The sequence below is a fragment of the Pseudomonas sp. Z003-0.4C(8344-21) genome, assembly GCF_900104975.1.
GTDB classification, from domain to species: Bacteria; Pseudomonadota; Gammaproteobacteria; order Pseudomonadales; family Pseudomonadaceae; genus Aquipseudomonas; species Aquipseudomonas granadensis.
This window is the reverse complement of sequence record NZ_LT629756.1, coordinates 4,557,397-4,613,834: the sequence shown is the minus strand read 5'-3', so window position 1 is coordinate 4,613,834 and position 56,438 is coordinate 4,557,397. Positions and strand designations below refer to the sequence as shown.

The following is a 56,438-nucleotide window of genomic DNA, read 5'->3' as shown; positions in this document are numbered from 1 at the left end:
TGATCGGTAAACGCCGCCGCCAGCAGGCTGGCGATTGCCACGAGGGTGGTGACGATCATCAACCGCCGGTTTTCCAGCAGATCGGCCAGCGGCACCAGGAAGAACAGGCCCAGCGCATAACCGATCTGCGTCAACGAGACGATGAAGCTGGCCATGGTGTCGGACAGGCCGATGTCCGGCGCGATCAGGCCGATGATCGGCTGGGCGTAATAGATGTTGGCAACGATGGCGCCGCAGCAGAAGGCGAACAGCAGCACCATGCCTCGGGTCATTGCGTGAGTGGTGGGCATAGGAATACTCGGGTCGGGCACAGGAAAGCGGTGTAGGCTAATGGACAACGCGGGTTGGCAGAAGACAGTTTCGGATGATAACTCTTATTACGTTGTGTAATGACTGGTCGGTTGATCATGGATAGTCGCGAGGGCGGTGGTCATAAGATTACTGTTCCAGCCTAAAAGCCCCTCACCCTAGCCCTCTCCCGAAGGGAGAGGGGACTGATTGGGGGATGTTTGGAAAGTACGTCGATCTGAACGTACTTCTGTGAATCCAGAATTTCAGACGAAAGCGGCACACGCTATCGAGTTCAGAGGGAGAGGGGACTGATTGGGGGATGCTTGGGAGATTCGCCGACCTGAACATGCTTCTGTGAGTCCGGAATGGGTTCGAACCCAGGAAAATCGCTTCAATCCATAATCGACTCGCTCCTTCAGGTCGATGCCTGACGCAAGACACCTCGGTCGGCTCCCTCTCCCTATGGGCGGTCCGACGTTTCGGGAGGGCTGGGGTGAGGGTGCATTGGCTCACAACGAAAAAGGCGACCTCAGTGGGTCGCCTCTTGGTTCATCAGATCAAGCCTTACTGCCCGGTGTAAATCTGGTCAAACACCCCGCCATCATTGAAGTGCGTCTTCTGCACCGTCCGCCAGTCACCAAACGTCTTCTCCACCGACAGGAAATCCACCTTCGGGAAACGATCAGTGTACTTCGCCAGCACCGCCGGATCACGTGGGCGCAGGTAGTTGGCCGCAGCAATTTCCTGGCCTTCAGGCGACCACAGGTACTTCAGATATTCATCAGCCGCCGCACGCGAACCTTTCTTGTCGACAACTTTATCGACCACCGACACCGGCGGCTCGGCTTCGGCGGACACGCTTGGGTAGACCACTTCAAACTGATCACGGCCAAATTCGCGGGCGATCATTTCCGCCTCATTTTCGAAGGTCACCAGCACGTCGCCGATCTGGTTGGTCATGAACGTGGTGGTCGCGGCGCGGCCACCGGTGTCCAGCACCGGCGCTTGTTTGAACAATTTGCCGACGAACTCCTTGGCTTTGTTTTCGTCACCGCCATTCTTCAGCACATACCCCCAGGCCGACAGGTAGGTGTAGCGGCCGTTGCCCGAGGTTTTCGGGTTCGGCACGATCACCTGCACGCCGTCCTTGAGCAGGTCCGGCCAGTCTTTCAGGGCTTTCGGGTTGCCCTTGCGGACGATGAACACCGTGGCCGAGGTGAACGGTGCGCTGTTGTTCGGCAGGCGCGTGACCCAGTTCTCCGGCACCAGTTTGCCGTTGTCGGCGAGGGCGTTGATGTCGGTGGCCATGTTCATGGTGATGACATCCGCCGGCAGACCATCAATCACCGAACGCGCCTGTTTGCTCGAACCACCGAAAGACATCTGTACGGTGATGTTCTCGTTGTGCTCGGCCTGCCAGTGCTTCTGGAACGCAGTGTTGTAATCCTTGTAGAAATCGCGCATTACGTCGTAGGAAACGTTAAGCAGCGTCGGCGCTGCCTGAGCAATGTTGGCCAAGGCCAGGCCGGCGGCGAGAAGTGAGGCGCCAAAAAGTTTTTTCACTGCGCATTCCTTGTTCTGTGGGGGTGTCGAGTCAATAGTGGGCGATTTGCCAGCGACTATAACGGTGTCGGGATAGTCGCTTAAAGATTAAAAAGCTCTGTACTTATTCCAATTTCTTGAACAACTGACTGCCGCATCGCGAACAAAACGCCGCGCTTTGCTCATGGTTCTTTTTCTGACACCCCGGGCAGTCATGTTGCAGCTGTTCGCCGCGCATGGCGTTGGCCAGTTCCGCGGTGAAAATCCCGGTGGGCACGGCGATGATCGAATAACCGGTGATCATCACCAACGACGAAATCACCTGGCCCAGCGGCGTCTTCGGCACGATATCGCCGAAGCCCACGGTGGTCAGCGTGACGATCGCCCAATAGATGCCTTTGGGAATGCTCGTAAAACCGTGTTCCGGGCCTTCGATCACGTACATCAGCGTGCCGAACACCGTGACCAACGTACAGACGCTGACCAGAAACACGACGATTTTCTGTTTGCTGCCGCGCAGCGCCGACATCAAATAATTGGCTTGCTTGAGGTACGGGCTGAGTTTGAGCACGCGGAAAATCCGCAGCATCCGAATGATGCGGATGATCAGCAAATACTGCGCATCGCTGTAATACAGGGCGAGAATCCCCGGCACGATCGCCAGCAGATCCACCAGCCCGTAAAAGCTGAAGGCATAGCGCAGCGGCTTCGGCGAGCAGTACAGACGCAGGATGTATTCGCCGAGAAAGATCGCCGTGAAGCCCCACTCGATGTAGGCCAAAAGGTCCGCGTAATTACGGTGAACGCTGTCGATGCTGTCGAGCATCACGATCACCAGGCTGGCGAGGATGATCAACAGCAGGATGCCGTCGAAGCGACGCCCGGCCGGGGTGTCGCTCTGGAAAATCATCACGTAAAGCCGTTCGCGCCAATTGTTGCTGCTGTCCATGGATAACGCCTGAATCGAAGATCAGCGCAGCCTAGGGTGATTCTCCCGGTGAGCGCAAGGCTCCTGCGCAAACGACGCTTTACCAAACATCTGCATGCCGGCGTGGATCAGCCAGCCGGCGAGGATGAACGGCGCGGTCAGCGTCGCGAGCGCTGCGGCGGCAAACAGCGGCGTCACCAGCAGCGCCAGGACGATGCCAACCAGCGGCAGCCACGGATATTGGCGTTGCGCAGAGAAGGCGAGGGCGGCGAGCACAGCGTTGTAACTGCCCAGGCCCAGCAACGCGGTGGCGGGTTCATGCTGCAGCAGGCTGGAAGCGAGGCCGAGCGCCGAAGCCAGCAGCGCCCAGCAGAACGCACGGCGATCGGCAAGCAGCAAGCCGCAGGCAATCAAACCACCGGCCAATGGATGATCAAGAAACATGACCTGGCCGAATCCTCTCAATTCCCCGGCCAGCACATTCGCCGTATGCAAATCGATAGAGGCGATGGGCGCGGACGGCTCGGCGAACAGCAGCAACAGCCAACTCAAGGCAACGAACGGCGAGGTATACGCCGGTATCGCGCGCCTGCTGTAGACACGCTTGAGCCATTGCTGGGTGATCATCGCACTGAGGCCGCCGGCGGCGAGAATCAGCGGCGGCAACAGCGGCGACCAAGGGAAATACAGGCTCAGCAACAAGCCAAGCAACACGCCGTTGTAGCTGAACAATCCGGCCTGACGATCCGCCTTGGCGTAATTGCGCCGCTGCGCGGTGAGCAAACCGGCGACGCCACCGAGCAGCGCCCCGGCGAACAATACCGGCGCTGTCAGCAGGATCGCCAACAGGCACAGCAAGCCGCACAGCGGATGGCGCTGGAGGAAAATCTGACTGAAACCGTTGAGCAAAGCCTCGGCCCAGTCGGGGCAGTGGGTGTTGAAGTGATTGGCAGGCATGGCAGTTCTGAAAGTCAGGGGAACCGAGGCGCCTGCATCGCCAGCAGGCTGGCTCCCACACCGGATCTGCGTCCAGTCTCGGTTCTGTGATTGACACAAAACCTATGTGGGAGCCAGCCTGCTGGCGATGAGGCCGGTACAGGCGCTAAATCAACGTCTCAATGCGCAGCGAGTTGGTCGACCCCGGCTGGCCAAACGGCACGCCGGCAGTGATCAGCAAGGTGTCGCCACGCTCGGCCATGCCTTGTGCCTGGGCGATTTCCAGCGCGGTCGAGCAGACTTCGTCGACTTGGCGCAGGCGATCGTTGACCACCGAATGAATCCCCCACGCCACGCTCAAGCGCCGGGCCGTCTGCAGGTTCGGCGTCAGGTTGAGGATCGGCGCTTTCGGACGTTCCCGTGATGCGCGCAGCGTCGAGGCGCCCGACTCGCTGTAGTTGACCAGCACCGCCACCGGCAGCACATTGCTGATCCGGCGGATCGCGCAGCTGATCGCATCGGACACCGTTGCCTCGGCTTTTGGTCGGCTGACGTCGAGCTGGGTCTGGTAATCCGGGCCGTTTTCCACCTGGCGGATGATCTTGCTCATCATCTGCACCGCTTCCAGCGGGTACTCGCCAGAGGCGGTTTCCGCCGAGAGCATCACTGCATCGGCGCCTTCGGCCACGGCGCTGGCGACGTCGGTGACTTCGGCGCGGGTCGGCGCAGGAGAGAAGCGCATCGATTCGAGCATTTGCGTCGCTACCACCACCGGTTTGCCAAGTTCGCGGCAGGTGGTGATGATGTTTTTCTGAATCTGCGGCACGCTCTCGGCCGGCACTTCAACGCCAAGGTCACCGCGAGCGACCATGATCGCGTCACTCAGCGCAGCGATTTCACGCAGTTGTTCGACCGCCGAAGGCTTCTCGATTTTTGCCATCAGAAAGGCCTTGTCGCCGATCAGTGCGCGGGCCTCGACGATGTCTTGCGGACGTTGCACGAACGACAACGCAACCCAGTCCACGCCCAGCTCCAGACCGAAGCTCAGGTCGCGGCGGTCCTTGGCGGTCAGCGGGCTGAGGTCGAGCACCGCTTGCGGCACGTTCACGCCTTTGCGGTCGGACAGTTCGCCGCCATTGAGCACGGTGGTGTCGATCGCATCGGCGTACTGGGTCACCACGCGCAGGCGTAGTTTGCCGTCGTCGAGCAGCAAATCCATGCCGGCTTCCAGCGCGGCGATGATCTCGGGATGCGGCAGATTCACCCGACGCTCGTCGCCCAGTGTCGCGTCCAGATCGAGGCGGAACGCCTGACCGCGATGCAGCTGCACCTTGCCGTCGGCGAACTTGCCGACCCGCAGTTTCGGTCCCTGCAAGTCCATCAGAATGCCCAGCGGGTAGTTGAGCTGGCGCTCGACTTCGCGGATCCACTGGTAGCGCTTGGCATGGTCGGCGTGATCGCCATGGCTGAAATTCAGCCGGAAGATATTCACCCCGGCCTCGACCAGTTCACGGATGTCGTCGATGCCATCCACCGCAGGCCCGAGGGTGGCGAGGATTTTGACCTTTTTATCAGGCGTCATGGTTTGCAGTTCTCAAGGATCAGGATGGCGCGGAAGTCGTTGACGTTGGTGCGGGTCGGCTCGGTGACGATCAACGCGTCGAGCGCCTGGAAGTAGCCATAACCGTTGTTGTTATCCAGCTCGTCGCTGGCGCTCAGGCCCAGGGCCGCGGCGCGGGCGTAGCTGTCCGGAGTCATGATCGCGCCGGCGTTGTCTTCCGAGCCGTCGATGCCGTCGGTGTCACCGGCCAGCGCATAGACGCCGGGTTGGCCCTTCAGATTGTCGGTGAGGCTCAAGAGGAATTCGGCGTTGCGCCCGCCACGGCCATTGCCGCGCACGGTCACGGTGGTTTCGCCGCCGGAGAGAATCACGCACGGCGCCGCCAGTGGCTGGCCGTGGTTGATGATCTGCCGGGCGATGCCGGCGTGGACTTTTGCCACTTCGCGGGATTCGCCTTCGAGATCACCCAGAATCAAGGTGCTGAAACCGGCCTGACGGCATTTCACTGCGGCGGCATCCAGCGATTGTTGCGGGCGGGCGATCAACTGGAAGTGACTGCGCGCCAGACTCGGGTCGCCGGGTTTGACGGTTTCCGATTCCGGGCTTTGCAGCCAGTTGCGCACCGAGGCCGGAATGTCGATGCCGTAGCGTTTGATGATCGCCAGGGCTTCGGCGCTGGTGCTCGGGTCGGCCACGGTCGGGCCGGAGGCGATGACGGTGGCGAGGTCGCCGGGCACATCGGAAATCGCGTAGGTGTAAACCGTCGCCGGCCAGCAGGCCTTGCCGAGTCGGCCGCCCTTGATCGCCGAGAGGTGCTTGCGCACGCAGTTCATCTCACCGATGGTCGCGCCGGATTTGAGCAGGGCTTTGTTGATCGACTGTTTGTCGGCGAGGGTGATGCCTTCGGCCGGCAGGGCGAGCAGGGCAGAGCCGCCGCCGGAGAGCAGGAAGATCACCCGGTCGTCTTCGCTCAGGTTACTGACCATTTCCAGCACGCGTTTGGCCACCGCCAGACCGGCGGCGTCCGGGACCGGATGCGCGGCTTCGACCACTTCGATTTTTTCGCACGGGGCGCCGTGACCGTAGCGGGTCACCACCAGACCGGACACGTCACCCTGCCAGCAGCGCTCGACCACTTGCGCCATCGCCGCCGCGGCTTTGCCGGCACCGATGACGATCACCCGACCACTGCGGTCGGCAGGCAAATGGGTTTCGAGGACCTGGTTGGGATGGGCCGCGTCGATGGCTGTGGCAAACAGCTCGCGCAGCAGTTGTTGCGGATCGACCGACATGGCGGGCTCCCGGAATTCTTGTTATTGGGATGAAGCGACAACGGTGCAGCGATGCGGTCCTTGTGGGAGCTGGCTTGCCAGCGATTCAGGCAGCGCGGTCATTCAGGCAAACCGCATTGATGCCATCGCGGGCAAGCCCGCTCCCACAGGGAGCGAGCCAGAAGCACAGATTATTTTTTGTCGCGAATCGAGAAATTGGCCATGTGTTCCAGGCCCTTGATCAGCGCCGAGTGGTCCCAGTTGCTGCCACCGATGGCCGCGCAAGTGCTGAACACTTGCTGGGCGTTGGCGGTGTTCGGCAGGTTGATGTTCAGCTCTTTGGCGCCTTGCAGAGCCAGATTCAGGTCCTTCTGGTGCAGGCTGATGCGGAAGCCTGGATCGAAGGTGCCTTTGATCATGCGCTCGCCGTGCACTTCAAGAATCTTCGAGGAGGCGAAACCGCCCATCAGCGCTTCACGCACCTTGGCCGGATCGGCGCCGTTCTTCGAGGCGAACAGCAGCGCTTCCGCCACGGCCTGAATGTTCAGGGCCACGATGATCTGGTTGGCGACCTTGGCGGTCTGACCGTCGCCATTGCCACCGACCAGGGTGATGTTCTTGCCCATGGCCTGGAACAACGGCAGAGCGCGTTCGAAGGCATCGGCGTCGCCACCGACCATGATGCTCATGGTTGCGGCTTTGGCGCCGACTTCACCGCCGGACACCGGCGCGTCGAGGTACTGCGCGCCTTTTTCGTTGATCTTCGTCGCGAACGCTTTGGTTGCGGTTGGGGAGATCGAGCTCATGTCGATCACGACTTTGCCTTTGCCGATACCGGCGGCAACGCCGTCGGCACGGAACAGCACGTCATCGACCTGCGGGGTATCCGGGACCATGACGATGATGAATTCAGCTTCCTGCGCCACTTCGCGCGGATTGGCCAGCGCGACGGCACCTGCGGCGACGAGGTCGGCCGGCGCGGCGTCGTGGTGTTGCGACAGGAAGAGACTGTGACCGGCTTTCTGCAGGTTCGCCGCCATTGGGTGGCCCATGATGCCGGTGCCGATGAATCCGATTTTAGCCATGAGAAATTCCTCTTGTTTTTGTCTTGCTCAAGCAAATAAGGGAAGCTGTTGCCTTTATGTAGGAGTGAGCCTGCTCGCGATTCAGGCGCTGAGGTACATCAGGTGTACCGAGGTGAATTCATCGCGAGCAGGCTCACTCCTACAGGGGATTTGCGTCAGATTGCGTTGTGGGTCTTGAGCCAGCCGAGGCCAGCTTCGGTGGTGGTCAGCGGCTTGTACTCGCAACCGACCCAACCCTGATAACCGATGCGGTCGAGGTGTTCGAACAGGAAGCGGTAGTTGATCTCGCCGGTGCCCGGTTCGTTGCGCCCGGGGTTGTCCGCGAGTTGCACATGGTTGATCTCGCCCAGGTGCGATTGCAGGGTGCGGGCCAGGTCGCCTTCCATGATTTGCATGTGATAGATGTCGTATTGCAGGAACAGATTGGCGCTGCCGACCTGCTCGCGAATCGACAGGGCCTGCGCCGTGTTGTTCAGGTAGAAACCGGGAATGTCGCGGGTGTTGATCGCTTCCATCACCAGTTTGATGCCCACCGCTTGCAGCTTGTCGGCGGCGTATTTGAGGTTGGCGACGAAGGTCTTTTCCACGGTGGCATCGTCGACGCCCTGCGGACGGATACCGGCCAGGCAGTTGATTTGGGTGTTGCCCAGCACTTGTGCGTAGGCGATCGCCAGATCGACCCCGGCGCGGAACTCTTCTACCCGGTCCGGCAGGCAGGCAATCCCGCGCTCGCCCTTGGCCCAGTCACCGGCCGGCAGGTTGAACAGCACTTGGGTCAGACCGTTGGCATCGAGTTTTGCCTTGATTTCAGCCGAGCTGAAGTCGTACGGGAACAGGTATTCCACACCACTGAAACCGGCCTTGGCGGCGGCGTCGAAACGGGCAAGGAAATCCTGTTCGGTGAACAGCATGGACAGGTTGGCTGCGAAACGCGGCATGGTGGTCTCCTAAAAACGGATGAGGCACGGTGGGTCAGACTGAACGCGATCAGTCCCCTCTCCTGGGGGAGAGGGTTAGGGTGAGGGGGATCCTGAGTCTGATCCGAATTTTGCGAGCACCGCAAAACCTTTCCCTCACCCCAGCCCTCTCCCGGAGGGAGAGGGGGCTAGTTACGATCAATCAAGCAACGAAATCGCCGTTGGCGCATCGTTGCCGACCAGTGCCAGGTCTTCAAACTCGTTGACCGCGTTGATCTCGGTACCCATGGAGATGTTGGTCACACGCTCCAGAATGATTTCGACGATCACCGGCACCTTGAACTCTTCGATCATCTGTTCGGCCTTGCGCAGGGCCGGGGCGATTTCCGACGGTTCGAATACTCGCAGCGCTTTACAGCCGAGGCCTTCGGCAACTGCGATGTGGTCAACCCCGTAACCATTGAGTTCCGGTGCGTTGAGGTTATCGAAGGACAGCTGCACGCAGTAGTCCATTTCGAACCCGCGCTGGGCCTGACGGATAAGGCCCAGGTACGAGTTGTTCACCACAACGTGGATGTAAGGCAGTTTGAACTGAGCGCCGACCGCCAGTTCTTCGATCATGAACTGGAAATCATAGTCCCCCGACAGGGCTACGACTTTGCGGCTCGGATCGGCCTTCACCACGCCCAGCGCCGCCGGAATGGTCCAGCCCAGCGGACCGGCCTGACCACAGTTGATCCAGTGACGCGGCTTGTAGACGTGCAGGAACTGCGCGCCGGCAATCTGCGACAGACCAATGGTGCTGACATAGCAGGTGTCCTTGCCGAACACCTGGTTCATTTCTTCGTAAACGCGCTGCGGCTTGACCGGCACGTTGTCGAAGTGGGTCTTGCGGTGCAGGCTGGCCTTGCGCTGCTGGCAATCCTGCAGCCAGGCGCTGCGGTTCTTCAGCTTGCCGGCGGCTTGCCATTCACGAGCGACTTCGATGAACACGGTCAGCGCAGCGGCGGCGTCGGAGACGATGCCCAGGTCCGGCGTGAACACACGGCCGATCTGCGTGCCTTCGATGTCGACGTGAATGAACTTGCGGCCTTCGGTGTAGACGTCGACCGAACCGGTGTGACGGTTGGCCCAACGGTTGCCGATACCCAGCACCACGTCGGATTTGAGCATGGTCGCGTTGCCGTAGCGGTGCGACGTCTGCAGACCCACCATGCCGACCATCAGCGGGTGATCGTCCGGGATGGTGCCCCAGCCCATCAGGGTCGGGATCACCGGAATGCCGGTCAGCTCAGCGAACTCCACCAGCAGGTCACTGGCATCGGCGTTGATGATGCCGCCACCGGCGACCAGCAATGGACGCTCGGCCTGATCCAGCAAGGCCAGAGCCTTCTCGACCTGCACGCGGGTGGCGGTCGGTTTGGCCAATGGCAGCGGCTGATAAGCGTCGATGTCGAATTCGATCTCGGCCATCTGCACATCGAATGGCAGGTCGATCAGCACCGGGCCTGGGCGGCCGGAGCGCATTTCATAGAAGGCTTTCTGAAACGCGTAAGGCACCTGGCCCGGTTCGAGAACGGTGGTCGCCCACTTGGTCACTGGCTTGACGATGCTGGTGATGTCGACCGCCTGGAAGTCTTCCTTGTGCATACGGGCGCGGGGTGCCTGACCGGTGATGCAAAGGATTGGAATCGAGTCGGCCGAGGCGCTGTAAAGCCCGGTGACCATATCGGTACCGGCCGGGCCGGACGTGCCGATGCACACGCCGATATTGCCGGCCTTGGTGCGGGTGTAGCCCTCGGCCATGTGCGAGGCGCCTTCAACGTGGCGAGCAAGGACGTGATCGATGCCACCAACCTTCTGCAAGGCGGAGTACAGCGGGTTGATCGCTGCGCCCGGGATGCCAAAAGCGGTATCAACCCCTTCACGGCGCATCACCAGAACGGCGGCTTCGATTGCTCTCATTTTGCTCATGGTTTTGTGCCTCTTTACGTTTTGTAATTGTATACAAGTGGCTTTGCGCAGAGTGTATTCACGGCGGACGGCGCAGGTCAATCCATTTTCTCAAGCGCCTGTTTCATTCGTCGGAAGCCCGTCTGAGTGTGGCTTTTCGTCGCATGTGGCGCTTTTCGGGAATTATTGTATACAAAAAAATAATTCATTGTGTTCTATTTGTGGCATCGGGCTGCGGCAGAAACGCGCAGCCCCACGACTTTCCCTATAACAAAATGAGGACGGCACCATGAGCGCTTTAACCTTGAAAGTCGCAGTCAATCTGGTCAGCAAAGCCATCAGCGTCGGGCGCGGCATCAACGCCGCACCGCTGACCATCGCGGTACTCGATACCGGCGGCCACCTGATCGCCCTGCAACGCGAAGACGGCGCCAGCCTGCTGCGCCCCAACATCGCCATCGGCAAAGCCTGGGGCGCCATCGCCCTGGGCAAAGGCTCGCGCCTGCTGGCCGAGGACGCACAACAACGCCCGGCCTTCATTGCCGCCCTCAACAGCCTGGGCCACGGCAGCGTCGTCCCGGCACCGGGCGGGGTGTTGATTCGCGATCAGGCGGGAGCGTTGCTGGGGGCGATCGGGATCAGTGGGGATTTGTCGGACGTGGATGAGCAGGTGGCGATCAAAGCGGTGGAGGCGCTGGATTTGAGGGCGGATGGCGGGGTAGTGGCTTGATCTTTAGCGCCTGATCGATAGTCATCGCTGGCAAGCCAGCTCCCACATGGTTCTTTGTCGTGGTCAGATTTTGTAACCAATACAAAAAACTGTGGGAGCTGGCTTGCCAGCGATGGCGGCCTGACTGACACATCATGAAAAAAGACCAAACCAGCCAAACGGATCACTGAAGTCTAGCCTTCTGATGAACTCATCATGAAGGGGCAATGGATTGCCTGATCTCCCTGCTTCACATCGTCTGCGGGTTGGCCGCTATGCCGAGCCTAATCGAATCTATTTGCTGGCAACCAATACACTCAATCGCGAGCCGATCTTTGCAGATTTCGCATTGGGCAGATTGGTGGTTCATCAATTTCGGCGGGCGCAATGTCTTGGGTTGGCAAAATCATTGGCATGGGTAGTCATGCCGGATCACTTTCATTGGCTCGTTGAACTGGAGAACTGCTCACTTCGCAAACTGATGCGAGAGACCAAGTCTCTGACTGCGCGCGAAGTTAATCTTGCCAGTGGTAGAAACGGGCCGCTTTGGCAGCAGGGGTTCCACGACCGCGCACTTCGGCGGGAGGACGATCTGGTGAAAATGGCGCGATATGTCGTAGCTAACCCTTTGCGCGCAAGACTGGTCGACAAGATTGGCGACTATCCGCTGTGGGATACAGTTTGGCTTTAACAATTTTTGAATCGAGTGGCCCCCTATCGCTGGCAAGCCAGCTCCCACAGGGATTTGTGTTGTTTGCTAAACCTGAATTCAATACAGAAACCTGTGGGAGCTGGCTTGCCAGCGATAGTCGCGCCTCGGTGTATCAGTCCGGCTCACACCCCTTCAACACCAACCGGATAATCGTCTGCGCGGCCGCTTCATAATCGGCCTCATCCAGCTTGTCCTTGCCGGTTACCGCTGAAATCTGCCAGTCGAAGTCGGCGTAGGTCTGGGTGGCGGCCCAGATGCTGAACATCAGGTGGTTGGGGTCGATCGGGGCGATCTGGCCGCGGTCGATCCAGCTCTGGATGCAGGCGATGTTGTGCTTGGCCTGGGCGTTCAGTTGTTCCACCAGATCGGCGTTCAGGTGCGGCGCGCCGTGCATGATTTCGCTGGCGAACACCTTGGAGGCGAAGGGCAGGTCGCGGGAGATGCGGATCTTCGAGCGGATGTAGCCGCTGAGCACTTCGCTCGGCACGCCGTCCGGGTTGAACGGTGTCGAGGCCTGCAGAATCGGCTCGATGATGCTTTCCAACACCTCGCGGTAGAGGTTTTCCTTGGATTTGAAGTAGTAGTAGACGTTGGGCTTGGGCAGTCCCGCCTTGGCGGCGATGTCGCTGGTTTTGGTCGCCGCGAAGCCCTTGTCGGCAAACTCCTCGCTGGCGGCACGCAGGATCAGTTCTTTGTTGCGCTCGCGGATTGTGCTCATAAACCCGGTGGTTCCTTGCCTGTTCTGGCGGTTGCGCATGGTAGCACCGGCCTCGCGCGGCGCTCAACAATGCACCACGCGGCCTGCGGTCGCGTTATGCTTCGCAACATTAATACACAGAAGGAAACAGGATTCATGGCAGGAAGCAGTTTGCTGGTGCTGATCGACGACATCGCCACCGTTCTGGATGACGTGGCGTTGATGACCAAAATGGCCGCCAAGAAGACTGCCGGCGTGCTCGGTGACGATCTGGCGCTCAACGCCCAGCAGGTCTCTGGTGTGCGTGCCGAGCGCGAGATTCCCGTGGTCTGGGCCGTGGCGAAGGGCTCGTTCGTCAACAAACTGATCCTGGTGCCGTCGGCGCTGGCGATCAGTGCGTTCGTGCCGTGGCTGGTCACGCCGCTGCTGATGGTCGGCGGTGCCTATCTGTGCTTCGAGGGCTTCGAAAAGCTCGCGCACAAATTTCTGCACAGCAAGACCGAAGACGAGGCCGAGCATGCGCAGTTGACCGCGGCGGTGGCGGACCCGGCGACCGATCTGGTGGCCTATGAGAAGGACAAGATCAAAGGCGCGATTCGCACCGACTTTATCCTCTCGGCAGAAATCATCGCGATCACCCTCGGTACCGTGGCGGATGCTTCGCTGACTCAGCAGGTGGTTGTCATGTCCGGCATTGCCATCGTCATGACTGTGGGCGTTTACGGGCTGGTGGCGGGTATCGTCAAACTCGACGATCTCGGCTTGTGGCTGACGCAGAAGCCAGGCCAGTTCGCGAAGAAAACCGGCAGCGTCATCCTCAGCGCCGCGCCGTATATGATGAAAACCCTGTCGGTGGTCGGTACGGCGGCGATGTTCCTGGTTGGCGGCGGCATCCTCACCCACGGCGTGCCGATGGTGCATCACTGGATCGAAGGCGTGGGCGCAGCGGCAGGCAGCGCCGGGTTTGCGGTGCCGATGTTGCTTAATGGTGTCGCGGGGATCATTGCCGGTGCGGTGGTGTTGGCGGTGGTTTCCGTCGTCGGCAAGCTCTGGCGCGCCGTTAAAGGCTGATCGCTGACCCTGTGGGAGCCAGCCTGCTGGCGATTGCGGTCTGTCAGTTGTCAATTTTGTAACTGATACGGCCTCATCGCCAGCAGGCTGGCTCCCACAGTTTGATTTGTGTTGTGTCATGAAAAAGGGCCATTCGACTCGCATCGAATGGCCCTTTTTTGTACTCGCCGAAATTACTCGGCCACCTGCAGCTTGCGCGCCTCGGTGTAGACGTAACGCACCTTCTCATACTCGAACGGCGAGTTCATCTGGCCGTAGCGGAAGCTGGTCTGGTAGCGCTTGTCGACCGCACGCAAAGCCCAGACTTCCGGGTGGTTGGAGCTGACTTCCGAGACGTTGAGGAAGTTGATCGCCGATTCGGCGGTGTAGTCCACGGCGAGGCCCGCAGTGTCACGGATGTTCGACGGGCCGAGGATCGGCAGTACGAAGTAGGCGCCGCCCGGTACACCGTAGAAGCCCAACGTCTGACCGAAATCTTCGCTCTGGCGCGGCAGGCCCATGGCGGTGGCCGGGTCCCACAGACCGGCGATGCCGATGGTGGTGTTGAGCAGCAAGCGCGCGGTGGTTTCCATCGAACGCTGGCCCTTGAACTGCAACAGGCTGTTGACCAGGTTCGGCACGTCACCGAGGTTGTTGAAGAAGTTGCTCACCCCGGTGCGCACGAAGCTTGGGGTGATGTAGCGGTAGCCATCGACCACCGGCAGGAACACCCATTGGTCGAAGCGATAGTTGAAGTGGTAAACCCGACGGTTCCACGACTCCAGCGGGTCGTAGACGTTCAGCGCGTTGAGCGTCGAGCGCTCGAACTCGCGCTGGTCCAGGCCCGGGTTGAATTTCAGTTTGGTCAGCGGTTCCTTGAAGCCGTCGCTGTCGACCACTACCGGCGCGTTGGCTTTGCTGTTGTCGGCCTGGGCCACGCCTGCACAGAGGAGCGCTGTAATCAGCAGGAGATATTTAGCCACGGAAGAACTCCAGCATGGCGTCGCTGTTGACGCGGTAGTTAAGGTTGCCGCAGTGGCCGCCCAGTGGGTAAAGGGTCAGGCGATCACCGAAGGTCTTGCGCAGGAAACCGAGGTCGCCCGGGCCGAGGATCACGTCGTCGGCGTTGTGCATCACGGCGATTTTCGGGCTGGCTTGCAGGTAATCTTTCAGCGCGTACAGGCTGACCTGATCGATCAGTTGCAGCAGGCTGCCGCCGTCGGTGCGCGCGCGCCACATCGGAATCACCTGCTCGGTGATGTAGCAGTCGAAATCGCACTGCAGCGCACGCTTGAGGAACGGCGTGAGGCTGGTGCCTTCAGTGATCGGGAATTTTGGCGGGGTGATCAGGCCGCGACGGTTGATCAGGTCTGACGTGAACGCGATGTCGGCCGCCGAGAAGCGGAACGACGTGCCGATCAGCATCGCCATCTGCTCGTTGGTCAGGTGCTGCTTGGACTGTTGGAAGTCATAAAGCAGCGCGTCATTGAGGTCGATGTAGCCTTTTTGCTGGAAGTAGCGGGTCAGCTTGGTCAACACCAGTTCATAAAAGGTGGTGCTGCTGTTGATGCCTTTGACTTCGGTCTGCACCAGCTTGTCGAGGTTGGTTACCGAGGTATACAGGTTGACCGGCGGGTTGAGCAGCAACACTTTCTTGAAGTTGAAGCTGCGACGCGTCTCGTCCAGATGCGCAACGAAGGCGGCATCGAGGGCGCCGAGGCTGTAACCGGTGAGGTAGTACTCGGTCACCGGCAGCTTCGGGTTCTGCGCCCGCACGGCCTGCATCACCCGGTACATGTCTTCGGCGTCTTCCTTGGTCACGCCCGGTGTGGCGAAACGTGAAGCGGCGCTGATGAAGTCGAAGCTGGTTGGCGACGACAACTGCACAACGTGGTAGCCGGCCTTGTAATAGAGCTTTTTCAGGTATTCGTTGAGCGTGCTGTCATACCGCGCACCGGTGCCGGCAATCAGGAAAATCAGCGGTGCCGGTTTGTCTTGCGTGGCGATGCGATAAGTGAGCTTTTTCACTGCCCAGAAATTGTCCGGCAGGATGAACTCGCGTTCCGGGCGCAGGGTGACGCTGCGATCCGACTGGGTAATGTCGTCATCGAGCGGCAGTTCAGGGCGCAGGTCCGGCGGCGTCGTGGCGATGGTCGCCTCGAACGGATTGGTCAGGGGGTAGCCATAACTGGCGGCGTCGATATCCACCGCCAGTGCGGACGCACTCAAAATAAGGCCGCTGAACAGCGCGGCGAAGCGCAAGGAACGGAGCATGACTAGATCCCTTAGAGGAAGGTGCCGAATGAAGTTCGCAGGCTATGACCACCGGGCTTGCGCCAAAGTGCCATGCTGCGGCACCAAACAGGCGGAATTCGGAGTAATAGTAGCTGGACGATACACTTTGCACGGCCCGAATGAACAGTTAAGTGTTGTTAGCGCTTGCGTATGCAGGGCGGCAGATTAAGCTGGCCGCCGATTTCCACAGATTGGAGTGCTCCATGTCCCGCCGCTTGCCCGTGATTGTGCTGCTCATGCTGTTGCCGTTGTGGCTGGCGGCCAGTTATGCCGCGCGTTATGGCTTTATGGAAGACGGCCAGTGGGTCGGCATCTGCGTCGACGAGGCCAGCCGTTGGGAATGCGTGGTGCGCTCCAACCTCGGGCTGATGATCCATTTCAAGGTATTGGGCTGGGCGGCGCTCGCTGCGGCGCTGATCGGCTTCGTTGTGCCGGGACGGGCAGGGTGGTGGCTGGCGGTGCTGACGCTGGTGATCGGCTTGCCAGCGCTGGCGTTGTACAACACCACGTTGGCGGTGTTTGCCGTGGTGATTGGCGGGTTGCGCCTGGTCCGTGAGTCCCGCGGCGCCTGACAGTCAGTCATCGCGAGCAGGCTCACTCCTACAAGGGGTACGCATTCCAATTGTAGGAGTGAGCCTGCTCGCGATGGGACATTTCAGCCAATGAAGCTTAAGTGTTGCGAACCCGCAGGCAGCGCCACAACGCCGCCACCATTAATACACTGACCAACGCCCAACCCCACGCCTGCTGATTCAACAACCCTTCCTGATACAGCTGCGGCGCAATCCCCGCACCCACCATAAAGGTCAGCAAGGCAATCTCCCTGCGCGGCACGCTCACCGGCCGGCACACATAAACCAGCGCCGGCAGCACGAACGCCATGCTGGCAAAGCTGCGATAACGCGGATCGAAGACCATTTCCAGCATCATCACCGCCGCAGCAAAACCGGCGGCCGCGACCAGCCAGCCAGCGTGCCGCTCAAACCATTCGAAAGCACGCCCACGCCAGCCCGCGCGCGCGCTCAAGGTCAGCGCAGCGTGCGCCAGCACCAACAGATTCAACAGCGTCAGCAAACCGACCCACAGCCATTCACTGGCAAACCGCGTGGTCACTCGCGCCAGATCACCCCAGGCGCCCATCGAGCAAGCGGCGAGGGCGCCCAGCAACGGTAACAGCAGCGCCGAACGCGTGGTCCGAACGCGACCGCCAAGCATCAGCGTGCCGAGAAAAATCAAACCACTAACCGCCAGCCACTCCTTCCAGTACGGTACATTGCTCACCGGCCCGGCGAGCACGCCCTTGTCCTGGCGATCGGCATCGAACAAGCCCCAATAGCCGCCGACCGCGCCTTCGCTGCCGCGTTTCCACGGTTGATCAAAGGCTTCGATCAGGTTGTATCGCCAGCCTTCCTTCTCGGCCATCGCCACGAACCCGCGAATGAACTTCGCTTCGTTGACCCGGCTCGGCACCGCAGTCTCACGCTGGCGGCCTTCGCTCGGCCAGCCGGTTTCGCCGATCATCACGTCCTTGGGTGCGAACTTGTTGCCGAACACCTGACGGACATCCGCGACATGCTGCAGCGCCACGTCGATGTTCGACGGATCATCTTCCCAGTACGGCAGTAAATGAATGGTCAGGAAATCCACCGCCGGCGCGACTTCCGGGTGCTTGAGCCAGAAGTCCCAGACATCGGCGTAAGTGACCGGCTGCCTGACCTGGCTTTTGACCTTGTTGATCAACCGGGCCAGTTGCGCGCCGGTCACCTCTTTGCGCAGCAGCGCCTCGTTGCCGACGATCACCGCTGTCACCACATCGGGGTTGGCGTTGGCCGATTTGATCAGCAGCTCGACTTCCTGCTCGGTATCCACCGGGTTGCTGTTGACCCAGGCGCCGATCATCAGTTTCAGCCCGTGCTTGCGCGCCAGCTCCGGCAGCGCTTCGAGGCCGGTCATCGAATAGGTACGAATGCACTCGAAACGCGTTGCCAGCAGCGCGAGGTCGGCGTCCATGCGCTCCGGGCGCAACTTGAACGGCACGTCAAAGGGCGACTGGTCTTTATCGAACGGCGTATAGGAGGCGCATTGCAGCTTGTGCGTCGGGGTGGCCGCGTCCGGCAGGATTACCGCTTGGCCGAGCCCGAACCAGAAGCCACCGAGGGCAAACACGCCGAGCAGGCAGGCGAACAGATAGGGCAGAAAAGGAAAACGGGACGTCGCGGTCATGGTCAGGCCGAGTGGCTGCAAAGCGACGCATGTTACCTGCATTTATAGAGGGGTTGGTGAGCCGCATGATTGAGACATGCAAAGTTCGGGCGGATTGTCTGGCGTCAATTATTCAGGTGCGATTAATGGCGTTCTGATGTCGTTTCTCGTTGCCTTGAGGTCGCTGACAGAGCAGGTCGCGGGCCGCTTGAGGTTGATGATCGAACCATCAGTACCCTTTTTGAAAAATCGGCTGATGTTCGGTGTGTGAGGTCCGGCGTGATGGGGGCGCCGTGCACCATAACAATACGTTGACGATGCCCGACATCCGTCGGGCGCAGCATTTCGGGGAAGTAAACGATGAAGATGCGACGACTTTTAGGCGCAGGTGCCGTGCTGGCGCTTGCGATGAGTTCCAGTTTCGCCAACGCTGAAAAACAGACCCTGAACATCGGTTACGTTGACGGCTGGTCCGACAGCGTCGCGACCACCCATGTGGCGGCCGAAGTGATCAAGCAGAAACTCGGTTACGACGTGAAGCTGCAAGCCGTTGCCACCGGGATCATGTGGCAGGGCGTGGCGACCGGTAAGCTCGACGCCATGCTGTCGGCCTGGCTGCCGGTGACCCACGGCGATTACTGGACCAAGAACAAGGATCAGGTCGTCGATTACGGCCCGAACTTCAAGGATGCAAAAATCGGCCTGATCGTGCCTGAGTACGTCAAAGCCAAATCGATTGAAGACCTGAAAACCGATGACACTTTCAAGAACCGCATCGTCGGCATCGATGCCGGTTCAGGCGTGATGCTCAAGACCGACCAGGCGATCAAGGATTACGGTCTCGACAAGTACAGCCTCAAGGCCAGTTCCGGCGCCGGCATGATTGCCGAGCTGACCCGCGCCGAGAAGAAAAACGAGTCCATCGCCGTCACCGGTTGGGTGCCGCACTGGATGTTCGCCAAGTGGAAACTGCGCTTCCTCGACGACCCGAAAGGTGTGTATGGCCAGGCTGAAACCGTCAACAGCATCGGCAGCAAAGGCCTCGAAGCCAAGGCCCCGGAAGTGGCGAAATTCCTGAAGAACTTCCAGTGGGCGTCGAAAGACGAAATCGGCGAAGTCATGCTGGCGATCCAGGATGGTGCCAAGCCTGATGCAGCGGCCAAGGACTGGGTGGCCAAACACCCGGATCGTGTGGCTGACTGGACCAAATAACCGCAAATAGCTTCGGATCACCGCAAACCCTGTGGGAGCGGGCTTGCCCGCGATAGCGATCTGTCAGTTGACTAATCAGTTGACTGAAACGACGCCATCGCTGGCAAGCCAGCTCCCACAGGTTTTTGTGTTTGCTTGAAAATGGCGAATACGTCATGGCCATCTACTACTAAGGTCGTCTGGAACCTCTCTCGCAGCCGCATACATTAGCTACGTTCCAACAATAATCTGTGCTGCGAGGATAAAAACAATGAACGACAGCATTTACCTCTCGATTCAAAACAGTCCCCGATTCAAGGAGCTGGTCAAGAAAAGGGAACGATTCGCCTGGATTCTCTCGGCAATCATGCTTGGGCTGTACTCCGCATTCATCCTGCTGATCGCGTACGGGCCGCATGTGCTCGGGGCGAAACTCAGTCCGGAATCTTCGATTACCTGGGGCATCCCGATCGGTGTCGGCCTGATCCTTTCGGCCTTCGTCCTGACCGGCATTTACGTGCGCCGCGCCAATGGCGAGTTCGACGACCTGAACAATGCGATTCTCAAGGAGGCTCAGCAATGATCCGGCGTCTACTTGCTTTATTAAGCGTTGCCGCGTTCGCGCCCGGCGCCTGGGCCGCTGATGCCCTGACCGGTGCCGTGGCCAAACAACCGCTGAACATCCCGGCGATCCTGATGTTCGTGGCTTTCGTCGGCGCGACGCTGTACATCACCTACTGGGCTTCGAAGAAAAACAACTCGGCCGCCGATTATTACGCGGCGGGCGGCAAGATCACCGGTTTCCAGAACGGTCTGGCGATTGCCGGTGACTACATGTCGGCGGCGTCCTTTTTGGGGATTTCCGCGCTGGTGTTCACCTCCGGCTACGATGGCCTGATCTACTCGATCGGCTTCCTGGTGGGCTGGCCGATCATTCTGTTCCTGATCGCCGAGCGTCTGCGGAACCTGGGTAAATACACCTTTGCCGATGTGGCGTCCTATCGCCTTGGGCAAACCCAGATTCGCACCCTGTCGGCCTGCGGTTCGCTGGTGGTGGTGGCGTTCTACCTGATCGCGCAAATGGTAGGTGCCGGCAAGCTGATCCAGCTGCTGTTCGGCCTTGATTACCACGTTGCGGTGATCCTGGTCGGTGTGCTGATGTGCATGTACGTGCTGTTCGGCGGCATGCTGGCGACCACTTGGGTGCAGATCATCAAGGCTGTGCTGCTGCTGTCCGGTGCCTCGTTCATGGCGCTGATGGTCATGAAGCACGTTGGCTTCGATTTCAACACGCTGTTCTCCGAAGCGATCAAGGTTCACGCCAAGGGCGAAGCGATCATGAGCCCGGGCGGTCTGGTCAAGGATCCGATTTCGGCGTTCTCGCTGGGTCTGGCGCTGATGTTCGGCACCGCTGGCCTGCCACACATTCTGATGCGCTTCTTCACCGTGAGTGACGCGAAAGAAGCCCGCAAGAGCGTGCTCTACGCGACCGGTTTCATCGGTTACTTCTACATCCTGACCTTCATCATCGGCTTTGGCGCGATCCTGCTGGTCAGCACCAACCCTGCCTTTAAAGATGCAGCGGGCGCCTTGCTCGGTGGCAACAACATGGCGGCGGTGCACCTGGCCAACGCGGTCGGGGGCAGCATCTTCCTTGGCTTCATCTCGGCGGTAGCGTTCGCAACCATTCTCGCTGTGGTGGCTGGCCTGACGCTGGCGGGTGCTTCGGCGGTGTCTCACGACCTGTACGCCAGCGTGATCAAGAAGGGCAAGGCCAACGAGAAGGATGAAATTCGCGTGTCGAAGATCACCACCATCGCTCTGGCGGTGCTGGCGATCGGTCTGGGCATTCTGTTCGAAAGCCAGAACATTGCGTTCATGGTCGGTCTGGCGTTCTCGATCGCGGCCAGTTGCAACTTCCCGGTGCTGCTGCTTTCGATGTACTGGAAGAAGCTGACCACGCGCGGTGCGATGATCGGCGGCTGGTTGGGGCTGATCAGTGCGGTGGGTCTGATGATTCTTGGCCCGACCATCTGGGTGCAGATTCTGCATCATGAGAAGGCGATCTTCCCTTACGAGTACCCGGCGCTGTTTTCGATGATCATTGCCTTTATCGGGATCTGGTTCTTCTCGATCACTGACAAGTCGGCGGCGGCGGACAACGAGCGGGCGCTGTTCTTCCCGCAGTTTGTGCGTTCGCAGACTGGGTTGGGGGCGAGTGGGGCGGTTTCGCACTAAAGAGCGGTTTTTAGCTGCAAGCTGCAAGCTGTAAGAGAGTGCCCTGATCGAGAGATTGGGGCATTTTTTTGTGGGCGGTTATTGGTTGTTTTGGTGTATATCCGTTGCTGCGGTAACGGCTGCTTAGGGTTTCGCCCTTACGGCGACTCACTTTTTTTACAAACGCCTAAAAAAAGTAAGCAAAAAAACGCTTGCTCCTACGTACGGCCCTCGCAGGCTCGGGTCCCTTCGCTCCGGGATCGATCCGGGCGCAGCGGCTACGGTTTGCTGCGCTGCACCTCCTTCCGCTGTGTCTGGCTGCGCCAGACGGTCGCTGCGCTCCCACCCCCGGATCAATCCCTGCGCTCAGCCTTCCGACGTCGCCGGTGAGGCAAGATCAAGAGCACTCGAGCTAACGCTCATTGTTGAGTGGTTAGAAGCGGGTGGTTGGCTTGGGATTTGTGGTGTGGCTGCCCCTCACCCCAGCCCTCTCCCTGTATGTACCGGACACATGGTAGACACATGTTCGGAGACATGGTGGACACTTTTAAATAGACACATTGCTCATCGCGAAGGAGATGGCCTGTGTCTTGGGAAGAGGTGTCCACCGTGCAGCTTCGTACAGAATTTGTACTTTTGGCTCGGAAAGAAGGAGCCAATGTTCGGCAGCTTTGCCGCCGATTCAATATCAGCCCAAACACTGCCTACAAATGGCTCAAGAGGTTTGAAACCTCAGGTGCAGAGGGATTGATCAATCAGTCTCGACGACCCAAAACATCACCCAAACGCTGCGCTGATGAGGTTGAGCAGCAGATTCTGACCGCGAGTCAGGAGTACGCGGCTTGGGGCGCTCGCAAGCTCAAGCGCGTGCTGGAAAACAGCGGCGCAGTGATGCCTTCTGTCAGTACTGTGCATGCGGTTTTGCAGCGTCATTCGCGCATTGATCCAAAGGCCGCTGAGATCAAACCGTTTATCCGGTTCGAGCATGAAGCGCCCAATGATCTTTGGCAGATGGACTTCAAGGGGCATATCAGCCTGGCTCGGGGGCGTTGCCATCCGTTGACGATATTGGACGATCATTCACGGTTTTCGCTGTGCATCGCGGCATGCATCAATGAGCAGCGTGAAACCGTCCAGGAGCATCTAATCCGGGTCTTTCAGCGTCATGGCCTGCCTTTGCGCATGACGATGGACAACGGTTCGCCCTGGGGTGACCAGACGGGCGTTTATACCGCGCTGGAGGTCTGGCTGATGAGCCAAGGCATCAAGGTCGGCCACTCTCGTCCTTATCATCCGCAAACCCAAGGAAAGCTGGAACGCTTCCACCGCAGCCTGAAAAATGAAGTCCTGCGAGACCGGCACTTTATCGATCTCAACGACGCGCAACGGGCGTTTGATATCTGGCGTGATATATACAACCAGAAGCGCCCGCATCAAGCGCTGGACATGCAGGTTCCCGCTACTCGTTACAGCAGCAGCTCACGGGAATATCAGGAGCAACCTGCGGCCCCGGAGTACGACGAGGGTGATGTGGTCAGGAAGGTTCAGGCGAAGGGCGAGATTTACTGGGGGAATCGTGAATACGCGGTCGGAAAGGCGTTTCACGGGAGATCAGTTGCTATCCGGGAAACGATGGAAGACGGCATCCACGATGTCTACTGGAGTAGACATCGTATCGCCCGAATCGACTTGAACTTGCAGATCGTGACGGCAGGTAAGAAGATCTAAACCGTCCACCATGTCTCCGAACATGTGTCTACCATGTCTCCGGTACATACACCCCCGAGGGAGAGGGGGCCGATTTGTGGGCTTTTCCAATTGTGCGCTCGACTCGGTATTTCACGTCGGCATATCTCCCACATCCACCACGGTCAGTTCCCTCTCCCTCCGGGAGAGGGCTAGGGTGAGGGGCTTTTGATTTTGCTCTTGCTCTTGCTCTCGCTCTTTTGCCCCTTCGGCAGGCTGAGTGAAGGGATTGATCCGGGCGTGGGAGCGTAGCGACCGTACGACGCAGTCGTACACAGCGGAAGGAGGTGCAGCGAAGCAAACCGTAGCCGCTGCGCCCGGATCGATTCCGTAACGAAGGAACCCCGAGCCCCAGCGAGGGGCCGAACGCCGGGGCAAAGCCTTTTGGTTCCTTTTTGCTGGGCCGGCACTCCGGCGTTTGAAAAAGGGACTCGCTGTAAGAGTGAAACCGCCAGCGGCAACACCCGCAGCAACGGATATGCCCCCACCCCCCCCCAAACAAAAACGGCCTCTATATAAGAGGCCGTTCCTGACACACCACTAAATCATCAAAACAAGAAGCCCTTACTTACGGTCTTCCAGCTTGATGATGTCGCGCGACTCATAACCCGTGTACAGCTGGCGCGGACGGCCAATCTTGTACGGGCTCGAGAGCATTTCCTTCCAGTGCGAAATCCAGCCAACAGTACGTGCCAGGGCGAAGATCACAGTGAACATGCTGGTCGGAATGCCGATCGCCTTGAGGATGATCCCCGAGTAGAAGTCGACGTTCGGGTACAGCGAGCGTTCGATGAAGTACGGGTCGGTCAGGGCGATCTCTTCCAGGCGCATGGCCAGTTCGAGTTGCGGATCGTTGTTGATGCCCAGTTCCTTCAATACTTCGTCGCAGGTCTGCTTCATTACAGTCGCGCGAGGGTCGCGGTTCTTGTAGACGCGGTGACCGAAGCCCATCAGCTTGAACGGATCGTTCTTGTCCTTGGCCTTGGCGATGAATTTGTCGATGTTCGAGACATCGCCGATTTCATCGAGCATGGTCAGTACGGCTTCGTTCGCACCGCCGTGGGCAGGGCCCCACAGTGCGGCGATACCGGCGGCGATACAGGCGAACGGGTTGGCACCCGAAGAACCGGCCAGACGCACGGTAGAGGTCGACGCGTTCTGCTCGTGGTCGGCGTGGAGGATGAAGATCCGGTCCATGGCCTTGGCGAGCACCGGGCTGATCGGTTTGATCTCGCACGGAGTGTTGAACATCATGTGCAGGAAGTTTTCCGCGTACGTCAGGTCGTTGCGCGGGTACATCATGGGTTGGCCCATGGAGTACTTGTAAACCATCGCTGCCAGGGTCGGCATCTTGGCAACCAGACGGATCGCGGAGATTTCGCGATGCTGCGGGTTATTGATGTCCAGGGAGTCGTGGTAGAAGGCCGAGAGGGCGCCGACTACACCGCACATGACGGCCATCGGGTGGGCGTCGCGACGGAAACCGTTGAAGAAGGTTTTCAGCTGCTCGTGAACCATGGTGTGGTTTTTCACGGTGCTGACGAACTGGGCCTTCTGTTCTGCCGTCGGCAATTCGCCGTTGAGCAGCAGGTAGCAGGTTTCCAGGTAGTCCGACTTTTCAGCCAGCTGTTCGATCGGGTAGCCGCGGTGCAGCAGAATGCCGTTGTCGCCGTCGATATAGGTGATTTTCGACTCGCACGAGGCGGTCGACATGAAACCCGGGTCGAACGTGAAGCGGCCCGTGGCCGTCAGGCTCCGAACATCGATTACATCGGGACCAACGGTGCCGGTTAAAATGGGCAGCTCGACGGGGGCTGCGCCCTCGATGATCAACTGCGCTTTTTTGTCAGCCATGTGGCCTCCTATTTATGCTTGAACCATCAGACAGACCCCCCACGCAGGGCCCGCACCACTATAGTGAGATAAATTCGAATGTCAATTTGCCTAAAGTCTTGCTCCAGAAGGCTTTAAGCGCACTTTTTCCTCGAAATTGACTGCCATTTACGCCTTTTATGCGACTTGTGCAATCCGCTATTGGGGGTAGGTGAACGCGTTGTCATTAGTAGCCTAACTGTCTATACTCGGCCACCGACCGCCAAGGGCTTTTGGGCTTGCTTTCATTGGGGGTCGCATCCCTGGGTGGTGGTTACCTGACCAGTGCACTCCCCAACAACTTTGCCCTGATTGTTAGGGGCTCTTCAGTGTGAAAAAAAAGCCGTGAAAAGCCAACGACCTGTAAACCTAGACCTAAGGACCATCAAACTCCCAGTCACTGCTTACACGTCCATTCTTCACCGTATCTCCGGTGTCATCCTCTTCGTGTGCCTTGCCATCATGCTTTATGCATTGGACAAGTCGCTGAGCTCCGAGGAAGGCTTCGGTCAGGTGAAAGCGTGTCTGACCAGTCCGCTAGCCAAGCTAGTGATTTGGGGCATCCTGTCCGCTCTGCTGTATCACCTGGTAGCCGGTGTGCGCCACTTGATCATGGACATGGGCATCGGTGAGACGCTGGAAGGCGGCAAACTGGGCTCGAAAATCGTTATCGCCGTTTCCGTGGTGGTAATCGTTCTGGCAGGAGTCTGGATATGGTAACTAACGTCACTAACCTGTCGCGTTCGGGCCTCTATGACTGGATGGCGCAACGTGTGTCTGCGGTCGTTCTCGCGGCTTACTTCATCTTCCTGATCGGATACATCGTCGCCAACCCTGGCCTCGAGTATGCCCAGTGGCATGAACTGTTCGCCCACAACGGAATGCGTATTTTCAGCCTGCTGGCCCTTGTTGCTCTGGGTGCTCACGCCTGGGTCGGCATGTGGACCATCGCGACCGACTACCTGACGCCAATGGCGTTCGGCAAGTCCGCAACGGCAATACGTTTCCTTTTCCAGGCAGTTTGCGGCGTTGCGATGTTCGCTTACTTCGTCTGGGGTGTGCAGATTCTCTGGGGTATCTGAGTCATGGCTAACATTCCAACGATTTCTTTCGACGCCATCATTATTGGTGGTGGCGGTGCCGGCATGCGCGCTGCGCTGCAGCTGGCACAGGGCGGGCACAAGACTGCGGTGATCACCAAGGTTTTCCCGACCCGTTCGCACACTGTATCCGCCCAGGGCGGCATCACCTGCGCAATCGCGTCCGCTGACCCGAACGATGACTGGCGCTGGCACATGTACGATACCGTCAAGGGTTCCGACTACATCGGTGACCAGGACGCGATCGAATACATGTGTCAGGAAGGCCCGGCTGCGGTGTTCGAGCTGGACCACATGGGTCTGCCGTTCTCGCGTACCGAACAAGGCCGTATCTACCAGCGTCCGTTCGGCGGTCAGTCCAAGGACTACGGCAAGGGCGGTCAGGCTGCACGTACTTGCGCCGCTTCCGACCGTACCGGTCACGCGCTGCTGCACACCCTTTATCAGGGCAACCTGAAAGCTGGCACCACGTTCCTCAATGAGTACTACGCTGTCGATCTGGTGAAAAACCAGGAAGGCGAGTTCGTGGGTGTGATCGCGATCTGCATCGAAACCGGCGAAACTTCGTACATCCGCGCCAAGGCCACCGTATTGGCCACTGGCGGTGCAGGCCGTATCTACGCCTCCACCACCAATGCCCTGATCAACACCGGTGACGGCGTTGGCATGGCCCTGCGTGCCGGCGTGCCGGTGCAGGACATCGAAATGTGGCAGTTCCACCCGACCGGCATCGCCGGCGCCGGTGTACTGGTGACCGAAGGTTGCCGTGGTGAAGGTGGATACCTGATCAACAAGCACGGCGAGCGTTTCATGGAGCGTTATGCTCCGAACGCCAAAGACCTTGCCGGTCGTGACGTGGTTGCCCGTTCGATGGTTAAAGAAATCATCGCCGGCAACGGCTGCGGTCCGAATGGCGACCACGTAATGCTCAAACTCGACCACCTGGGCGAGGAAGTGCTGCACAGCCGTCTGCCAGGCATCTGCGAACTGTCGAAGACGTTTGCACACGTTGACCCTGTGGTTGCGCCGGTTCCGGTTGTTCCGACCTGCCACTACATGATGGGCGGAGTTGCCACCAATATTCATGGCCAGGCGATCACCCAGAACGCCGAAGGTCAGGACCAGATCATTCCTGGCCTGTTCGCGGTCGGTGAAGTGGCTTGCGTATCGGTTCACGGTGCCAACCGTCTGGGCGGCAACTCGCTGCTCGACCTGGTGGTATTCGGTCGCGCTGCCGGCCTGCACCTGGAAAAGGCCCTGACCGACGGCATCGAATACGACGACGCTACCGAGTCCGACATCGAAGCTGCCCTGTCGCGCCTGAACGCACTGAACAACCGTACTGACGGTGAAGACGTTGCGACCCTGCGTCGCGAGCTGCAAAGCTGCATGCAGAACTACTTCGGCGTATTCCGTACTGGCGAATACATGCAGAAAGGCATCGCTCAGCTTGCTGACCTGCGTGCCCGCATCGCCAACGTGAAGATCAACGACAAGTCGCAGGCGTTCAACACTGCACGAATCGAAGCGCTGGAGCTGCAAAACCTGCTGGAAGTGGCTGAAGCTACCGCCATCGCGGCCGAAGTACGTAAAGAGTCCCGCGGCGCGCACGCTCGTGAAGACTTTGAAGACCGTGACGACGAAAACTGGCTGTGCCACACCCTGTACTTCCCGGGTGACAAGCGCGTCACCAAGCGTGCCGTCAACTTCTCGCCGAAGACTGTTCCGACTTTCGAACCTAAAGTCCGGACTTATTAAGGGGTGACCGCCATGTTGCAAGTCAGTGTTTATCGCTACAACCCTGATCAGGACGCTGCGCCGTTCATGCAGGACTTCCAGGTCGATACCGGTGGTAAAGACCTGATGGTGCTCGACGTGCTGGCCCTGATCAAAGAGCAGGACGAGGGTTTCTCCTATCGTCGCTCTTGCCGTGAAGGCGTCTGCGGCTCCGACGGCATGAACATCAACGGCAAGAACGGCCTGGCGTGCATCACGCCGCTGTCCGCCGTTGTAAAAGGTAACAAGTTGATCGTTCGTCCACTGCCAGGTCTGCCGGTTATCCGTGACCTGGTCGTCGATATGAGCATCTTCTACAAGCAATACGAGAAGGTGAAGCCTTACCTGCAGAACGACACGCCGGCTCCGGCCATCGAGCGTCTGCAGTCGCCGGAAGAACGTGAAAAGCTCGACGGTCTGTACGAGTGCATCCTGTGCGCCTGCTGCTCGACTTCGTGCCCGTCGTTCTGGTGGAACCCTGACAAGTTCCTCGGTCCTGCTGCACTGCTGCAAGCCTACCGTTTCCTGGCTGACAGCCGTGACACCAAGACCAGCGAGCGTCTGGCTTCGCTCGATGACCCGTTCAGCGTTTTCCGCTGCCGGGGCATCATGAACTGCGTCAACGTATGTCCGAAAGGCCTGAACCCGACTAAGGCCATCGGTCACATCCGTAACATGTTGCTCTCGAGCGGCGTGTGATTCAGCTGCTGTAACGTTGCACCGTAGAGGCTGTGGCGCGGGCTTCAACCCGCGTCATGGCTATAACCAGAGCAGTAGCCACAAGCTGCCGCTCTTATTTTGAAGAAATGAGACAAGCAGGGGCATCCGGGCTGGTACCCGGACTATCAGTGTGATCCTAAGTGGCTTGTTTTAGTCGCTGCATTCGGACTTCTGCAAGTTTGCTCGGTGTCGACGCCGATGGTGTTCCCCTAACCGAGGGTGACCAAGCATGCAAGAAAGCGTGATGCAGCGCATGTGGAACAGCGCCTACCTTTCAGGTGGAAACGCTGCCTATGTGGAAGAGCTTTATGAGCTCTACCTGCACGACCCTAACGCTGTGCCAGAAGAGTGGCGCACCTACTTTCAGAAGTTGCCAGCCGACGGCAACTCTGCCACTGATGTTTCGCACTCCACGATTCGCGATCATTTCGTGCTGCTGGCAAAGAACCAGCGCCGCGCCCAACCGGTTTCCGCCGGCAGCGTGAGCAGTGAGCACGAGAAGAAGCAAGTTGAAGTGTTGCGATTGATCCAGGCCTACCGTATGCGTGGCCACCAGGCAGCCCAGCTTGACCCGCTGGGACTGTGGCAGCGTCCTGCACCTGCAGACCTGTCGATCAATCATTACGGCTTGACCAATGCCGATCTTGATACGACCTTCCGTGCCGGCGACCTGTTCATCGGCAAAGAGGAAGCGAGCCTACGCGAAATTCACGAAGCGTTGCAGCAGACATATTGCCGCACCATCGGCGCTGAATTCACGCACATCACCGATTCCGAGCAGCGCCAGTGGTTCCAGCAGCGTCTGGAAAGCGTGCGTGGTCGTCCGACGTACTCCGCCGACATCAAGAGCCACCTGCTTGAGCGCGTGACCGCCGGTGAAGGCCTGGAAAAATACCTCGGTACCAAATACCCGGGCACCAAGCGTTTCGGTCTGGAAGGCGGCGAAAGCCTGATTCCGATGCTCGACGAACTGATCCAGCGTTCCGGCTCGTACGGCACCAAGGAAGTCGTCATCGGCATGGCCCACCGTGGCCGTCTGAACGTGCTGGTCAACACCTTCGGCAAAAACCCGCGCGAGCTGTTCGACGAGTTCGAAGGCAAGAAGAAGGTCGAGCTGGGTTCCGGTGACGTGAAATACCACCAGGGTTTCTCGTCCAACGTGATGACCGCCGGCGGTGAAGTTCACCTGGCCATGGCGTTCAACCCGTCCCACCTGGAGATCGTTTCTCCGGTGGTCGAAGGTTCGGTGCGTGCCCGTCAGGACCGTCGTAACGACGCGACCGGCGAGAAAGTGCTGCCGATCTCCATCCACGGCGACGCGGCATTCGCCGGTCAGGGCGTGGTCATGGAAACCTTCCAGATGTCGCAGACCCGCGGTTTCAAGACCGGCGGTACCGTGCACATCGTGATCAACAACCAGGTGGGTTTCACCATCAGCAACCCGCTGGACTCGCGCTCCACCGAGTACGCCACCGACGTTGCCAAGATGATCCAGGCGCCGATCCTCCATGTGAATGGCGATGATCCGGAAGCCGTGCTGTTCGTGACCCAGCTCGCCATCGACTACCGCATGCAGTTCAAGCGTGACGTGGTGATCGATCTGGTCTGCTACCGTCGTCGCGGCCACAACGAGGCCGACGAGCCAAGCGGCACCCAGCCACTGATGTATCAGCAGATCACCAAGCAGCGCACCACCCGTGAGCTGTACGCCGATTGTCTGACCCAGGCCGGTGTCCTCGACGCTGAACGTGTTCAGGCCAAGGTCGACGAATACCGCAACGCGCTTGACAACGGTCTGCACGTGGTGAAATCGCTGGTCAAAGAGCCGAACAAAGAGCTGTTCGTCGACTGGCGTCCGTATCTGGGCCACGCCTGGACCGCGCGTCACGACACGCGTTTCGATCTGAAAACCCTGCAAGAACTGTCCGCCAAGCTGCTGGAAATTCCGGAAGGCTTCGTGGTCCAGCGTCAGGTCGCGAAGATCTACGAAGACCGTCAGAAGATGCAAGCCGGCGGCCTGCCGATCAACTGGGGTTACGCCGAAACCATGGCGTACGCGACCCTGGCGTTCGAAGGTCATCCGATTCGCATGACCGGTCAGGACATCGGCCGCGGTACGTTCTCGCACCGTCACGCTGTGCTGCACAACCAGAAAGACGCGGGCACCTACATTCCGCTGCAGAACCTGTACGACGGTCAGCCACGCTTCGACCTGTACGACTCGTTCCTTTCGGAAGAAGCGGTACTGGCCTTCGAATATGGCTACTCGACCACCACGCCAAACGCGCTGGTGATCTGGGAAGCCCAGTTCGGCGACTTCGCCAACGGTGCGCAGGTCGTGATCGACCAGTTCATCACCAGCGGTGAGCACAAGTGGGGCCGTCTCTGCGGTCTGACCATGTTGCTGCCACACGGTTATGAAGGTCAGGGCCCTGAGCACAGCTCGGCACGTCTTGAGCGTTACCTGCAGCTGTGCGCCGAGCACAACATTCAGGTGTGCATGCCGACCACGCCGGCACAGATCTACCACTTGCTGCGCCGTCAGGTGATCCGCCCGCTGCGCAAGCCGCTGGTCGTGCTGACGCCGAAGTCGCTGCTGCGCCACAAGCTGGCCATCTCGACGCTGGAAGATCTGGCCGAAGGTTCGTTCCAGACCGTGATCCCGGAAATCGACGCACTGGACCCGAAAAAGGTCGAGCGCGTGGTTCTGTGCAGCGGCAAGGTTTACTACGACCTGCTGGAAAAACGCCGTGCCGAAGGCCGCGAAGATATCGCCATCGTGCGTATCGAGCAGCTGTATCCGTTCCCTGAGGACGACTTGAAGGAAGTCCTGGCTCCGTACACCAACGTCAAGCATGCCGTGTGGTGCCAGGAAGAGCCGATGAACCAGGGTGCCTGGTACTGCAGCCAGCATCACTTGCGTCGCAGCATCGCAAACCTCGACAGGACTCTCGTACTTGAGTACGCGGGCCGTGAGGCTTCGGCTGCACCTGCTTGTGGTTACGCATCGATGCACGCCGAGCAGCAGGAAAAACTGCTGCAAGACGCGTTTACCGTTTAACGCCTTCGCGCTGACTGAAACCGAATTTTAAGGACCCACAGATAATGGCTATCGAAATCAAAGCCCCGTCATTCCCGGAATCGGTTGCCGATGGCACCGTTGCCACCTGGCACAAGAAACCAGGCGAGGCCGTCAAGCGTGACGACCTGATCGTCGACATCGAGACCGACAAGGTCGTGCTCGAAGTATTGGCCGAAGCCGACGGCGTGCTGGGCGCAATCGTTGCCGAAGAGGGCGCTACCGTTCTGTCGAACCAGGTCCTGGGCTCGATCGAAGAGGGCAGCGCTGCTGCCGCTGCTCCAGCGGCCGCCGCTGCTCCGGCCGCTACTGCCGCTGCCGCACCGGCTGCTGCCGATGGCGAAGACGACCCGATCGCGGCTCCCGCTGCACGCAAGCTGGCTGAAGAGAACGGCATCAACATCGCTTCCGTTGCCGGTACCGGCAAGGGCGGTCGTGTGACCAAGGAAGACGTGGTTGCCGCTGTTGCCGCGAAGAAAGCCGCTCCGGCTGCCGCGCCTGCCAAGGCTGCTGCTCCTTCGGCCGCTGCGCCAGTGTTCGCCGCTGGCGACCGCGTCGAGAAGCGCGTTCCGATGACCCGCGTTCGCGCCACCGTGGCCAAGCGTCTGGTTGAAGCGCAATCGAACATGGCCATGCTGACCACCTTCAACGAAGTCGACATGACCGAAGTCATGGCCCTGCGTTCGAAGTACAAGGACCTGTTTGAGAAGTCCCACAACGGCGTGCGCCTGGGCTTCATGTCGTTCTTCGTCAAAGCAGCTACCGAGGCGCTGAAGCGCTTCCCGGCTGTCAACGCTTCGATCGACGGCGGCGACATCGTTTACCACGGCTACGCGGACATCGGCGTTGCCGTTTCCAGCGACCGTGGCCTGGTTGTTCCGGTTCTGCGTAACGCCGAGCTGATGAGCCTGGCGGAAATCGAAGGCGGCATCGCCACGTTCGGCAAGAAAGCCCGTGACGGCAAACTGTCGATGGACGAGATGACCGGTGGTACCTTCACCATCACCAACGGTGGTACCTTCGGTTCGATGATGTCGACGCCGATCGTCAACCCGCCGCAGGCAGCGATTCTGGGCATGCACAACATCATCCAGCGTCCTATGGCCATCAACGGTCAGGTCGTGATCCGTCCGATGATGTACCTGGCACTGTCCTACGATCACCGTCTGATCGATGGCAAAGAAGCTGTGACCTTCCTGGTGACCATCAAGAACCTGCTGGAAGATCCGGCTCGTCTGCTGCTGGATATCTAAGAAACAGCTGCAAGCTTTCAGCTACAAGCCTCAAGCTCAAGACGAGCCGGTGGGCTTGCAGCTTGAAGCTTGCGGCTTGTAGCTTTATTGCTAAAGAGGATTTTTTGAATGTCGCAGAAATTTGACGTAGTAGTGATCGGTGCTGGCCCTGGTGGCTACGTAGCCGCCATCAAGGCCGCGCAACTGGGCCTGAGCACTGCCTGCATCGAGAAGTACACCGACGCTGAAGGCAAGCAAGCCCTGGGCGGCACCTGCCTGAACGTGGGTTGCATTCCGTCCAAGGCACTGCTCGACAGCTCCTGGAAGTACAAGGAAGCGAAAGAAAGCTTCAACGTTCACGGCATCTCGACTGGCGAAGTCAAAATGGACGTCGCTGCGATGGTTGGCCGCAAGGCTGGCATCGTCAAGAACCTGACCGGCGGTGTTGCCACCCTGTTCAAGGCCAACGGCGTTACCTCGATCCAGGGCCACGGCAAGCTGCTGGCTGGCAAGAAAGTCGAAGTCACCAAGCCGGACGGCTCGGTTGAAGTCATCGAAGCGGAAAACGTCATCCTCGCGCCAGGTTCGCGTCCGATCGACATTCCACCGGCTCCGGTTGACCAGAAAGTCATCGTCGATTCGACCGGTGCTCTGGAATTCCAGTCCGTACCTAAACGTCTGGGCGTGATCGGCGCTGGCGTGATCGGTCTGGAACTGGGTTCGGTATGGTCGCGTCTGGGTGCAGAAGTGACTGTGCTTGAAGCGCTGGACACCTTCCTGATGGCAGCGGACACCGCTGTTTCCAAGGAAGCGCTGAAAACCCTGACCAAGCAGGGTCTGGACATCAAGCTGGGCGCTCGCGTGACTGGTTCGAAAGTCAACGGCGAAGAAGTCGTGGTGAACTACACCGACGCCAACGGCGAACAGACCATTACGTTCGACAAGCTGATCGTAGCCGTTGGTCGCCGTCCAGTGACCACTGATCTGCTCGCAGCCGACAGCGGCGTAGCCCTCGACGAGCGCGGTTTCATCGCCGTCGACGAGCACTGCGTGACCGCCGTACCGGGCGTATTCGCCATCGGTGACGTGGTTCGCGGCATGATGCTGGCGCACAAGGCGTCCGAAGAAGGCATCATGGTCGTCGAGCGCATCAAGGGCCACAAGGCTCAGATGAACTATGATTTGATCCCTTCGGTTATTTATACTCACCCGGAAATCGCGTGGGTTGGCAAAACCGAGCAGGCGCTGAAGGCCGAAGGCGTTGAAGTCAACGTCGGCACCTTCCCGTTCGCAGCTTCCGGCCGTGCCATGGCTGCCAACGATACCGGTGGTTTCGTCAAGGTCATCGCCGATGCCAAGACCGACCGCGTATTGGGCGTGCATGTGATTGGCCCAAGCGCTGCAGAACTGGTTCAGCAGGGCGCGATCGGTATGGAATTCGGCACCAGCGCTGAAGACCTGGGCATGATGGTCTTCTCCCATCCGACCCTGTCCGAAGCCTTGCACGAAGCTGCTCTGGCAGTGAATGGCGGTGCCATCCACGTTGCCAACCGCAAGAAGCGTTAACTGAATAATAAGAAACCACGGCGGTAGCGGCCCGTCGTGAGCCTTGCGAGCAAGACTCACCGCGGAATGTCCGCCGGACGCAGTCTTGCGTAGCGCAGCTACGCAAGCAGCAGTCACAGGTGGCGCGGCACTCAAACGAGCGCAGCGCCGAATGCGCAGTACCTAACGAAGACGGTAAAAAGCATGAATCTTCACGAGTATCAGGGTAAGCAGCTGTTCGCTGAATACGGCCTGCCAGTTTCCACTGGTTATGCAGTAGACACCCCGGAAGCAGCAGCAGAAGCTTGCGACAAAATCGGCGGCAGCGAGTGGGTTGTCAAAGCCCAGGTCCACGCCGGTGGTCGCGGTAAAGCGGGCGGCGTAAAGCTGGTTCGCAGCAAAGAAGACGCCAAAGCCTTCGCACAGCAGTGGCTGGGCAAGCGTCTGGTGACTTACCAGACTGACGCCAACGGCCAGCCAGTCACCAAGATCCTGGTTGAATCGTGCACTGATATCGCTAAAGAGCTGTACCTGGGCGCTGTCGTTGACCGTTCGAGCCGTCGCATCGTGTTCATGGCTTCCACCGAAGGTGGCGTGGACATCGAGAAAATCGCTCACGACACGCCAGAAAAAATTCTCAAGGCCACTATCGATCCACTGGTTGGCGCTCAGCCATCCCAGGGTCGCGAGCTGGCATTCCAGCTGGGTCTGGAAGGCAAGCAGGTCACTCAGTTCGCCAAGATCTTCGTTGGTCTGGCCAAGCTGTTCAAAGACCACGATCTGGCTCTGCTGGAAGTGAACCCGCTGGTGATCAAGGCTGACGGCGATCTGCACTGCCTGGACGCGAAGATCAACATCGACGCCAACGCCATGTACCGTCAGCCTAAGCTGAAGGCATTCCACGATCCGTCGCAGGACGATCCGCGCGAAGCGCACGCTGCCAAGTTCGAACTGAACTACGTAGCACTGGAAGGCAACATCGGCTGCATGGTCAACGGTGCCGGTCTGGCCATGGGTACCATGGACATCGTCAACCTGCACGGCGGCAAGCCAGCCAACTTCCTCGACGTAGGCGGTGGTGCTACCAAAGAACGCGTGACCGAAGCATTCAAGATCATCCTGTCCGACAGCAATGTCGCTGCAGTACTGGTCAACATCTTCGGCGGCATCGTTCGCTGCGACATGATTGCCGAAGGCATCATCGGCGCTGTGAAAGAAGTCGGCGTGAAAATCCCGGTTGTTGTTCGTCTTGAAGGCAACAACGCTGAACTGGGCGCTAAAGTACTGGCAGAAAGCGGTTTGAACATCATCGCTGCTACCAGCCTGACCGACGCTGCTCAACAAGTCGTTAAAGCTGCGGAGGGCAAGTAATGAGCGTCCTGATCAATAAAGACACCAAAGTCATCTGCCAGGGTTTCACCGGCGCGCAGGGTACTTTCCACTCCGAACAAGCCATTGCCTACGGCACTAAAATGGTTGGCGGCGTGACGCCGGGCAAGGGTGGTACCACTCACCTGAACCTGCCAGTGTTCAACACTGTGAAAGAAGCCGTAGAAGCCACTGGCGCCACCGCCAGCGTGATCTACGTACCGGCTCCTTTCTGCAAGGACTCGATCCTGGAAGCGGCATTCGGCGGCATCAAGCTGATCGTGTGCATCACCGAAGGCATTCCTACCCTGGACATGCTGGACGCCAAGGTCAAGTGCGACGAGCTGGGCGTAGTCCTGATCGGCCCTAACTGCCCAGGCGTGATCACCCCAGGCGAATGCAAGATCGGCATCATGCCAGGTCACATTCACTTGCCAGGCAAGGTCGGTATCGTTTCGCGTTCCGGCACCCTGACCTACGAAGCTGTGAAGCAGACCACTGACGCCGGTTTCGGTCAGTCGACTTGCGTCGGCATCGGTGGTGACCCGATCCCGGGTTCGAACTTCATCGACATCCTGAAGCTGTTCCAGGAAGACCCGCAGACCGAAGCGATCGTGATGATCGGTGAAATCGGCGGTTCGGCTGAAGAAGAAGCGGCTGCCTACATCAAGGCTAACGTGACCAAGCCGGTTGTTTCCTACATCGCAGGTGTGACTGCTCCTCCGGGCAAGCGCATGGGCCATGCTGGCGCAATCATCTCTGGCGGCAAAGGCACTGCAGACGAGAAATTCGCTGCTCTGCAAGACGCAGGCGTGAAAACCGTGCGTTCGCTGGCAGACATCGGCAAGGCCCTGGCCGAGCTGACTGGCTGGGAAGTGAAGAAGTAAGCTTCGGCTGACTTTTTAGCTCCAGCAACAAAGGCCACCTTCGGGTGGCCTTTGTCGTTCAAGAGCAGCGGCAAGCTGCAAGCTACAAGCTCGAAACTTGCAGCTTGCGGCTGCTTTTCTTATGTAAATGCGACACGGAAATGTCGCGTATCGGATAGTTCGCCCTCTAACAGTGCGTTTTCGTGCCGGATTCGTTAGGCTGGCGGCCATTTTGCAGTGCGTCGCCCACAAGGCAGCCACGCAGCTTCACAGGTCAGTCCCATACGGATCGACAGCATTTCCCTAATCCCACAGGGCAATCCCCCTCTAAATTCCGATTTCAGTAGTGTGGTATTACCTTAATGAAAGTTTTGAAAGGTCAGGACATCCTGGCACTTGGTTTTATGACGTTTGCCCTGTTCGTAGGGGCCGGTAACATCATCTTCCCGCCGATCGTCGGCTTGCAGGCCGGACCTCACGTCTGGATGGCTGCACTGGGCTTTCTGATCACCGCAGTCGGTCTGCCGGTGATCACTGTTGTTGCGCTGGCCAAGGTCGGTGGTGCGATGGATGCGTTGAGCAGCCCGATCGGCAAGATCGCCGGTGGCATTCTTGCGGCGGCGTGCTATCTGGCAGTCGGCCCGTTGTTCGCCACACCGCGAACCGCGACGGTGTCGTTCGAAGTGGGTCTGGCGCCACTGACCGGCGAAAGCCCGTTGGCGCTGTTCCTGTACAGCTCGGTGTACTTCCTGCTGGTGTTCTTCATTTCCCTGTACCCGGGGCGTTTGCTGGACACCGTTGGCCGTTTCCTCGCGCCGCTGAAGATCATTGCGCTCGCGGTACTCGGTATCGCCGCGTTCGCTTTGCCGGCCGGTGATATCGGCCACGGCACGCCCGAGTATGTTGCCGCGCCGTTCTCCCAGGGCTTCATCAATGGTTACCTGACCATGGATACCCTTGGTGCACTGGTGTTCGGCATCGTCATCGTCAACGCGATCCGCTCCCGTGGTGTCGAGTCGCCCAAGCTGATCACCCGTTACGCGATCATCGCCGGGCTGATTGCCGGTGTCGGTCTGGCGCTGGTGTATGTCAGCCTGTTCCGTCTTGGTTCCGGCAGCCATGAAGTAGCGGTCGGTGCGACCAACGGCGCGGCGGTCTTGCACGCTTATGTGCAACACACTTTTGGCTCGCTGGGCAGCGGTTTCCTCGCCGTGCTGATTTCGCTGGCGTGTCTGGTGACTGCGGTCGGCCTGACCTGCGCCTGTGCCGAATACTTCAGCCGCGTGTTGCCGCTGTCGTACAAGACGCTGGTGATCATCCTCGCGGCGTTCTCGCTGCTGGTGTCCAACCTGGGCCTGACCAAACTGATCGCCTTCTCGATCCCGGTACTGACCGCGATCTACCCGCCGTGCATCGTGCTGGTCGCGCTGAGCTTCTGCAAAGACTTCTGGCATGAACATGGCCGCATACTCGGCCCGGTGATGCTGGTGTCGTTTGTCTTTGGCAGCATCGACGCGCTGAAAGGCGCCGGTCTGGCTGACTGGCTGCCAACCCAGCTCAGCCACCTGCCGCTGAGCGAGCAGGGGCTGGCCTGGCTGGTGCCGTGCGTGATGACGCTGGTGGTTGCTGTGGTGTGCGATCGCCTGCTGGGCAAGCGCAGCGAAGCGGTTGCCTGACCTGTTCTGATCCGCCACAAGCGGATCCCGCAGGATTAAACGGAAATGCCCCGTATCAATCGATACGGGGCATTTTTTATGCGCAGGAGGCAGTGTCTTTTTGGCTGAGCTAACGTCGAAGGGTTGCGTCGCTTTTATGCAGGAGTGAGCCTGCTCGCGATAGCGGTGTGTCAGTCACCATTGAAGTTGCCTCACACGCCGCTATCGCGAGCAGGCTCACTCCTACAGGTACAGCATCTATATTCACAGGGATTTGCATGTCGTTCATCCAAGCCAATCTGATCCATCTGCTCGCCGCGCTCTGGTTTGTCATCTGCTGGGGCGGTTACACCCGTTACGCCACCTGGAAGGCCCGCGACACGGCATGTCTGGCCAGCGTGTTGCACCTGTATCGCGAGGACTGGATGCGCCGCATGCTGCTGCGTGACAACCGTATTGCCGACGCCAGTGTGATTGGCAACCTGGAACGCAACGCCTCGTTCTTCGCCTCCAGCACGTTGATTATTCTCGCGGGCATTCTCACCGTGCTCGGTGCGTCCGACCGGGCTGTGTCGCTGTTGGCGGACATTCCCATGGTCCAGCAGGCGTCGCAGGGCATGTCGGAAATCAAGTTGCTGTGCCTGGCGCTGGTGTTCGTCTATGCCTTCTTTACGTTCAGTTGGTGCATGCGCCAGTACAACTTTGCGGCGATTCTCGTCGGTTCGGCGCCGATGGTCGGTGAGCGGCATGTTTCCGAGCAGGAGCGCAAAGCCTTCGCCTCGCGTGCGGCACGGGTGATTTCAATGGCGGCCAACCAGTTCAACTTCGGTTTGCGCTCGTATTACTTCGGCATGAGCATGCTGGCCTGGTTCGTCAGCCCGTGGCTGTTCATGTTGATGAGCGCGGGTGTGGTGGTGGTGTTGTATCGCCGCGAATTTCATTCCGACGTACTCGACGTCATGGTCTATACCCCTACCGAGGCACCTGTGCCTGACACCAATAAAGAGGCCGCTTGATGAGTATTCCGTTCTGGTGTGTGTTTATCAGCGCATTGCTGATTTATATCGCGCGTTTGCCCGTGGGCAAGGCGATGAAAGAGCAGGGCGGGTATGACAACCACCTGCCGCGCCAGCAACAGGCGCAATTGACCGGTTACGGCGCACGCGCACTGGCGGCGCATCAGAACAGTATCGAAGCGTTCATCCTGTTCGCGGTCGGCGTACTGATGGCGCATACCACGCAAACGGCGGGATGGTTGATCAATGCATTGGCGATCATCTTCGTGATCGCGCGGGTTCTGTACTTGTGGTTCTACCTGGCGGATCTGCCGAAGTTGCGCAGTCTGGTCTGGCTGGTCGGCTTAGTGTCTTCGTTGTTGCTGATGATTAGTCCGACTTTTAGAACGGTTCTGTTGTAAGCGGCCATTGCCCCGAATCCCGGACAAAAGAAAACCCGCACTTGGCGGGTTTTCTTTTACTGCGTCAAAAGCGCTTTATTGCTTCTTGGCAGCTTCGTCTTGTGCGGCAGCGTTCGATTCAGCCTGAGCTTTGGCAGCTTCGGCGTTTTCTTTCGCAGCGTCGTTCACTTTATCCTGAGCTTTGTTCATGTCCTGCTGAGCTTGCTCAGCGTGCTGGTTGGCATCTTGAGCTTTGTCCTCGGATTTTTTATCGCAGGCAGCGAGACCGAGGGAAGCGGTCAACATCAAGGCAATAGCTAAAGTCTTACGCATGGGGTGTTTCTCCTTATGGAAAATAACTACTGGCCTTAAGAACTCGGGGCTGCGGGTTAAGTTCCTCATTTGTTTCAGATATATAAGTTTGTTTTATCACGGAACTTTTGCCGCTTTTCCCACTACTGGCAAAAGGCTTTAACGCGAGTAATGATCAAATGGCTGAAAACAGCGTTTTTGAGCGCGCGACGCGGTTTCTCTCGGCGTTGCGCCACTGTCAGGTGCTGGGGTTAAAGGTGCAGAGCGCCTCCAGCGAAGGCCTGACGGTGATCCTGCCCTACAGTGCGCAGATCGTCGGTAACCCGCAAACCGGGGTGATTCATGGTGGCGCGATTACCTCGCTGATGGACACGGCCTGCGGCATGTCGACCTTGTGCGTGCTGCCGGAATTCGAAGTCTGCCCAACCCTCGATCTGCGCATCGATTACATGCACGCCGCCGAGCCGCATAAAGATGTCTATGGCTTTGCCCAGTGCTACCGAGTCACCACTGACGTGATTTTCGCCCGCGGATTCGCCTACCAGGACGACCCCGAGCAACCCATTGCTCACGTTGTCGGCACGTTCATGCGGATGGGCAAGGCGCTCAAAGGCACTCAGGGCTTTGGCGGCGCAATCAAGGGAGTCAAGCCGTGAGCGATGATCTCAAGCAGCAATTGCAGCTGGCCCATGCGCAAGGCGACTATGCGCCGTTGCTTAAGCTGATCCCCTACGCCGGCCTGATCGGCATCGAGTGCTCGCGGGTAGGCGATGAGCTGCTGTTCAAGCTGCCGGCGAACAAGGACAACATTGGTAACCCTTTATTGCCGGCGATCCATGGCGGGGTGATTGCCGGGTTCATGGAGCTGGCGGCCGCCCTGCATCTGCTGATTTTCACTGGCGCCCCGGGCGTGCCGAAGATCATCGACTTTTCCCTCGACTACCTGCGCGCCGGGCAGTTTCGCGACACATGGGCCAAATGTCAGGTCTGCCGGCAGGGGCGTCGGGTTGCCAATGTGGCGATCACCGCCTGGCAAACGACCGAGGCTGAACCGATTGCCACTGCGCGTGCGCACTTCAAAATCGATGAACCCTTGAAATCCTGAACGGCGCCCCAAACTCAGATGACAACCCGCCGCCGACCATTCGGGTCACGGCCACTGCCATCTGATTGGAGTTTGATGACCATGAGTGTGGAAACTCAAAAGGAAACCCTGGGCTTCCAGACCGAGGTAAAGCAGCTGCTGCACCTCATGATCCATTCGCTGTATTCGAACAAGGAAATCTTCCTGCGCGAATTGATCTCGAACGCCTCTGACGCTGTCGACAAGCTGCGCTTCGAAGCGCTGGCCAAGCCAGAGTTGCTCGAGGGCGGCGCTGACCTGAAAATCCGTGTGAGCTTCGACAAGGACGCCAAGACCGTCACTCTCGAAGACAACGGTATCGGTATGAACCGTGACGATGTGATCACCCACCTGGGGACCATCGCCAAGTCCGGCACTGCCGATTTCATGAAAAACCTGTCCGGCGATCAGAAGAAGGATTCGCACCTGATCGGTCAGTTCGGCGTGGGTTTCTACTCCGCGTTCATCGTTGCCGACAAGGTTGACGTCTACAGCCGTCGCGCCGGCACTGCTGCCAGCGAAGGCGTGCACTGGTCGTCGAAAGGCGAGGGCGAGTTCGAAGTCGCCAACATTGACAAGTCAGAGCGCGGCACCCGCATCGTCCTGCACCTGAAATCCGGTGAAGACGAGTTCGCCGATGGCTGGCGTCTGCGCAACATCATCAAGAAGTATTCCGACCACATCGCGCTGCCGATCGAGCTGCCGAAAGAAGTCACCGCGGCTGAAGGCGAAGAGGCTCCTGCCGTCGAGTGGGAAACGGTCAACCGCGCCAGTGCCCTGTGGACCCGTCCGCGCACTGAAGTGAAGGACGAGGAATACCAGGAGTTCTACAAGCACATCGCGCATGACTTCGAGAACCCACTGTCGTGGAGTCACAACAAGGTCGAAGGCAAGCTCGAGTACAGCTCGCTGCTCTACGTGCCGGCCCGCGCCCCGTTCGATCTGTACCAGCGTGAAGCGCCAAAAGGCCTGAAGCTGTACGTGCAGCGTGTGTTTGTCATGGATCAGGCCGAGTCGTTCCTGCCGCTGTACCTGCGCTTCATCAAAGGTGTGGTCGATTCCAACGATCTGTCGCTGAACGTGTCGCGTGAAATCCTGCAGAAAGACCCGATCATCGATTCGATGAAGACTGCGCTGACCAAGCGCGTACTGGACATGCTGGAAAAACTGGCGAAGAACGAGCCAGAGCAATACAAGGGCTTCTGGAAAAACTTCGGTCAGGTCATGAAAGAAGGCCCGGCAGAAGATTTCGCCAACAAAGAGAAAATTGCCGGTCTGCTGCGCTTCGCATCGACTCAGGGTGACGACGGCGAGCAGATCGTCGGTCTGGCCGACTACCTGGCCCGCGCCAAGGAAGGTCAGGACAAGATCTACTACCTCACCGGCGAGACCTACGCGCAGGTCAAGAACAGCCCGCACCTGGAAGTCTTCCGCAAGAAAGGCATAGAAGTGCTGCTGCTGACCGACCGCATCGACGAGTGGCTGATGAGCTACCTCAGCGAGTTCGACGGCAAGACCTTCGTCGACGTGGCACGCGGTGACCTCGATCTGGGCAATCTGGACTCGGAAGAGGACAAGAAGGCTGCAGAAGAAGTCGCCAAGTCCAAGGAAGGTCTGGTCGAGCGCCTGAAGACCGCGCTGGGCGAGTCCGTTGCGGAAGTTCGTGTGTCGCATCGCCTGACGGATTCGCCAGCCATTCTGGCCATTGGCGAGCAGGACCTGGGGCTGCAAATGCGCCAGATCCTCGAGGCGAGCGGGCAGAAGGTGCCGGATTCGAAGCCGATCTTCGAATTCAACCCGAACCACCCGCTGATCGAGAAACTCGATGGCGAGCAGAACGAAGAGCGTTTCGGCGACCTGTCGCACATTCTCTTCGATCAGGCCGCGCTGGCTGCTGGCGACAGCTTGAAAGACCCGGCCGCTTATGTGCGCCGTCTGAACAAGCTGCTGGTTGAACTGTCGGTTTGATCACGTTGTAGGAAAAACCCGCTTCGGCGGGTTTTTTCATTCTGGTGTTTAACGAATCAGGAGTCAGAAATGAGCCAAGTCACTGTACGTTCCGTGATCTACCAGATTGACGGCCAGCCTTATGAAGGTCGTTTGGCCTTCGATGCCGAACACAAGGGTGCGCTGCCGGGTTTGTTGATGGCGCCGAACTGGATGGGCGTCAGCGCCGGTGCCGAAGACATCGCCAAAGCGGTAGCGGCCAAGGGTTATGTGGTATTGATCGCTGACGTCTACGGTCAAAGCGTACGTCCACAGAATGCCGATGAGGCGCTGGCGGCGATGATGCCACTCAAGGACGACCGCGCTCTGCTGCGCAAACGTCTGCAAGTGGCTTTCGAGCAGTTGCAGAGCCAGGGTGAAGCGGCGGTCGATACGTCGAAACTGGCGGTGTTCGGTTTCTGCTTCGGCGGCTGCTGTGCACTGGATCTGGCCCGCACTGGCGCGCCGGTGAAAGCGGCGGTGTCGTTCCACGGCACGCTGGACTCGCCGAACCCGGCGGATGCGCAGAACATCAAGGGCTCAGTGCTGGTGCTGCACGGCGCGTCCGATCCGCTGGTGCCGAAAGAGCAATTGCCAGCGTTTGAAGACGAAATGAACGCCGCCGGCGTGGACTGGCAGTTGCTCAGCTACGGCGGTGCGGTGCACTCGTTTACCGACCCGCATGCGAACGTGCCGGGCAAGATGATGTACGACGAGAAGACCGCGAAGCGCGCGTTCAAAGCGATGCATGATTTGCTGGATGAAGTGTTCAAGGGCTGAAGCCTGAAGCCGAAGCTGAAACCTTAAAAGCAAAGGCCCCTCACCCTAGCCCTCTCCCAAAGGGAGAGGGGACTGAATGCGGGATGCTCGGGAGTTACGCCGAACCGAGCGCCTTCTGCTGAATCCATAATCGATTCGATCATTCAGGTCGATGTAAGGCGCAAGGCACCTCGGTCGGCTCCCTCTCCCTGCGGGAGAGGGCTGGGGTGAGGGCAAAGGGTTCAACGCGGTAACTCGATCCGCTCCACTTCCCCCGGCACCGTCGGCCAATCCCCGGCCGCCCATTTGCGCCGTGCTTCATCGATCGCCGCCGGATCACTGGCGACGAAATTCCAGTTGATCCGTCGCGGCCCGTCCAGCGCCGCACCGCCGAATATCACCGCGTGCACATCACTTTCGGCAAACAGACTCATCTCTTCCCCGGCCGGCAGCACCACCAACGCGTGGGCCTCGATGGCTTCGCCGTTCAGTTGCGCATCGCCACTCAGCACATACACCGCCCGCTCTGCATGCTCGCTCGGAATCAGCAGCGTCGTTGCGCTCTGCATCTGTACTTCGGCATACAGCGTAGGAGAAAGCACCGGCACCGGCGATTCGAGGCAAAAGCCTGACCCGGCAATCATGCGGATCTGCACGCCGAGGTTATCGCTGACCGGCAAGCTCGCCGCCGGATGATGGCTGTAGTGTCCCGGCCCCTGTTCGTGTTCCCTGGGCGAGGCCAGCCAGACCTGCAACCCATGCAAAGTAAAGCTTTGCGCCAATAACGGCGCCGGTGTGCGCTCGACATGGGCGATCGCACTGCCGGCAGTCATCCAGCTGACATCACCAGCGCTGACTACTTGATCCGAGCCAAGGCTGTCCTTGTGTTGCAGTTGGCCTTCGAAAAGATAGGTCAGGGTCGACAGACCGATGTGCGGATGCTGTCGGATGTCCATGCCTTTGCCGGTCGGATAAACCGTCTCGAGCATGTGGTCGAAAAACACGAAAGGCCCGACGCTGCGGCATTTGGCTGACGGCAGCGGGCGCAGGATCGGCTGGCCTTCGACGTCTTCGGCGCGCGGGCGGATGATCAGGGGTTGCGTATCCATGGGGATATTCCAGGCTGAGCGGGCGATGCCAGAAGCATAACCCGCCGCTGGCCATGGGAGGTTTATTGGCTGTCGAAGCCTTGCGGGGTGTGGGTTTCGATCGTCACGTCACTGGTGGTCATCAGTTTGTGAATCGGGCAACGGTCGGCGACCCGCAACAGTTCGTCGCGTTGCGCGTCGGTGAGTACGCCTTTGAGGGTCAGGGTGACATGCAGGACGTATTTGCCTTTCTGCTCTTCGCTGTTGTCGCGTTTGACGTCGACGCCAACGCCGGTCAGCGGGATGTCCTTCTTCTTCGCATACATCTTCAGCGTCAGCGCTTTGCAGGCGCCAAGTGCGGCATCGAAATAATCGTGTGGCTCAGGCGCCGAACCTTCACCGCCAGCCGTTTTCGGCACGTCGGCAAACAGTTCGTGGTCATCGATTTGTACGGTGTGACGATAGCCTTCAGCGGAGACGGTATTGACGGTAACAGTCATGAGAACCTCACAGGCAGCAGGAAAAATCGTTGGATCAGGCAAGACCTTGCAGTTATAGAACATTCCCACCGGTACGCGTTCCGCTTTCCGTGAGGGCTGAACCCTTGTCCTTTGGGCGGGGTCTAGGCTATGCCCACTTGCCGGAGATTACTTGTGTTTTTGTCTCGTCTGATTGTCGTCTGCCTTCTGGCTCTCGCCGGGACTGCCCATGCCCGCGAATACACCTACAGCGATGCGCACCTGCATTACGTGGATTTTTTCCAGGAAAGCGCCGGCATGGCGAAACTGCTGGCAGCCATGAAGGAAAACTCCATCGAGCATGTGATGATTTCCGGCATTCCCGTGGCGAAGAAGTGGCACGAGGACGAACCCAAGCGCCCGCGCTATTACGCCGGTGATGACGCCGACGCCTACTGGTACAGCGCCACCGACGTGATCATTGCCGATGCGGTGCAAAAGCTGTCGCCGGAACAGCGCCAGTATTTCCATCCGTTCTTGTCAGGTTTCAATCCCAACGACAAAAACTCCGCCGCGCACATCCAGCGCATGCTCGACCTGTATCCGGGGCTGTGGCAGGGCATTGGCGAAGTGTTTACCCGGCACGACGATCTGACCGCGCTCACCGCGGGCGACACCCCGCGAGCCAACAACGAAGCGATGACGAAGATCTATCACCTTGCTGCGGAAAATGATCTGCCAGTGATGCTGCATTCCAACATCACCTCCAAACGTGAGAAAAATCCGCTGTATCTGCAGGAAGTCGAAGAGCCGCTGCGTAATCATCCACACACCCGCTTCATCTGGGCGCATGCGGGCACCAGTGCGGAAATCCATCGGCATCAAAAGCAGCTGCCGTTTCTGCTGCCGACCCTGACGCGCATGCTTGAGGCTTATCCGAATCTGTTCGTCGATCTGTCGTGGAGCATGCTCACGCCTTACCTGCTGGATGAGCAGGGCAAACCTCGGCCGGAGTGGCTGGCGCTGGTGGAAAAGTACCCTGATCGCTTTATGCTCGGCTCTGACGTGGTAGGACGATTCAACAAACTCGGTCGGGAAATGCACAGCTATCGTCCGTTTCTGGATGCACTGCCGGAGGCGGTGGCCCGGAAGGTTGCGCGGGATAACTTCCTGGCGATACTGCCGCGCGATACGCTCAAAAGCCCTGACCAGCGCTGAAACATTAAGCCCAGCGCTTCGAACTAGCCGCTCGTCTGCCTATCGCCTTTTCGTCTTACGCAATTTCAAGGCAATGCCGATACCTTCTAAAGCAACCCGCTGCAGGCTGATGCAGCGCTTTTGGAAGGAGCCAGTGTCATGAACATCCGTAATTTCAATATTGCCCCCCGCGCCGGCGTGGGGTTTGGCCTGTTGGCGGTGATGGTATTCGCCCTTGGGGCGTTTGCCTTGCTGCAAATGTCGAACATGCGCGCGCAGTCCGATGAGGTCGACAACAACTGGCTGCCGAGCGTGATGGCGGTCGGGGACATGAGTCAGGACATGCTGCGCCTGCGCGCCTTGACCATGCGCCTGCTGCTCAATCGAGACCCCAGGGCGCTTGAGCAGAACGTCGCCAAGCTCAACGAGCTGCGCAATGGTCTGACCGAGACGCAGCGGCGCTATGAGGGGCTTATCGCCCTGCCTGAAGAACGGGCGTTGTTCGATCGCTTCAAGGTCGCCGAACACAAATACCTTGAGCTCCAGGCACAGGTTGTGCAGCTGTCGGGGCAGAATCGGGTAGCCGAAGCTTCAACGATTCTCAACGAGCAGATGAGCGCACTGGCCGACGAGATCGCCGTCACCCTGCGCGAACTGGTCGATCTGAACAAGCACAATGCGAATCTGGCCACCGAGGCGGCACGTCAGGTGTTCAACCATTCACGGGTCTGGGTTGCCGCGATGATTGCATTGACCGCGCTGATCACCATTGGCCTGGCGTGGCTGTTGACCCGCAGCATCGTCGTGCCATTGACTCAGTCGCTCAGCGTGGCTGAAGTCGTCGCCGGCGGTGATTTGACCGGCGATATTCAAATCGCTGGCAAAGACGAGCCGGCGCGGCTGTTGCAGGCACTCAAGAGCATGCAGTACAACCTCCGTGACACGATCCGGCGGATCTCCGAGTCGTCTACGCAACTGGCCTCGGCTTCCGAAGAACTGAGCAGCGTCACCGAAGACGCCACCCGCGGCTTGCATCAGCAAAGTCAGGAAATCGAGCAGGCGGCCACGGCGGTCAACCAGATGACCGCGGCGGTGGAGGAGGTGGCAAACAACGCCGTGGCCACGTCCGAAGCGTCGCGTGAATCCGATCGCATCGCCCGCCAGGGTCGCGAGCAAGTGCAGCAGACGGTGACATCCATCGAATTTCTCGCCGGCGACGTGACCCAGAACGCGGCCAAGGTCGAAGATCTGGCGCAGAAGATTCATGGCATCAGCAAGGTGCTGGATGTGATTCGTTCGATTGCCGAGCAGACCAATCTGCTGGCCTTGAACGCCGCGATCGAGGCCGCGCGCGCTGGTGATGCCGGACGTGGCTTTGCGGTGGTCGCCGATGAAGTGCGGGCCTTGGCCCATCGCACCCAGCAATCGACGCAGGAAATCGAACAGATGATTGGCGGGATTCAGCAGGGCACTGATTCGGCGGTCAGTTCGATGCAGCAGAGCAATACGCGGGCGCGTTCGACGCTGGAACTGGCCAAGTCTGCCGGTATGGCGCTGGAAGAGATCGCCTCGGCGTTTACCCTGATCAACGAACGCAACCTGGTGATTGCCAGTGCTTCGGAGGAGCAGGCCGCGGTGGCGCGGGAGGTGGACCGTAACCTGATGAACATTCGCGATCTGGCGATGCAGACGTCGGCCGGGGCCAATCAAACCAGTGCGGCGAGTCAGGAGTTGTCGCGGTTGGCGGTGGATTTGAACGGGATGGTGGCGCGGTTTTCGGTTTGAGTGTGTTATTTCGAAAAGCCCCTCACCCTAACCCTCTCCCGGAGGGAGAGGGGACTGACCGCAGGGAATCGGAGAGTTACGCCGACCTGAGCGACCTCCATTGAATCCATAATCGACTCGGTCTGTCAGGTCGATGCATAGCAAAAGACACCTCGGTAGGCTCCCTCTCCTGGGGAGAGGGCTGGGGTGAGGGCCGAGCCAGCCACAAATCTCCAATCCCGTAGCCAATAAAAAGCCCCGCATTCCGCGGGGCTCTTTGTTCTGCTATGAATCAGCTGCCTTTGACAGCCTTGCCGTTGACCGTGCCGTCCTGGAGCATGATGTTGTACTCCTTGCCGTCGGTCTCGACCTGCTGCAGACGCACCAGCAGATAATCCCAGTCCTTGGCGAACCACAGCACGGTGATGCGCTTGCTTTGTGTCGGGTCGCGCACGCGTTCGACTTTGATCGCGTCGATCTTGCCGGCCTTGGTCTCGACTTTTTCCGAGCCCAGCACGCGGAAGTCATAGGTATCGACTTCGCCATCATCGACCACTTGATAACTCATGGTCTTCTTGCCGGCGGCCACGTCATGCTGCAGCGCCAGTTGATAGGTGGACTTGTCGACCATGCCACGGTTCAGCGGGATCTTCACCGCGTCGCCACGGTCGGTGCCGGTGACCAGTTTGTTGTTCCAGTCGAAATCCAGATCAGCCTTTTTGGCTTTGCCCAGACCACCGCGTTCGAAGTGATAGGACTGTGGCAGCAAGGTGTCCTTGTCCAGCGTCAGGGTGCTTTCTTCAGTCAGGCTGGCGATCATCATCGAGGCCTTGAAGCTGAGCTTCCAGACGCCGTTGGCTTCCTTGGCCAGACTGCGCTCGGCGGTGCCGCTCATGGGCAGTTGCTTCCAGTCGGCGGTGTAGCTGGCGGAGAACGGTTGAAGGTCCGCTGCCTGCGCGAAGGGCAGGGCGAGCAGAGCGCAAGCGAAGAGCAGGGCGCGACGCATAATATCTCCTAGATTCGAATCAAGTGGCCGCTGGCGGCGAGTAACTGCCCGTCCAGCAAAGCACCGTGCTCCCCGAGTGCCAGCCTGCCTTCGGCAAACCAGCGTACCGCCATCGGGTAAATCCGGTGTTCCTGAACGTGGACGCGCTGCGCCAGACTCTGCGGCGTGTCGTGCAACTCTACCGGTAATACTGCCTGTACGACCAGAGGCCCGCCATCGAGTTCCTCAGTGACAAAGTGCACCGAGCAGCCGTGTTCCGTGTCGCCGGCCTCCAGCGCACGCTGATGAGTGTGTAACCCTTTGTATTTTGGCAGCAACGACGGATGGATATTGAGCAGACGACCCTGGTAATGCCGGACGAAATCAGCGCTGAGAATGCGCATGAAGCCGGCCAGTACCACGAGTTTCGGTTGGAATTCGTCGATCAGTTCGATCAGTGCAGCATCGAAGGCCTCGCGGCCTTCGAATGCCTTGTGATCCAGCGAGCGGGTGGCGATACCCGCGTCACTGGCGCGCTGCAGGCCGTAGGCGTCGGCGCGATTGGAAATCACTGCAGCGATGCGGACCGGGCTGTCGCCGGTCCGCGTGCTGTCGATCAGAGCCTGCAAGTTACTGCCGGTGCCGGACAACAGCACCACGACATCACAGGGTGCGGACATCAATGAGCCTTAAGGTTCTGCAGATCGACCTGGGCAGCGCCTTCGGCAGCCGCGGCGATCTGACCGATGACCCAAGGCTGCTCGCCCGCGTCACGCAGGGTATTCAGTGCCACTTCAACGTGCTCCTGAGCCACGCAGATGACCATGCCGACGCCGCAGTTCAGCACGCGGTGCATCTCGGTTTCGTCAACGTTGCCTTGCGCTTGCAGCCAGTCGAACACCGCAGGACGGGTCCAGCTGGCGACGTCAACCACCGCTTGAGCGCCTTTTGGCAGCACGCGCGGGATGTTGTCGAGCAGGCCACCACCGGTGATGTGGGCCATGGCCTTGACCGCGCCGGTGTCCTTGATCAGCTTGAGCAGTGGCTTGACGTAGATGCGGGTCGGGGCCATCAGCAGGTCGGTCAGCGGTTTGCCGTCGAGCTGGATGGTTTCGATGTCGGCGCCGGAGACTTCGATGATCTTGCGGATCAGCGAGTAGCCGTTGGAGTGCGGACCGGACGATGGCAGGGCGATCAGCGCGTCACCGGTGGCGACTTTCGAGCCGTCGATGATTTCGGCTTTTTCCACGACGCCGACGCAGAAGCCGGCCAGGTCGTAGTCTTCGCCTTCGTACATGCCTGGCATTTCAGCGGTTTCGCCGCCCACCAGCGAGCAACCCGACAGTTCGCAGCCGGCGCCGATACCGGTCACCACCTGGGCTGCGGTGTCGACGTTGAGTTTGCCGGTGGCGTAGTAGTCGAGGAAGAACAGCGGCTCGGCACCGCACACCACCAGATCGTTGACGCACATGGCGACCAGGTCGATGCCGATGCTGTCGTGCTTGTTCAGGTTCAGCGCCAGACGCAGCTTGGTGCCGACGCCGTCGGTGCCGGACACCAGCACGGGCTGCTTGTAGCCGGCCGGGATTTCGCAGAGGGCGCCGAAACCGCCCAGGCCGCCCATGACTTCCGGGCGCGCAGTGCGCTTGGCGACGCTCTTGATGCGTTCGACCAATGCTTCACCGGCGTCGATGTCTACACCGGCGTCCTTGTAGCTCAGGGAGGGTTGCTTGCTCATGATCCAGGCCTTTAGGGGAGGGGATTCAGGGGGTAACGACCGAGTTCAGCGGGAACATCGAAATCGAGGTGGCGGTGGCCTCACGCGAGTTTCGGGGTGCCCGGCTGTTGCCGGTCTGCGAAGGCGCGCGATTTTATCAGGCTTGAGGGGCAGCGGCCATCCTCGCACCGACGGGCAGGGCCATATCCGCGGAATTTTTTTACAATCCAGCGCCCTGAACGTCTGTATAAGGTGTGGCCATTAACCGTCTATCGTTATCACTGTGCAAAAACTTACCGCCGCCGTGTGAATGTTTTGCGCAGGCCAAGGGTCACAGCCTTGCTCAAACGGTTCACGCGGCCTGTTCCAGCCGCTCCTGTCGACGGGAATTCTCCATGCGTTTTGTAAAATTTTTGTTTGTAGGCTGTCTGTCGCTGCTCAGCCTGGCGAGTCATGCCGAAAATCTCAAAGGTCTTTATCAGGTACGCCAGCCAGTCACCGGCCAGGCGCCGGAAGAGCGCGATCGCGCCACGCAGGCGGCGCTCGACACGCTGGTGCTGCGTCTGACCGGCGACCCGAAAGCCCCGCAAAGTCCTGGTTTGGCGGCGATCCGCAAGGATCCGCAGCAGATCATCAGCCAATTCGGTTTCGATGCCGGGCCGCCGGAAGTGCTGAAGGTCGATTTCGACCCGGGGACCAGCGAGCAGGCGCTGCGTCGCGCCGGGTTATCCTTGTGGGGCGCCAATCGGCCGTCGATTCTCGGTTGGTGGCTGAACGATTCGACCGAAGGCTCGAGTCTGGTCGGCGATGGTCAGGCCGCTGCAGCACCACTGCGCGCGGCGGCGCAACATCGCGGCTTGCCGCTGCGCCTGCCGCTGGCCGACCTGAGCGAGCAGTTGGTCGCCACCGCGCCGACACTCGAGGGCGCCGATGCCGCGCCGTTGCGCAGTGCCTCCGAACGCTACAACGCCGACGCCTTGCTGGCCGTGCATGCCCGTGAAGAAGGCGGGCAGTGGCAGGCCAAGTGGCGTCTGTGGCTGGGCGATCAGAAAGAAGCTGGCAGCGTGCAGGGTGCCGATCAGGCCGCTGTGGCCGATGCGGTGATGCTGGCTGTGGCCGAGCGCCTGGCGCCGCGCTTTGTGGTCAAGCCCGGTGTGTCAGGGCAGCAGACCCTCGAAGTGCAGGGCATGAATCTGGAGCATTACGCGGCGTTGTTGCGGTTACTCGAACCGTTCGGCGTGCGTCTGCAGACTGTTGACGGCGATCGTATCGTCTACCGGGTCAGCGGCAGCGCCGAGCAGCTGCGTGCGCAGCTTTCATTGGCGAAGTTGCAGGAACTGCCGCCAGAAGCGCCGGCTCCGGTGGCTGTGCCGCAGACCGTGGAGGCAGGTGCTGCACCGGTGGCAGCGCCGGCTCCGGTAGCAGCGGCGCCGTCGTTACGCTTTCGTTGGTAAATCTTTCTTTATATAGAAGCAGGAGTGGTAAATGGCCGATACGCGGCGTTGGTTCTGGCTCGGTGGGGTAGTCCTGCTTTGCGCGTTTGTATGGTTGCTGCACCCGATCCTCACGCCGTTCCTGGTTGCGCTGCTACTGGCTTATCTGTTCGATCCGCTGGTGGATCGGCTGGAGCGCGCGGGTCTGTCGCGCACCTGGGGAGTCATCGCGGTGTTCGCCTTGTTCACCTTGATCGTTACTGCACTGTTGTTGGTGCTGGTGCCGATGCTCGCCAAGCAGTTGCTGCGTCTGTACGAATTGGCGCCGCAGATGCTCGACTGGTTGCAGCACATCGCCGTGCCGTGGGCGCAGGCGAAGCTGGGGCTGTCGGACGGTTTCTGGAAGTTCGACAAGGTCAAGGCGGCAATCAGTGAACACATGGGCCAGACCACCGACATCGTCGGCGTGGTGCTGAGCCAGGCGACGGCGTCGAGTCTGGCGCTGATTGGCTGGCTGGCGAATCTGGTGCTGATTCCGGTGGTGAGCTTTTACCTGCTGCGCGATTGGGACGTGATGATGGCGAAGATCCGCAGCCTGCTGCCGCGTGATCGCGAAGAGCGCGTGGTGGCGCTGGCCGGCGAATGCCATGAAGTGCTCGGCGCGTTCGTGCGCGGGCAGTTGCTGGTGATGCTGGCGCTGGGCGTGATCTACGCGGCGGGGCTGATGATCGTCGGTCTCGAGCTGGGCCTGTTGATCGGCCTGATCGCAGGTCTGGCGGCGATCGTGCCTTATATGGGCTTCGTGATCGGTATCGGCGCGGCGCTGATCGCCGGGTTGTTCCAGTTCGGTGGCGATCTGTACCCGATGGTTGGCATCGTCGCAGTATTCATGGTCGGGCAGGCGCTGGAAGGCATGGTGCTGACACCGCTGCTGGTGGGCGACCGCATCGGCCTGCATCCGGTGGCGGTTATTTTCGCCATTCTCGCCGGTGGCGAGTTGTTCGGTTTTACCGGTGTGCTGCTGGCGCTGCCGGTGGCGGCGGTAATCATGGTCCTGGTGCGCCATATGCACGACCTGTACAAGGATTCCGACATCTATAGTGGTGTGGACGAGCCGGAGTTGTAAGGGCGAAGGGCGGCCCGGCGAACCGCCGGGTTGCCGCGTTTTCCACAGGCGCTGGCGCCAAAGAATCTGTCAGGAAACCAAGGCGTTAACGCAAACCTTTGATTTTGCTTGGACTCTGTCGCATTGTGCGCTCAGCGTCACGGGTATAAACTTCGCCAACTTTACACAGAGGCCACTAACGGTTCCTTGGTAACCGTTCAGTCAGCATGAAACCGATTCAGCTGCCCCTAGGTGTGCGTCTGCGTGACGACGCCACCTTCATCAACTACTACCCAGGCGCCAATGCCGCTGCACTCGGCTATGTCGAGCGTCTGTGCGAAGCCGACGCCGGCTGGACAGAGAGCCTGATCTACCTGTGGGGCAAACACGGCGTAGGGCGTACGCATCTGTTGCAGGCCGCGTGCTTGCGTTTCGAGCAGATGGGCGAGCCGGCGGTGTACCTGCCGCTGGCCGAGTTGATGGACCGCGGCGTCGAAATCCTCGACAACCTCGAACAATACGAGTTGGTCTGTCTCGACGACTTGCAGGTGATTGCCGGCAAGGCGGACTGGGAAGAGGCAATGTTTCATCTGTTCAATCGTCTGCGTGACAGCGGTCGGCGTCTGCTGATCGCCGCGTCGACGTCGCCGCGCGAGCTGCCAGTGAAACTGGCCGACCTGAAATCGCGCCTGACCCTGGCGCTGATCTTCCAGATGCGCCCACTTTCCGACGAAGACAAATTGCGTGCGCTGCAATTGCGCGCCTCGCGTCGTGGTTTGCACCTGACCGATGAGGTCGGGCACTTCATTCTGACTCGCGGCACGCGCAGCATGAGCGCATTGTTCGATCTGCTCGAACAGCTTGACCAGGCCTCGTTGCAGGCCCAGCGCAAGCTGACCATTCCATTCCTCAAAGAAACCTTGGGCTGGTAAGCCGAGCCTGTTGTTCTACAGGTTTCAAGGGGAGGGCGGCATCTTTCAGGCGCCAGAAAATCCGCATTCCTGCAGGGGTTGCAGGCCGCGTATCGGGTCAAATGGGCTTAAGCGCTTAGATGTAAACGCGAAACCGCCAAGTCACATAAAGTTCGATTGAATTTGCAAATGAGGACGATAGCGGGCATAGTCTCGGCTTCTTTACAACTATCAGCCACGGTCGTGCCCATGCTAAAGCGCTTCGCACCCCTCGTGCCTCTCGCACTTGTCACCCTGTTGTACGGGTGTGCTGCTCACTCTCCAGTTCAAGAGCAGCCTCAACAGGTTAAAAATTCCGCCACGGCCCAGTCTTCCGTTATTTACCAGGAAGAGCTGGACACCGAAAAAGAACTCAATGAATTCAACGGCAAGAAGCCTTATCAGCTTCCTGTGCTGGCCGACAGCATTCTCGAACGCGGCATGTCCCTGATCGGGACCCGTTACCGTTTCGGCGGTACCTCTGAAGCCGGTTTCGATTGCAGCGGTTTCATCGGCTACCTGTTCCGCGAAGAAGCTGGCATGAACCTGCCGCGCTCCACCCGCGAAATGATCAACGTTGATGCACCGCTTGTTGCGCGCAGCAACCTTGAACCGGGCGATCTGTTGTTCTTCGCCACCAACGGCCGTCGCGGCCGGGTCAGTCACGCCGGGATCTACCTGGGCGACAACCAGTTCATCCACTCCAGCAGTCGTCGCAGCGGCGGTGTTCGCATCGACAGCCTGGGTGACAGCTACTGGAGCAAGACCTTTATCGAAGCGAAACGCGCCCTGGCGAACGCTCCAACCGTGGTCACCGCGCGCAAGTAATTCCCTGATGTCGCTGCGTTCGTGGCGACACGCAGGCTACCGGCAAACAGAGTAGACACAAACTTTACAAGGTGAAGTTAAAGTCTTACTTGAAGTTTGCCGCGTAGCCGCTAGAATCCTGAATCATATTGATGGCAAACCGCCTGCGTACAGACGCAGGCGGTTTTGTTTCTGTCCATTCGGCAGAGAAAGCCGCAGCCTGATCAGGATGTTCCGCTTATGACGATGTCGGCCCGCCTCACCTTGATCCTCTGCGCCGCGCTGCTCAGCGCCTGCGCCAGTCGTACACCGCCGCCAGCCCCCGTGGTTCGCGCGCCGATTGTGTTCGGTCCCTCCCAGGCTTTTTCACCGGTTGCTGAAGACGTGCTGTTTCGCGCGCTCGGCCTCGTCGGCACGCCTTATCGCTGGGGCGGCAACACGCCGGATTCGGGTTTCGATTGCAGCGGCCTGATCGGTTTCGTCTACCGCGATGCCGCGGGGATCTCGCTGCCACGTTCCACCCGCGAAATGATCGTCATGCAGGCACCGAACGTCGGCAAGGAAGGCTTGCAGACCGGCGACCTGATTTTCTTCGCCACCAACGGCGGCTCGCAGGTCAGCCATGCCGGCATTTATGTCGGCGAAGGGCGGTTTGTGCATGCACCGGCAACGGGCGGCACGGTCAAGCTCGACAGTCTGTCAAAGGCGTATTGGCAGAAGGCCTATCTGAGTGCCAAGCGGGTGTTGCAGCCGGGGCAGTTGGCGCATAACCCATAAATCCAATCGCACACAATCCCTGTAGGAGTGAGCCTGCTCGCGATAGCGGTCTTTCAGTCAACGAT

51 protein-coding genes and 1 pseudogene (1 of these 52 running past the window's edge) are annotated in these 56,438 nt (G+C 59.4%); 32 read left to right on the top strand and 20 right to left on the bottom strand.

The window, feature by feature from the left end; genetic code table 11:
- The 9 genes from BLU24_RS20775 to gcl form a co-directional block, all read right to left on the bottom strand.
- A protein-coding gene (locus tag BLU24_RS20775; protein WP_093103388.1) for an MFS transporter crosses the window boundary here: on the bottom strand, positions 1 to 290 show its 5' end (the start). Its footprint begins 907 nt before the window's first position; only the first 290 of its 1,197 coding nucleotides appear in the window; it begins with the start codon at positions 288 to 290; its stop codon lies beyond the left edge, outside the window.
- A gap of 565 nt (positions 291 to 855) precedes the next feature.
- Positions 856 to 1,854, bottom strand: a complete 999-nt coding sequence (locus tag BLU24_RS20770) for a sulfate ABC transporter substrate-binding protein (protein WP_093103385.1) — start codon at positions 1,852 to 1,854, stop codon at positions 856 to 858.
- Between the two features lie 103 nt (positions 1,855 to 1,957).
- Positions 1,958 to 2,782: an ion transporter gene (locus BLU24_RS20765; RefSeq protein WP_093103382.1), complete on the bottom strand. Its 825-nt coding sequence runs from the start codon at positions 2,780 to 2,782 to the stop codon at positions 1,958 to 1,960.
- 21 nt (positions 2,783 to 2,803) lie between these two features.
- Positions 2,804 to 3,718: an urea transporter gene (locus tag BLU24_RS20760; RefSeq protein ID WP_093103379.1), complete on the bottom strand. Its 915-nt coding sequence runs from the start codon at positions 3,716 to 3,718 to the stop codon at positions 2,804 to 2,806.
- A 145-nt stretch (positions 3,719 to 3,863) separates the two neighbouring features.
- The gene (gene pyk, locus BLU24_RS20755; protein ID WP_093103376.1) at positions 3,864 to 5,279 is read right to left on the bottom strand and encodes a pyruvate kinase; all 1,416 of its coding nucleotides are present in this window, start codon (positions 5,277 to 5,279) and stop codon (positions 3,864 to 3,866) included.
- Positions 5,276 to 6,550, bottom strand: coding sequence for a glycerate kinase type-2 family protein (locus tag BLU24_RS20750; protein WP_093103373.1), 1,275 nt, complete (start codon positions 6,548 to 6,550; stop codon positions 5,276 to 5,278). The genes pyk and BLU24_RS20750 overlap by 4 nt, the downstream gene beginning before the upstream one ends.
- Before the next feature lie 170 nt (positions 6,551 to 6,720).
- Complete coding sequence (locus BLU24_RS20745; RefSeq protein ID WP_093103370.1) at positions 6,721 to 7,614, bottom strand: 2-hydroxy-3-oxopropionate reductase; 894 nt, start codon at positions 7,612 to 7,614, stop codon at positions 6,721 to 6,723.
- A gap of 155 nt (positions 7,615 to 7,769) precedes the next feature.
- Entirely contained in the window at positions 7,770 to 8,552 is a 783-nt protein-coding gene (hyi, locus tag BLU24_RS20740; protein ID WP_093103367.1) for a hydroxypyruvate isomerase, read from the bottom strand.
- Between the two features lie 177 nt (positions 8,553 to 8,729).
- Positions 8,730 to 10,505, bottom strand: a complete 1,776-nt coding sequence (gcl, locus tag BLU24_RS20735; protein ID WP_041479607.1) for a glyoxylate carboligase — start codon at positions 10,503 to 10,505, stop codon at positions 8,730 to 8,732.
- Positions 10,506 to 10,773: 268 nt separating this feature from the next.
- On the opposite strand from gcl, the gene BLU24_RS20730 reads away from it, so the two are divergent.
- A complete protein-coding gene (locus BLU24_RS20730) occupies positions 10,774 to 11,214 on the top strand; it encodes a GlcG/HbpS family heme-binding protein (protein ID WP_093103364.1) in 441 nt (146 codons plus the stop codon).
- 211 nt (positions 11,215 to 11,425) lie between these two features.
- The gene (locus tag BLU24_RS20725) at positions 11,426 to 11,884 is read left to right on the top strand and encodes an REP-associated tyrosine transposase (protein ID WP_093103361.1); all 459 of its coding nucleotides are present in this window, start codon (positions 11,426 to 11,428) and stop codon (positions 11,882 to 11,884) included.
- Positions 11,885 to 12,017: 133 nt separating this feature from the next.
- Here the strand turns inward: BLU24_RS20725 and BLU24_RS20720 are convergent, their stop codons facing one another.
- Positions 12,018 to 12,623 (bottom strand): TetR/AcrR family transcriptional regulator, encoded by a 606-nt coding sequence (locus BLU24_RS20720; protein WP_090282405.1) that lies wholly within the window; start codon positions 12,621 to 12,623, stop codon positions 12,018 to 12,020.
- A 135-nt stretch (positions 12,624 to 12,758) separates the two neighbouring features.
- Here BLU24_RS20720 and BLU24_RS20715 point away from each other — a divergent pair, with 135 nt between their 5' ends.
- Entirely contained in the window at positions 12,759 to 13,673 is a 915-nt protein-coding gene (locus BLU24_RS20715) for a DUF808 domain-containing protein (protein WP_093103358.1), read from the top strand.
- Positions 13,674 to 13,846: 173 nt separating this feature from the next.
- Here the strand turns inward: BLU24_RS20715 and BLU24_RS20710 are convergent, their stop codons facing one another.
- The gene (locus tag BLU24_RS20710) at positions 13,847 to 14,635 is read right to left on the bottom strand and encodes an MlaA family lipoprotein (RefSeq protein WP_090282407.1); all 789 of its coding nucleotides are present in this window, start codon (positions 14,633 to 14,635) and stop codon (positions 13,847 to 13,849) included.
- A complete protein-coding gene (locus BLU24_RS20705) occupies positions 14,628 to 15,926 on the bottom strand; it encodes a serine/threonine protein kinase (protein WP_093103355.1) in 1,299 nt (432 codons plus the stop codon). Before BLU24_RS20705 ends, BLU24_RS20710 begins: the two co-directional genes overlap by 8 nt.
- Positions 15,927 to 16,150: 224 nt before the next feature.
- Between BLU24_RS20705 and BLU24_RS20700 the strand changes: the two genes are divergently transcribed.
- On the top strand, positions 16,151 to 16,519 hold the full coding sequence (locus tag BLU24_RS20700; RefSeq protein WP_093103352.1) for a hypothetical protein: 369 nt from the start codon (positions 16,151 to 16,153) through the stop codon (positions 16,517 to 16,519).
- Between the two features lie 97 nt (positions 16,520 to 16,616).
- Here the strand turns inward: BLU24_RS20700 and BLU24_RS20695 are convergent, their stop codons facing one another.
- Positions 16,617 to 18,212, bottom strand: coding sequence for a glycoside hydrolase family 17 protein (locus BLU24_RS20695; protein WP_093103350.1), 1,596 nt, complete (start codon positions 18,210 to 18,212; stop codon positions 16,617 to 16,619).
- Between the two features lie 297 nt (positions 18,213 to 18,509).
- Between BLU24_RS20695 and BLU24_RS20685 the strand changes: the two genes are divergently transcribed.
- From BLU24_RS20685 to BLU24_RS20670, 4 genes are all read left to right on the top strand, one after another.
- The gene (locus tag BLU24_RS20685) at positions 18,510 to 19,361 is read left to right on the top strand and encodes a glycine betaine ABC transporter substrate-binding protein (RefSeq protein WP_090282411.1); all 852 of its coding nucleotides are present in this window, start codon (positions 18,510 to 18,512) and stop codon (positions 19,359 to 19,361) included.
- 250 nt (positions 19,362 to 19,611) lie between these two features.
- Entirely contained in the window at positions 19,612 to 19,923 is a 312-nt protein-coding gene (locus tag BLU24_RS20680; protein ID WP_090282412.1) for a DUF485 domain-containing protein, read from the top strand.
- Positions 19,920 to 21,578 (top strand): cation acetate symporter, encoded by a 1,659-nt coding sequence (locus BLU24_RS20675; RefSeq protein ID WP_042607583.1) that lies wholly within the window; start codon positions 19,920 to 19,922, stop codon positions 21,576 to 21,578. Before BLU24_RS20680 ends, BLU24_RS20675 begins: the two co-directional genes overlap by 4 nt.
- Before the next feature lie 564 nt (positions 21,579 to 22,142).
- Positions 22,143 to 23,285, top strand: coding sequence for an IS481 family transposase (locus tag BLU24_RS20670; protein WP_093103282.1), 1,143 nt, complete (start codon positions 22,143 to 22,145; stop codon positions 23,283 to 23,285).
- A 582-nt stretch (positions 23,286 to 23,867) separates the two neighbouring features.
- Here the strand turns inward: BLU24_RS20670 and gltA are convergent.
- Complete coding sequence (gene gltA, locus BLU24_RS20665; protein ID WP_093103347.1) at positions 23,868 to 25,157, bottom strand: citrate synthase; 1,290 nt, start codon at positions 25,155 to 25,157, stop codon at positions 23,868 to 23,870.
- Between the two features lie 363 nt (positions 25,158 to 25,520).
- On the opposite strand from gltA, the gene sdhC reads away from it, so the two are divergent.
- From sdhC to BLU24_RS20605, 12 genes are all read left to right on the top strand, one after another.
- Complete coding sequence (gene sdhC / locus BLU24_RS20660) at positions 25,521 to 25,895, top strand: succinate dehydrogenase, cytochrome b556 subunit (protein ID WP_016773673.1); 375 nt, start codon at positions 25,521 to 25,523, stop codon at positions 25,893 to 25,895.
- On the top strand, positions 25,889 to 26,257 hold the full coding sequence (sdhD, locus tag BLU24_RS20655) for a succinate dehydrogenase, hydrophobic membrane anchor protein (RefSeq protein ID WP_008049683.1): 369 nt from the start codon (positions 25,889 to 25,891) through the stop codon (positions 26,255 to 26,257). The genes sdhC and sdhD overlap by 7 nt, the downstream gene beginning before the upstream one ends.
- A 3-nt stretch (positions 26,258 to 26,260) precedes the next feature.
- On the top strand, positions 26,261 to 28,033 hold the full coding sequence (gene sdhA, locus BLU24_RS20650) for a succinate dehydrogenase flavoprotein subunit (protein WP_042607585.1): 1,773 nt from the start codon (positions 26,261 to 26,263) through the stop codon (positions 28,031 to 28,033).
- Between the two features lie 12 nt (positions 28,034 to 28,045).
- Positions 28,046 to 28,750, top strand: a complete 705-nt coding sequence (locus tag BLU24_RS20645; protein ID WP_016773675.1) for a succinate dehydrogenase iron-sulfur subunit — start codon at positions 28,046 to 28,048, stop codon at positions 28,748 to 28,750.
- A 250-nt stretch (positions 28,751 to 29,000) separates the two neighbouring features.
- Positions 29,001 to 31,832 (top strand): 2-oxoglutarate dehydrogenase E1 component, encoded by a 2,832-nt coding sequence (locus tag BLU24_RS20640; protein ID WP_093103344.1) that lies wholly within the window; start codon positions 29,001 to 29,003, stop codon positions 31,830 to 31,832.
- 44 nt (positions 31,833 to 31,876) lie between these two features.
- Complete coding sequence (odhB, locus tag BLU24_RS20635) at positions 31,877 to 33,103, top strand: 2-oxoglutarate dehydrogenase complex dihydrolipoyllysine-residue succinyltransferase (RefSeq protein ID WP_090282415.1); 1,227 nt, start codon at positions 31,877 to 31,879, stop codon at positions 33,101 to 33,103.
- A 108-nt stretch (positions 33,104 to 33,211) separates the two neighbouring features.
- Positions 33,212 to 34,648, top strand: a complete 1,437-nt coding sequence (lpdA, locus tag BLU24_RS20630; protein WP_090282416.1) for a dihydrolipoyl dehydrogenase — start codon at positions 33,212 to 33,214, stop codon at positions 34,646 to 34,648.
- Positions 34,649 to 34,831: 183 nt separating this feature from the next.
- Positions 34,832 to 35,998, top strand: coding sequence for an ADP-forming succinate--CoA ligase subunit beta (gene sucC, locus BLU24_RS20625; RefSeq protein ID WP_090282417.1), 1,167 nt, complete (start codon positions 34,832 to 34,834; stop codon positions 35,996 to 35,998).
- On the top strand, positions 35,998 to 36,882 hold the full coding sequence (gene sucD / locus BLU24_RS20620) for a succinate--CoA ligase subunit alpha (protein WP_090282418.1): 885 nt from the start codon (positions 35,998 to 36,000) through the stop codon (positions 36,880 to 36,882). Before sucC ends, sucD begins: the two co-directional genes overlap by 1 nt.
- Positions 36,883 to 37,223: 341 nt before the next feature.
- Positions 37,224 to 38,537 carry a branched-chain amino acid transport system II carrier protein gene (gene brnQ / locus BLU24_RS20615; protein ID WP_090282419.1) on the top strand — a complete coding sequence of 438 codons (1,314 nt, stop codon included), beginning with the start codon at positions 37,224 to 37,226 and terminating at the stop codon, positions 38,535 to 38,537.
- Positions 38,538 to 38,794: 257 nt separating this feature from the next.
- Complete coding sequence (locus BLU24_RS20610) at positions 38,795 to 39,532, top strand: DUF599 domain-containing protein (protein ID WP_093103341.1); 738 nt, start codon at positions 38,795 to 38,797, stop codon at positions 39,530 to 39,532.
- Positions 39,532 to 39,933, top strand: a complete 402-nt coding sequence (locus tag BLU24_RS20605) for an MAPEG family protein (RefSeq protein WP_093103338.1) — start codon at positions 39,532 to 39,534, stop codon at positions 39,931 to 39,933. Before BLU24_RS20610 ends, BLU24_RS20605 begins: the two co-directional genes overlap by 1 nt.
- Before the next feature lie 75 nt (positions 39,934 to 40,008).
- Here BLU24_RS20605 and BLU24_RS20600 read toward each other — a convergent pair whose 3' ends face one another.
- Entirely contained in the window at positions 40,009 to 40,245 is a 237-nt protein-coding gene (locus BLU24_RS20600) for a hypothetical protein (protein WP_008082962.1), read from the bottom strand.
- Between the two features lie 158 nt (positions 40,246 to 40,403).
- Here BLU24_RS20600 and BLU24_RS20595 point away from each other — a divergent pair, with 158 nt between their 5' ends.
- The 4 genes from BLU24_RS20595 to BLU24_RS20580 all read left to right on the top strand — a co-directional run bounded on the left by BLU24_RS20595 (position 40,404) and on the right by BLU24_RS20580 (position 44,113).
- A complete protein-coding gene (locus BLU24_RS20595) occupies positions 40,404 to 40,880 on the top strand; it encodes a PaaI family thioesterase (protein ID WP_090282422.1) in 477 nt (158 codons plus the stop codon).
- Positions 40,877 to 41,329: a PaaI family thioesterase gene (locus tag BLU24_RS20590; protein WP_093103335.1), complete on the top strand. Its 453-nt coding sequence runs from the start codon at positions 40,877 to 40,879 to the stop codon at positions 41,327 to 41,329. The genes BLU24_RS20595 and BLU24_RS20590 overlap by 4 nt, the downstream gene beginning before the upstream one ends.
- 81 nt (positions 41,330 to 41,410) lie before the next feature.
- Positions 41,411 to 43,315, top strand: coding sequence for a molecular chaperone HtpG (gene htpG / locus BLU24_RS20585; protein WP_093106875.1), 1,905 nt, complete (start codon positions 41,411 to 41,413; stop codon positions 43,313 to 43,315).
- 69 nt (positions 43,316 to 43,384) lie between these two features.
- The gene (locus BLU24_RS20580; RefSeq protein WP_093103333.1) at positions 43,385 to 44,113 is read left to right on the top strand and encodes a dienelactone hydrolase family protein; all 729 of its coding nucleotides are present in this window, start codon (positions 43,385 to 43,387) and stop codon (positions 44,111 to 44,113) included.
- 221 nt (positions 44,114 to 44,334) lie between these two features.
- Here the strand turns inward: BLU24_RS20580 and BLU24_RS20575 are convergent, their stop codons facing one another.
- Entirely contained in the window at positions 44,335 to 45,201 is an 867-nt protein-coding gene (locus BLU24_RS20575) for a pirin family protein (protein ID WP_093103330.1), read from the bottom strand.
- A gap of 62 nt (positions 45,202 to 45,263) precedes the next feature.
- A complete protein-coding gene (locus BLU24_RS20570; RefSeq protein ID WP_090282426.1) occupies positions 45,264 to 45,680 on the bottom strand; it encodes an OsmC family protein in 417 nt (138 codons plus the stop codon).
- A 129-nt stretch (positions 45,681 to 45,809) separates the two neighbouring features.
- On the opposite strand from BLU24_RS20570, the gene BLU24_RS20565 reads away from it, so the two are divergent.
- The 3 genes and pseudogenes from BLU24_RS20565 to BLU24_RS28270 all read left to right on the top strand — a co-directional run bounded on the left by BLU24_RS20565 (position 45,810) and on the right by BLU24_RS28270 (position 48,620).
- A complete protein-coding gene (locus BLU24_RS20565; protein ID WP_093103327.1) occupies positions 45,810 to 46,856 on the top strand; it encodes an amidohydrolase family protein in 1,047 nt (348 codons plus the stop codon).
- Between the two features lie 138 nt (positions 46,857 to 46,994).
- Positions 46,995 to 47,762: pseudogene (locus BLU24_RS28275) on the top strand (MCP four helix bundle domain-containing protein); the annotation flags it as partial.
- On the top strand, positions 47,757 to 48,620 hold the full coding sequence (locus BLU24_RS28270; RefSeq protein WP_442965789.1) for a methyl-accepting chemotaxis protein: 864 nt from the start codon (positions 47,757 to 47,759) through the stop codon (positions 48,618 to 48,620). The pseudogene BLU24_RS28275 and the gene BLU24_RS28270, both read left to right, overlap by 6 nt.
- Before the next feature lie 271 nt (positions 48,621 to 48,891).
- Here BLU24_RS28270 and BLU24_RS20555 read toward each other — a convergent pair whose 3' ends face one another.
- Genes BLU24_RS20555 through purM form a run of 3 tightly spaced genes read right to left on the bottom strand, consistent with a single transcriptional unit; the run spans position 48,892 to position 51,322 of the window.
- The gene (locus BLU24_RS20555; protein WP_090282429.1) at positions 48,892 to 49,605 is read right to left on the bottom strand and encodes a DUF3108 domain-containing protein; all 714 of its coding nucleotides are present in this window, start codon (positions 49,603 to 49,605) and stop codon (positions 48,892 to 48,894) included.
- Between the two features lie 8 nt (positions 49,606 to 49,613).
- Positions 49,614 to 50,264: a phosphoribosylglycinamide formyltransferase gene (gene purN, locus BLU24_RS20550; RefSeq protein ID WP_090282430.1), complete on the bottom strand. Its 651-nt coding sequence runs from the start codon at positions 50,262 to 50,264 to the stop codon at positions 49,614 to 49,616.
- Positions 50,264 to 51,322: a phosphoribosylformylglycinamidine cyclo-ligase gene (gene purM / locus BLU24_RS20545; RefSeq protein ID WP_093103321.1), complete on the bottom strand. Its 1,059-nt coding sequence runs from the start codon at positions 51,320 to 51,322 to the stop codon at positions 50,264 to 50,266. Before purM ends, purN begins: the two co-directional genes overlap by 1 nt.
- Before the next feature lie 374 nt (positions 51,323 to 51,696).
- Here purM and BLU24_RS20540 point away from each other — a divergent pair, with 374 nt between their 5' ends.
- The 5 genes from BLU24_RS20540 to BLU24_RS20520 all read left to right on the top strand — a co-directional run bounded on the left by BLU24_RS20540 (position 51,697) and on the right by BLU24_RS20520 (position 56,373).
- On the top strand, positions 51,697 to 52,755 hold the full coding sequence (locus tag BLU24_RS20540) for a DUF2066 domain-containing protein (RefSeq protein WP_093103319.1): 1,059 nt from the start codon (positions 51,697 to 51,699) through the stop codon (positions 52,753 to 52,755).
- 31 nt (positions 52,756 to 52,786) lie between these two features.
- Positions 52,787 to 53,860 carry an AI-2E family transporter gene (locus BLU24_RS20535; RefSeq protein ID WP_093103316.1) on the top strand — a complete coding sequence of 358 codons (1,074 nt, stop codon included), beginning with the start codon at positions 52,787 to 52,789 and terminating at the stop codon, positions 53,858 to 53,860.
- 206 nt (positions 53,861 to 54,066) lie between these two features.
- Positions 54,067 to 54,771 (top strand): DnaA regulatory inactivator Hda, encoded by a 705-nt coding sequence (hda, locus tag BLU24_RS20530; protein WP_007919828.1) that lies wholly within the window; start codon positions 54,067 to 54,069, stop codon positions 54,769 to 54,771.
- Between the two features lie 228 nt (positions 54,772 to 54,999).
- Positions 55,000 to 55,617 carry a C40 family peptidase gene (locus BLU24_RS20525; RefSeq protein ID WP_090282434.1) on the top strand — a complete coding sequence of 206 codons (618 nt, stop codon included), beginning with the start codon at positions 55,000 to 55,002 and terminating at the stop codon, positions 55,615 to 55,617.
- Positions 55,618 to 55,836: 219 nt separating this feature from the next.
- Entirely contained in the window at positions 55,837 to 56,373 is a 537-nt protein-coding gene (locus BLU24_RS20520) for a C40 family peptidase (RefSeq protein WP_016773700.1), read from the top strand.
- Positions 56,374 to 56,438: the final 65 nt, after the last annotated feature.

What these genes read in the sequence shown, in the direction of transcription:
- sucD (WP_090282418.1), top strand. Translation starts at nt 35,998, where the DNA reads ATGAGCGTCCTGATCAATAAAGACACCAAAGTCATCTGCCAGGGTTTC.
- BLU24_RS20730 (WP_093103364.1), top strand. Translation starts at nt 10,774, where the DNA reads ATGAGCGCTTTAACCTTGAAAGTCGCAGTCAATCTGGTCAGCAAAGCC.
- BLU24_RS20605 (WP_093103338.1), top strand. Translation starts at nt 39,532, where the DNA reads ATGAGTATTCCGTTCTGGTGTGTGTTTATCAGCGCATTGCTGATTTAT.
- BLU24_RS20570 (WP_090282426.1), bottom strand. Translation starts at nt 45,680, where the DNA reads ATGACTGTTACCGTCAATACCGTCTCCGCTGAAGGCTATCGTCACACC.
- BLU24_RS20555 (WP_090282429.1), bottom strand. Translation starts at nt 49,605, where the DNA reads ATGCGTCGCGCCCTGCTCTTCGCTTGCGCTCTGCTCGCCCTGCCCTTC.
- brnQ (WP_090282419.1), top strand. Translation starts at nt 37,224, where the DNA reads ATGAAAGTTTTGAAAGGTCAGGACATCCTGGCACTTGGTTTTATGACG.
- BLU24_RS20600 (WP_008082962.1), bottom strand. Translation starts at nt 40,245, where the DNA reads ATGCGTAAGACTTTAGCTATTGCCTTGATGTTGACCGCTTCCCTCGGT.
- sdhA (WP_042607585.1), top strand. Translation starts at nt 26,261, where the DNA reads ATGGCTAACATTCCAACGATTTCTTTCGACGCCATCATTATTGGTGGT.
- BLU24_RS20520 (WP_016773700.1), top strand. Translation starts at nt 55,837, where the DNA reads ATGACGATGTCGGCCCGCCTCACCTTGATCCTCTGCGCCGCGCTGCTC.
- BLU24_RS20525 (WP_090282434.1), top strand. Translation starts at nt 55,000, where the DNA reads ATGCTAAAGCGCTTCGCACCCCTCGTGCCTCTCGCACTTGTCACCCTG.
- hyi (WP_093103367.1), bottom strand. Translation starts at nt 8,552, where the DNA reads ATGCCGCGTTTCGCAGCCAACCTGTCCATGCTGTTCACCGAACAGGAT.
- purN (WP_090282430.1), bottom strand. Translation starts at nt 50,264, where the DNA reads ATGTCCGCACCCTGTGATGTCGTGGTGCTGTTGTCCGGCACCGGCAGT.
- BLU24_RS20700 (WP_093103352.1), top strand. Translation starts at nt 16,151, where the DNA reads ATGTCCCGCCGCTTGCCCGTGATTGTGCTGCTCATGCTGTTGCCGTTG.
- BLU24_RS20760 (WP_093103379.1), bottom strand. Translation starts at nt 3,718, where the DNA reads ATGCCTGCCAATCACTTCAACACCCACTGCCCCGACTGGGCCGAGGCT.
- gcl (WP_041479607.1), bottom strand. Translation starts at nt 10,505, where the DNA reads ATGAGCAAAATGAGAGCAATCGAAGCCGCCGTTCTGGTGATGCGCCGT.
- pyk (WP_093103376.1), bottom strand. Translation starts at nt 5,279, where the DNA reads ATGACGCCTGATAAAAAGGTCAAAATCCTCGCCACCCTCGGGCCTGCG.
- gltA (WP_093103347.1), bottom strand. Translation starts at nt 25,157, where the DNA reads ATGGCTGACAAAAAAGCGCAGTTGATCATCGAGGGCGCAGCCCCCGTC.
- BLU24_RS20680 (WP_090282412.1), top strand. Translation starts at nt 19,612, where the DNA reads ATGAACGACAGCATTTACCTCTCGATTCAAAACAGTCCCCGATTCAAG.
- purM (WP_093103321.1), bottom strand. Translation starts at nt 51,322, where the DNA reads ATGAGCAAGCAACCCTCCCTGAGCTACAAGGACGCCGGTGTAGACATC.
- BLU24_RS20580 (WP_093103333.1), top strand. Translation starts at nt 43,385, where the DNA reads ATGAGCCAAGTCACTGTACGTTCCGTGATCTACCAGATTGACGGCCAG.
- hda (WP_007919828.1), top strand. Translation starts at nt 54,067, where the DNA reads ATGAAACCGATTCAGCTGCCCCTAGGTGTGCGTCTGCGTGACGACGCC.
- BLU24_RS20720 (WP_090282405.1), bottom strand. Translation starts at nt 12,623, where the DNA reads ATGAGCACAATCCGCGAGCGCAACAAAGAACTGATCCTGCGTGCCGCC.
- lpdA (WP_090282416.1), top strand. Translation starts at nt 33,212, where the DNA reads ATGTCGCAGAAATTTGACGTAGTAGTGATCGGTGCTGGCCCTGGTGGC.
- BLU24_RS20595 (WP_090282422.1), top strand. Translation starts at nt 40,404, where the DNA reads ATGGCTGAAAACAGCGTTTTTGAGCGCGCGACGCGGTTTCTCTCGGCG.
- BLU24_RS20745 (WP_093103370.1), bottom strand. Translation starts at nt 7,614, where the DNA reads ATGGCTAAAATCGGATTCATCGGCACCGGCATCATGGGCCACCCAATG.
- sucC (WP_090282417.1), top strand. Translation starts at nt 34,832, where the DNA reads ATGAATCTTCACGAGTATCAGGGTAAGCAGCTGTTCGCTGAATACGGC.
- BLU24_RS20540 (WP_093103319.1), top strand. Translation starts at nt 51,697, where the DNA reads ATGCGTTTTGTAAAATTTTTGTTTGTAGGCTGTCTGTCGCTGCTCAGC.
- BLU24_RS20705 (WP_093103355.1), bottom strand. Translation starts at nt 15,926, where the DNA reads ATGCTCCGTTCCTTGCGCTTCGCCGCGCTGTTCAGCGGCCTTATTTTG.
- htpG (WP_093106875.1), top strand. Translation starts at nt 41,411, where the DNA reads ATGAGTGTGGAAACTCAAAAGGAAACCCTGGGCTTCCAGACCGAGGTA.
- BLU24_RS20695 (WP_093103350.1), bottom strand. Translation starts at nt 18,212, where the DNA reads ATGCAGGTAACATGCGTCGCTTTGCAGCCACTCGGCCTGACCATGACC.
- BLU24_RS20685 (WP_090282411.1), top strand. Translation starts at nt 18,510, where the DNA reads ATGAAGATGCGACGACTTTTAGGCGCAGGTGCCGTGCTGGCGCTTGCG.
- BLU24_RS20765 (WP_093103382.1), bottom strand. Translation starts at nt 2,782, where the DNA reads ATGGACAGCAGCAACAATTGGCGCGAACGGCTTTACGTGATGATTTTC.
- BLU24_RS20645 (WP_016773675.1), top strand. Translation starts at nt 28,046, where the DNA reads ATGTTGCAAGTCAGTGTTTATCGCTACAACCCTGATCAGGACGCTGCG.
- BLU24_RS20640 (WP_093103344.1), top strand. Translation starts at nt 29,001, where the DNA reads ATGCAAGAAAGCGTGATGCAGCGCATGTGGAACAGCGCCTACCTTTCA.
- BLU24_RS20565 (WP_093103327.1), top strand. Translation starts at nt 45,810, where the DNA reads ATGCCCACTTGCCGGAGATTACTTGTGTTTTTGTCTCGTCTGATTGTC.
- BLU24_RS20610 (WP_093103341.1), top strand. Translation starts at nt 38,795, where the DNA reads ATGTCGTTCATCCAAGCCAATCTGATCCATCTGCTCGCCGCGCTCTGG.
- odhB (WP_090282415.1), top strand. Translation starts at nt 31,877, where the DNA reads ATGGCTATCGAAATCAAAGCCCCGTCATTCCCGGAATCGGTTGCCGAT.
- BLU24_RS28270 (WP_442965789.1), top strand. Translation starts at nt 47,757, where the DNA reads ATGCAGTACAACCTCCGTGACACGATCCGGCGGATCTCCGAGTCGTCT.
- BLU24_RS20675 (WP_042607583.1), top strand. Translation starts at nt 19,920, where the DNA reads ATGATCCGGCGTCTACTTGCTTTATTAAGCGTTGCCGCGTTCGCGCCC.
- sdhD (WP_008049683.1), top strand. Translation starts at nt 25,889, where the DNA reads ATGGTAACTAACGTCACTAACCTGTCGCGTTCGGGCCTCTATGACTGG.
- BLU24_RS20535 (WP_093103316.1), top strand. Translation starts at nt 52,787, where the DNA reads ATGGCCGATACGCGGCGTTGGTTCTGGCTCGGTGGGGTAGTCCTGCTT.
- BLU24_RS20715 (WP_093103358.1), top strand. Translation starts at nt 12,759, where the DNA reads ATGGCAGGAAGCAGTTTGCTGGTGCTGATCGACGACATCGCCACCGTT.
- BLU24_RS20575 (WP_093103330.1), bottom strand. Translation starts at nt 45,201, where the DNA reads ATGGATACGCAACCCCTGATCATCCGCCCGCGCGCCGAAGACGTCGAA.
- BLU24_RS20750 (WP_093103373.1), bottom strand. Translation starts at nt 6,550, where the DNA reads ATGTCGGTCGATCCGCAACAACTGCTGCGCGAGCTGTTTGCCACAGCC.